The organism is Hyalangium versicolor (genome assembly GCF_020103695.1).
Taxonomy (GTDB): domain Bacteria; phylum Myxococcota; class Myxococcia; order Myxococcales; family Myxococcaceae; genus Hyalangium; species Hyalangium versicolor.
The window spans coordinates 57672-115342 of record NZ_JAHXBF010000005.1 but is presented as its reverse complement, the minus strand read 5'-3'; the positions used below and the strand labels follow the sequence as shown (position 1 = coordinate 115342).

The window sequence follows — 57671 nt, the reverse complement described above, 5'->3', positions numbered from 1 at the left end:
TCCTACCGAGGCCCGCGCGGGAGGCCCGTTGCTGGCGGCCTTCCTCGCGCGCTTCCCGTAACGACCCGCTTCAGTACACGACGAGCGGGTGCGGGGAGTAGAAGCTGACGATGCTCAACACGGGGATGCGCGCCCCCTCATCCTCCTCGTCCAGCGAGCCCGAGGTGGTCCGCATCCCATCGAACCGCGCGAGGATGATGAAGTCCTGGCCCGGAGACAGGAACGGATCCGGCTTCGCTAGCCGTCCGAGCGCCTCACGCCCCGTGTCGGAGGAGATGTTGTCGTAGTGAGGAACCGTCTCGATGTTCTGGGTCACCTTGTCCTTCGAGATCGAGCCCCCCACGTTCCCACTGCCGATCGTCGTCTCGCCTCCCACGCTGCCCGAGGTGGTGGACGAGGAGTGCCGCCGGCGCGCCCGGCCCACCTGCACCTCGCTGGCCACGGAGCCCAGGCCCTGCTCGACGAGCCACACGGTGGGCTTCTCCCCCTCGGTCTTCATGTCGCCCACCTGGGCCCGGACGAGGATGTAGCGCCCCTTGTACGTGTCCGGCTGGGCGATGGCCGCGGAGAGCGAGAAGATCGGCAGGCGCTGATCGTTCAGCAACCGGAGGTCTCCCTCCACACTGCCTCCGCGCAAGGCCACCACCTTGGCCAGCAGCGACGCGGCCTCGGGACGGGAGCGGATCTCCTGATCCCAGGCCTGGCCGATCAACGACTGCAGTTGGGTGAAGTAGGTGCCATTCACGCAGGCCTTCAACGCCGCCCAGGCCTCGTCTCGCGAGGTGGGCAGGAACCGCCGCGCCTGACGCTCGCACGCGGAGGGGTTCGAGTACTGGCTGGCGAACGTCTTCGGGTTGAAGGGCTCGGGAGGGAGCTCGGTGGCCGCGGTGGCTGGCGGGGGCGGACGGTCCCGCTCATCCTCCTCCTTGGAGCGGGAGGGCGTCGCACAGCCGACGACGGACAGGGCCCAGATCAGGGCCCATGCGTGGCGAGAGCCCGGCTTCTTCGACAGGTTCACAGTGTCTCGTTCCATGGAAGTCATGTCTCGTGGGTTACAGCGAGGCCGAGCCCGGCTCCGGACGCGGCTCGGATTTGGGAGGAGCCGCCGCCTTCTTCGGAGCCGCTGCCGGAGGTGCCAGCGAGCAGGAGTCCGCGCAGCGATCACGCATGCACGCCAGGGTGGAAGCCCCGGCCTTCTGCTGGGTCAGATCCGCATAGCAGCGATCTCCCGCGCCCGGGCAACCGCTCTGCGCGGCGCACTGGCAGCACGGCGCGGCCACGGTGGCCATCATCTGCGTCTCCTGCAGCACGCCCGAGACGGCGCGGTAACAGGCGCGAGCGGCCGGAGCGAAGCGGCCCTTCGTGTCGACGATGGGGACGGTGCCCTGGAGATCACAGCGCTCGGCGGCGGTCGAGTACCGCTTCTCGCACGAGGCGGCGAGGTTGCGGTCCGGCTTGCCGTCCTCCGAGCTGGCACGCGCGGCCTCGGCGCAGAGCGTGCGACCCAGTTGCTGGATGGTCCGCACGTTGTTGGCGGCCTGATCCTTGTTGGGCTCGGAGGGCGTCAGCTCGGCTTCGAAGACGCAATCCTTGCCGGAGCGCAGCGTGTCCGCAGTGCAGGACCACGCCGTGGGAGAATCATCCACCACAGGCGGGGACTCGAGGGACTGGGAAGAGGCCGGCGAACCATCATTCGGCGCCGCGCTCAACAACAGGGAGAGGAACACGACGGTGGTCATGGCCCGTTAGCGTAGGTCCGGCTCGGCCCGCGCTCAATCGATCCCAGGGTGGACTGTCTTTCCATCATCTCGCAGGTTTACTCACACCCTCCCTTTCCAACCTGGGAGCAGGCAGGCAGGCTTGCGAGGCTTGGGAGTGACAGGGGGTAGGACGCTCTGTCCGGGGCCGAACCTTCGCTGAAATGGCTCGCGTGGGCAGACGCGGCTCTGGAGTAGATGGCCCTCCATGATGACGCACCGCACTCCTCTCCTTTCGCTCCTCGTGCTTGGGCTGGTCTCGGCGCTGCCGGCATGCAAGCGCTCCGAGTCGCCCGCCAGCAGTGACTCTTCCCCCAAGGATGAAGCGAGCAGTTCCCCGAAACCGGGCGGCGGCAAGGCCGTCACGGTGAAGGGCTCGGACACGATGGTCATCCTCGTGCAGCGCTGGGCCGAGGAATACATGAAGCAGAACCCGGGCTCGCCCGTGCAGGTGACAGGGGGCGGCTCGGGGACGGGGATCGCGGCGCTGGTGAACGGCACCACGGACATCGCCACGGCGAGCCGCGCCATCAAGGACGTGGAGGCGCAGCAGGTCCACGCGCGCTTCAAGACGGAGCCCAAGGAGATCCCCGTCGCCAAGGACGGCGTCACGTTCTACGTGAACGAGGCCAGCCCGCTCACCTCGCTCACCGTCGAGCAGCTCCGGGGCATCTACCTGGGAGACACCACCAACTGGAAGGACGTGGGCGGCCCAGACGCGCCGATCGTCGTCTACTCGCGTGAGAACTCGTCCGGCACCTACGTCTTCGTGAAGGAGCACCTGCTGCAGAATGCAGACTACACGGAGAAGGCTCTGACCCTGCCGGGCACGGCGGCGGTGGTGAACGCGGTGTCCCAGGAGAAGAACGGCATCGGCTACGGCGGCGCGGCGTACGCCAAGGGCATCAAGGAGCTGAAGATCAAGGTCGGCGCGGACGAGGTGGCACCAAGCCAGGAGAACATCCTGAGCGGAAAGTACCCGCTCTCGCGCCCCCTGTTCTTCTATGTCCGAGGCGAGCCGAGCGAAGCGGTGCAGAAGTTCATCGACTTCGCGCTCTCCGCCGAGGGCCAGAAGCTCGTGTCGCAGGTGGGCTACTTCCCCGTGAAGTAGTCATCGGAGCGGGCTGGGACAACGGCCCGGTCCAAGCACACCAGGCATGCAGGCTCAGCCAGCGCCCTGCCCGGGCCCTTGTCTCCGGAACGGGAGACACCACCGTAGGGGCATGAACCTTCTCATCGTACTCCTGCTCCTGGCGCTCATCTTCGGCGGCGTGGGTCTCGCCGTGGAGGGGCTGAAGTGGTTCCTCATCATCTCCGCGGTGCTCTTCGTCGCCAGCCTCGCGACTGGCGCGATGAACCGCGGACGCCTCCGCGCATAGCGGCACGAGGCGCCCCTGTCGGGCGCGGCATGGGCCCACTGGTACGCTGGTAGGACCAGCCCGGAACCCATGCCGCCCCCGGCTCACTGCACGAGCCGCTTGATGTCTCCGCAAGCGATGTAGGAACCGCCCCCGGAGACCTCGATCACCTCGTCCACGACATAGAGGATCCCCTCCTCGCGGATGTCGCGCGGGAAGCGCATGTTGAGGTTGGGATCGAATCCGTCCGAGACGACACGGGCGCGCAGCTTGCTGCCCTCCTTGACGCACTGGACGAGGACGCCACCGCCCACTGCGTTCGTGGTGGGCAGATCCTTGGCCGAGCCCGTCACCTTGGACGCCTTGCCCGTCTTCCTCGGAGCCCCACCGCCCGAGCCAGCCCGAGCCGAGCGCTCCTGCCCCGCCACCACCAGCCGCTTGATGGAGCCCTGCGCCCGGTAGAACGTCCCGTCGGCCGAGGGCACCAACTTCTCCACTACATATGTCACGCCCTCCTCGCGGGCGCTGCGCGGGAACTGGATGTTGAAGCTGGCGTCATAGCCATCGGAGACGGCTCGCACGCGCAGCTTGCCGCCCTCGCGCTCGCACTTCACGATGACGCCACCCTCGGCGCTGGACACAGCCTCCAGTTCGTCCGCGGAACCGCCAGCCGTACCGCGCAGCGCCAGATCGTTCCGGCTGCGAGTCCCCGCCTGGTACGACTGATCGCGCATCTCCTTGCGGATCACCGCGTCGTACTTCTTCGACTCGATCCGCTTCGCGTAGTGCTCGAGCTGATCCACTTCCTCGATGAGCTCGAACGAGCTCTTGTCGATGTTCGCGGACAGCTCGGAGATCGTGTTGCGCAGCTGCTGCGAGGCGCCCTTGAGATCGCCCTGGTCCGCCAGCTCGACCGCCCGATCCTTCACCTGGGCGATTCGCAACCGGCTCGTCTGCGCCAGCACGTTCTTGTCCGCCGACAGCGCGTTGGCCTCCTCCTCCGAGCCCAGCGTCACCGTCACCGGAAGCTCGCCGGAGAACTCCTTCAACGAGCCGTCCACCACCGCCTGGTACTTGTAGGCCAGCGTCAGCAGGGGCGCCGTGCCCGGCGTCGCACCCGCATCCACCGCCAGCTCCACCGCGAGTTGCCGATCCTCGGTGGTGTAGACATCGCCCAGCCCCACCTCCACTTGCTGTCCACGCGCCTCGAAGCGATAGCGGTTGAGCACGCTCGCCACCTTCACCGTGGGCGCGGGCTGGAGCGTCACCACCAGGTTCTGCGCGGCCACCGAGGACAGGCCCTCCATCTCGATGCCGAACACGCCCTCGGCGTCATCCGGAGACTGGATGAAGTAGAAGTGCCCCTCTCCCGCCCCGGCCATGCCGATGAGCAGGTCCTCATTGAAGCTGCTGCCAAACCCCAGCGTCGTCGTCGCGATGCCCGCGCCCGCTGATTCCTTCACCCGCGAGATGATGTCGTCATGCCGGGTGATGCCCACGTTGGCCTGACCGTCCGTGAGCAGCAGGACGCGGTTGATGCGCTCCTGGGCCTGCTGCGCCTTCACGTGCCCCACCCCTGCCTGCCAACCCCCAGTGAGATTGGTACAGCCAGCGGCATTCACCTTCGACAGCACCTTCTCGATGGCCGCCTTGTCCTGGACCTTCTGCGGGGCCAGCACCGTCATCGGCGAGTCGTCGTACGCGACGATCGAGATCCAGTCCTCGGGCCCCATGCGCTCGATCAGGTTGCGAGAGGCCTGTAGCGCGTGCTTCAGCGGTGCACCGGCCATCGAGCCCGATCGATCAATGACCAGGCTCAGGTTGAGTCCTCGCCGTGCAGGCCCCTGGGCATCGGCTCGGAAGGACACCAGCACGTCGACTTTGGACGAGCTGCCAACAGGGAGCACCGGACGACTCAGGGTAAAAGCCGCTTTCATGGGAACGCCTCCAGGAAACTGGGACGCGGAGCGTACCGGCACCTACCCACAGCGTCACCTTCGGTCCGAATGAAGGGAGATGTAGACAAGGCGCCCCAGGCAAGGAGACGAGGGGGATCTGATACCGGATCCACTCCTCCTACCTCCCGAGGCTATAGTCGGCGCTTCCGGAGGAGAGATGCGTCCGTCCCGAATGATGCGCGTGGTGGGGTTCAACGTCGACCGAGTGGTGTCCGACGCCACCTTGGATCCCGAGATACTGCGCCTGGACAATTTCGGTACGGATCTCCCGCCACCGCCCGAGGCCGTGGCGGCGACGCGGGAGTCCGTAGGAACCAACGAGGCCAACAGCTACACGCCCTTCACCGGAGCCTCGAGCCTGCGGCAAGCGGTGGCGCAGCGGCTCAAGCGCCAGTGCAACCTCTCGTACGATCCGGATCGGCAGATCGTGATCACGGCGGGTGGCACTCAGGGGTTGATCTCGGCACTGCTGGCGATCATCGAGCCCGGAGATGAAGTGCTGCTCACGGACCCGACGTACGCGGGGATGATCCACCGGGTCACGTTCGCGGGCGGCGTGCCGATGTTCGTGCCGATGAAGGTGGTGGATCGCAAGTGGCGGCTGGACCTGGACATGCTGCGCGCCATGGTGACCAGCCGCACGCGGGCGATGGTGATCTCGAATCCGAATATGCCCGCGGGGCACGTGCTGTCGGAGGCCGAGTGGATGGCCATCCGCGAGCTGTGCGTGACGCGCAACCTGTGGCTGCTGTACGACGCCGCGCTGGAGAACGTGCTGTATGACGGGCTGCCGCTGCGGCATCCGGCGACGCTGACGGGCATGCCGGAGCGCACGTTGATCGTGGGCTCTGTCTCGAAGGAGTTCCGGATGATCGGCTGGCGGATTGGCTGGATCGCCGGCCCGCCGAAGGTGATGACGGACGTCTTCTACACGCACAGCTATCTGGTGATCGCGCCGCCGGGGATCGCGCAGAAGGGCGCGGAGGTGGCACTGCGCTCGGAGGACGCGGGAGTACCGGCGGCCTTGGCCGAGTGGAAGAAGCGGCGAGATCTGGTGCTGGAGCAGCTCGAGGGGCTGCCGGTGATCATCCCCGAGGGTGGCTGGAGCATGCTGCTGGACGCGCACGCTCTGGGCTACAGCGCCACGGATGCGGCATCGATCCTGATGTCGCAGGCGAAGGTGGCGGCGACACCGATGACGAATTGGGGTTCGTCGGTGGCGGAGCGCTACATCCGGCTGGTGTTCAGCTACGAGCCACAGGAGCGCCTCAAGCTCCTGCGCGAGCGGCTGCGCCGGACGTCACTGCTTCCGTAGTACGCCGTAGCAGTCCTCTCGCTGAGGCCGCACTGAGGTGCGGCCTACTCTCGGGAGGCGTCTTGTAGCAACGTGGCGAGCTTCTCCAGCGCGAGCCGGGCCCGTGTCTTCACGGTGCCCAGGGGATCTCCCGTCCGCTCCGCGATCTCCCGCTGGGACAGGCCCTCGAAATAGGCCAGCTCCACCACCGTGCGCTGCTCGGGCGACAACTCCCTCATCGCCGCGGCCACCCGCGCCCGGTCCTGCCCCAGTGAAGCCGCCTCCATCGGACTCACCGGCGAGGCGCTCGCAGGCGGTGGCTGCTGCGCCACATCATCCGCAATCCGCGCCACCGTCCCCAGCGCCCTCCTTCTATCGATCGCCCGCGTCCGCGCGATCGTCGTCACCCACGTCTCCACCCCACCCCGGTTCGGATCGAACTCCCGCGCCCGACGCCACACCTCCAGGAACGTCTCCTGGAGCACCTCCTCCGCGTCCGCCCGCGAGCCCAGCACCCGCAGCACCACCGCCCACGCCCGCCCCGAGCACCGGGCATAAAGCATGCGCATCGCCTCGCTGCTGCCCAGGGCCACTTGCTGCAAGAGCGCCCGGTCGGCCGCTGGATCGCTTGCTCGTGTAGCGGGGGGATCGGAAGGCACCATCGGGCGACCGGATACCGCAACCACGGGTAGGGCCACACCTTTTAGCACCGATGCCAGCGCCTGATCCCATCGCCTGGGCGACCCCACCGGCGCCCCGGAACGTTCACTCTCCAACGCCCCCATGCGCGGAGCCGTCCGGGATCAACGTCCCCGCGTCATGGTGCCCGAAGACCCGACTCCGGCCCTGATAAGGGCCGGCCTCTTCTTTATGACCTCACGAATCGGAAGCGTCGTCATCGAGAGCGTCCGCCCCTCACTGGACGCAGGTCGTCACGCCGTCAAACGCATCGCCGGGGAGTCCTTCACCGTCGAAGCCGATCTCTTCAAGGAAGGCCACGACGTCCTCGTCGCCGTCATCCGCTGGCGCCAGGCCACTCCCGAGCAGACCGAGTGGGCCGAGGTCCCCATGAAGGCCCTCGGCAATGATCTCTGGAAGGCCGAATTCCCGCTCGCGCGCATCGGCCGCTACCAGTACACCGTCGAGTCCTGGCCGGATCTCTTCGCCACCTGGTCCTCCGAACTCAAGCGCAAGGTGGACGCCGGCCGGGACGTGCGCAGCGAGCTGCTCGAAGGCTCCGCGCTCCTGGAAGGGGCCGCCGAACGCGCTCGCTCCCTCAGCGCCGGGGACGCCCAGCTCCTCTCCGAGGCCGCCAAGAAGCTGAAGCAGCCCGCCTCCCCGGATCTCGTCTTCGTCGCCCTGGCCCCCGAACTGGCCCATGCCGCGAGCCGGTACGCGGATCGCTCACTGGCCACTCGCTACGAGCGCGTCCTGGAGGTCGACGCCGAGCGCGAGAAGTCCCGCACCAGCGCCTGGTACGAATTCTTCCCGCGTTCGGCCGTGCGCGACGGCAAGACCCACGGCACCTTCAAGGACGCGGAGGCCTGGCTGCCCTACGTCCAGTCGCTCGGGTTCGACACCATCTACCTGCCCCCCATCCATCCCATCGGCCGCACCGCGCGCAAGGGGAAGAACAACAGCCTGCGCGCCGAGCCCGATGACGTGGGCAGCCCCTGGGCCATCGGCGGCCCCGAGGGCGGTCACAAGGCCATCCACCCGCAGCTCGGCACGCTGGAGGACTTCCGCGCCTTCATCAAGGCCGCGGAGCTACAGGGCATCGAGATCGCCCTGGATATCGCCTTCCAGTGCTCGCCCGATCACCCGTACGTGAAGGAACACCCGGAGTGGTTCCTCCACCGCCCGGACGGCACCATCAAGACGGCCGAGAACCCGCCCAAGCGCTATGAGGACATCGTCAACTTCGACTGGATGGGCCCCGCCCGGGACACGCTCTGGCCGGAGCTCGAGTCCGTCGTGATCCACTGGATCCAGCAGGGCGTGCGCGTGTTCCGCGTGGACAACCCGCACACCAAGCCGCTCCAGTTCTGGGCCTGGCTCATCAGCCGCGTCCACGCGAAGCACCCGGACATCGTCTTCCTGTCGGAGGCCTTCACCCGTCCCAAGGTGATGAAGGCGCTGGCCAAGATCGGCTTCACCCAGTCCTACACATACTTCACCTGGCGCAACTTCAAGGGCGAACTCCAGGAGTACCTCGAGGAGATCACCTCGCCGCCCGTGTCCGACTACTTCCGCGGCAACCTCTGGCCCAACACGCCGGACATCCTCCCCGAGCACCTCCAGAACGCCAGCCCGAGCATGTTCCGCATCCGCGTGGCGCTGGCCTCCACCCTCTCCTCCTCCTACGGCATCTACTGCGGCTACGAGCTCTGCGAGAACCGCCCGCTGCCCAGCAAGGAGGAGTACATCGACTCGGAGAAGTACCAGCTGGTGGCCTGGGATCTGGAACGGCCCGGCCACATCCGCGACTGGATCCGCAAGCTCAACACCGCCCGCAAGCAGCACCGCGCGCTCCAGCTCTACGGCAACCTGCGCTTCTACCCCTCGGACAACGACCGCGTCCTCTTCTACGGCAAGCGCACGCCGGACGGCTCCAGCCAGGTGCTCGTGGCGGTGAGCCTGGACCCCTTCTCTCCCCAGGAGGCCCTTCTTGACGTGCCGCTTCATGACCTGGGGATCCAGCCCGACGAGACGTACCAGGTGCACGAGTTGATGACAGATGAGCGTCGCCTCTGGCAGGGTCCTCACGCCCAGGTGCTCCTCACGCCGGAACAGCCGGCAGCCATCTGGGCGGTGTACCGCTTCCGCCGCACCGAGCAGGCATTCGACTACTACGAGTGACACCGAGAGGCGTATGGAACAGGACCCGCTTTGGTACAAGAAGGCCCTCATCTACGAGGTTCACATCCGCGCGTTCCATGACTCGAACGCGGACGGCCACGGGGACATCCCAGGCCTCATCGAGAAACTGCCGTACCTGCAGGACCTGGGGGTGGACTGCCTCTGGCTGCTGCCCCACTACCCCTCGCCCCTGCGAGACGACGGCTACGACATCGCGGACTACTACGCCGTCCATCCGGACTACGGCACGCTGGCGGACTTCCAGCGGCTGGTGGAGGCCGCCCACTCGCGCGGCATCCGCATCATCACCGAGCTGGTGGTGAACCACACCAGCGATCAGCACCCCTGGTTCCAGGAGTCCCGCCGCGATCCCAAGAGCCCCAAGCGCGACTGGTACGTGTGGAGCGACACGGACGACAAGTACAAGGGCACGCGCATCATCTTCCTGGACACCGAGCGCTCCAACTGGACGTGGGATCCAGTGGCCAAGCAGTACTTCTGGCACCGCTTCTTCAGCCACCAGCCGGACCTCAACTACGACAACCCAGCGGTGCAGGACGCCATGCTGGACGTCATGCGCTTCTGGATGAACATGGGCGTGGACGGGTTCCGGTGCGACGCGGTGCCCTACCTCTTCGAGCGAGAGGGTACCAACTGCGAGAACCTCCCGGAGACGCACGCCTTCCTCAAGCGCCTGCGCAAGGCGATCGACGCCGAGTACCCGAACAAGATGCTGCTGGCCGAGGCCAACCAGTGGCCCGCGGACGTGCGCGTCTACTTCGGCGACGGCGACGAGTTCAACATGGGCTTCCACTTCCCGGTGATGCCCCGCCTCTTCATGGCCGTGCGCAAGGAGGACCGCACCCCCATCGTGGAGATCCTCCAGCAGACACCAGACATCCCGGAGAACTGTCAGTGGGCCATCTTCCTGCGCAACCATGATGAGCTGACGCTCGAGATGGTGACGGACGAGGACCGCGACTACATGTACCGGGAGTACGCGATGGACCCCCGGATGCGGATCAACCTCGGCATCCGCCGCCGCCTGGCCCCGCTGATGGACAACGGCCGGCGCCGCATCGAGCTGATGCACAGCCTGCTGTTCACCCTGCCCGGTACGCCCGTCATGTACTACGGCGACGAGATCGGCATGGGAGACAACATCTACCTGGGCGATCGCAACGGCGTGCGCACGCCCATGCAGTGGACGGGAGACCGCAACTCGGGCTTCAGCCGGGCCGACAACGCGCGGCTGTTCGCTCCGGTGATCTCCGATCCGGTGTACGGCTACCAGGCCATCAACGTGGAGGCCCAAGAGCGTATCAAGACGTCGCTGCTGCACTGGGTGAAGCGGCTCATCAAGGTGCGCCAGCGCTACCCGGCCTTCGCGCTGGGCAAGCTGCGCTTCGTCAACCCGGACAACCGCCGCGTGCTGGCCTTCACCCGCGAGTGGCAGGGGCAGACCATCCTCATCATCTGCAACCTCTCGCGCTTCGCGCAGCCGGTCGTCCTGGATCTGCGCGAGTGGGAGGGCTGCGTGCCCGTGGAGTTGATGGGCGAAACGGACTTCCCGCGCATCTCGTCGCTGCCGTACCAACTGTCGTTGGGCCCCTACATGTTCCTCTGGTTCCGGCTGGAGAAACCCCTTCCCGGAAGGACGACCTCGTGACGACACCCGTGGACCTCGCAAAGCTCCCCGAGTATCTCAAGCACCAGCGCTGGTTCAGCGGCAAGGCGTGGCCCATCAAGTCCGTGTCCGTGGTGGATCACGCCACGCTGGACTTCGGCTCCTGCGCCTTCAGCCTCGCCGTCGTCGAGGTGCTGTACGAGTTGGGCAAATCCGAGCGCTACCTGCTGCCCGTGAAGCCCATGGCGGACGGCATCCATGACGCGCTCGAGGACGTGGAGTGCCTGCGCGCCCTCTTCCAGATCATCCGCGAGAAGCGCGAGGTGAACTCCGCCTCCGGAAAGCTCCGGGGCGAGTGGCTCAACACCCCGGAGAGCATGCTGTCCCTGCCCGAGCCCATCCCCGTTCGGCGGCTCATGGTGGAGCAGAGCAACACCTCCGTTGTCATCGGCGAGAAGGTGATCCTCAAGATCATCCGCAAGCTGGAGGCCGGGGTGAACCCCGAGTACGAGATGGGGCGCTTCCTCGCCACACGTACCGCGTTCCGTTCCAACCCCACGCTGCTGGGCGCGCTGCACCTGGAGGGCGTCTCCGGGGGCACCACGGCCCTGGTGCACCGCTTCATCACGAACGCGGTGGACGGTTGGAAGTACACGCTGGACCGCTTCCGCAAGCCGGGCACGCTGGAGGATTCCTTCCTGGAAGAGATGCGAGACCTGGGCCGGCGCCTGGGCGAGCTGCATCGAGCCCTGTCCTCGGATCCCCAGGAGCCGGACTTCGCTCCGGAGCCGGTGCTGCAAGAGGATCTGCAGCGCTGGAGCGCGTCCATCATGGGCGAGCTCGGGGTGACGCTGGCCGACGCGGGCCGCCTGCACGCGGACCTCGAGAACCAGCGCGAGCGGCTGCTGGAGCACGCGCGGCGACTGGCACGCGTGGCGCCCTCTGGACAGAAGATCCGCATCCATGGCGATCTGCACCTGGGCCAGGTGCTGCGAACGGACGGCCAGTGGATCATCTTCGACTTCGAGGGTGAGCCGTCCCGCACCTTCACCCAACGGCGGGAGAAGTACTCGCCGCTGCGGGACGTGGCGGGGATGCTGCGCTCGTTCGACTATGCCGAGGCCACCGTGCTGCTGGAGGGCAACCCGCCCACCCCGCGCATGGCGCCCTCGCGAGACGCGTTCCTGGAGGGCTACCGCGAGGCCACGCGCGGCGCGGCTTTCCTCCCGGCGGACGACGCCACCTTCTGGGTGATGTTGCGCGCCTTCGAATTGGAAAAGCTGCTCTACGAAGTGCGGTATGAGCTTCAGAACCGCCCGGACTGGGTGCGCATCCCCGTCCAGGCCCTCTTGCGGATGGAGGAGCCGAAGTGAAGAAGCCCGCTGACCGGCAGCAGATCGACGCGGAGATCCAGCAGATCATCGAGTTGCGGCACCCGGAACCCCACCGGGTGCTCGGCATCCACCCGGACGGAGATGGCGTGGTCGTGCGCGCCTTCCGTCCGAACGCCACCGCCCTCCACGTGGTGCCCGCTTTCGGCGGGCGCATCTCCATGGAGAAACGCCGGGATGGTGTCTTCGAGGCCCGGCTCAACGGCCGCACCGATCTCTTCAACTACCTGCTCGAGGTGGAGTACCCGGGCGGCAAGTCCTTCACCCTGCGCGATCCGTACAGCTTCCTGCCCACGATTGGAGAGCTGGACCTGTACTACGCGGGCGAGGGCCGTCACGAGAAGCTCTGGGAGCGCATGGGCGCGCACCTCATCCACCACAACGGGGTGGCTGGGGTGTCCTTCGCGGTCTGGGCGCCCACGGCGGCCGGCGTGTCCGTGGTGGGTGACTTCAACAATTGGGACGGGCGCCTTCACGCCATGCGGCGCATGGGCGCCTCGGGCATCTGGGAGCTGTTCATCCCCGAGGTCGGCGAGGGCACCCGGTACAAGTTCGAGATCCGGCCCAACCACGGCGGCCCGCCGCTGCTCAAGTCGGATCCGTTCGCCTTCCGCACGGAGGTGCCTCCGGCCACCGCGTCCGTAGTGCACGATCTCCACCGCTTCACGTGGACGGACGAAGCGTGGATGAGCAAGCGCGCCGAGGGCGAGCCCACGCAGAAACCCTGGAGCGTGTACGAGATCCACATGGGCTCGTGGCGCCGCATCGTGGAGGACGGCGACCGGCCGATGACGTACCGGGAGCTGGCCCCCGCGCTGAGCGACTACATCAAGGCCACGGGCTTCACGCACGTGGAGTTCCTGCCGGTGGCCGAGCACCCCTATGGCCCCTCGTGGGGCTACCAGGTGGGCAACTACTTCGCGCCCAGCGCCCGCTTCGGACACCCGGATGATCTGCGCTTCCTGATCAACCACCTGCACGAGCAGGGCATCGGCGTGATCGTCGACTGGGTTCCGGGCCACTTCCCCAAGGACGCGCACGCGCTGGGCAAGTTCGACGGCACGGCGCTCTACGAGCACGCCGATCCGCGGCAGGGCACGCAGCCGGACTGGGGCACCCTGGTCTTCAACTTCGGCCGCAACGAGGTGCGCAACTTCCTCATCTCCAACGCGCTGTTCTGGCTCGAGGAGTACCACGTGGACGGCCTGCGCGTGGACGCGGTGGCCTCCATGCTCTATCTGGACTACAGCCGGCGCGCGGGCGAGTGGGTGCCCAACCGCTGGGGCGGCCGCGAGAACGAGGAGGCTATCGCCTTCCTGCGTGAGCTGAACGACACCATCAGCCGCAAGCACGCGGGTGTGGTGGTGATTGCCGAGGAGTCCACGGCGTGGCCCAAGGTGAGCCAGCCGGTGAAGGACGGCGGCCTGGGCTTCCACTTCAAGTGGAACATGGGGTGGATGCACGACACCCTGCTCTACTTCTCGAAGGACCCCATCTTCCGCCAGTACCACCACAACAACATGACGTTCGGCCTGCTCTACGCCTTCAGCGAGCACTTCATGCTGCCGCTGAGCCATGACGAGGTGGTGCACGGCAAGGGCTCGCTCTACGGGAAGATGCCGGGAGATCCGTGGCAGAAGCGCGCCAACCTGCGCTCGCTGCTGGCCTGGATGTGGGCGCACCCGGGCAAGAAGCTGCTCTTCATGGGCGGCGAGTTCGGTCAGCACTCCGAGTGGAGCAGCGATCGCAGCCTGGACTGGCACCTGCTCGAGGATCCGGGGCACAAGGGCATCCAGAGCATGGTGTCGGATCTCAATCGCATCTACCGGGACGTGCCCGCTCTGTATGACGCGGACAACGAGCCCATGGGCTTCCAGTGGTTGCAGCCGGACTCGGCGTCCTCGAACGTGTTCGCCTTCGTCCGGCGCTCGCGCACCCCAGGGCGCCACGTGGTGTGCGTGGCCAACCTCGCCCCCGTCGTGCGCGAGAGCTACCGGGTCGGCTTCCCCCGCGTGGGCACCTACCAGGAAGTGCTCAACAGCGACGCCGCCAACTACGGCGGCTCGGGCGTGGGGAACATGGGGCTGATCCAGACCGAGGCCCAGCCGTGGGATGGGCAGGATGCGTCGGCCGCGCTGACGCTCCCGCCCCTCTCGGTGGTCTGGTTCATCCCGGGCTGAGCCTGCCTACTCGCCTCGGCGCAGCCGCTCCACGTAGGCGGCCGGGAGCCCCGCGCTCTCGGCGCCTCGCACCAGGGCTTCGATGAAGCGAGGGCTCACCGGGCCCTCGGTGGAGGCACGCCGCGGCGAGGTGGTGAACGCCGTGGCCTCCACGAGCTGCCCCGCCTGGCCCTCCAGGCGCACGCGCACCGGCCGCTCCACGCACATGCCCGTCACGAAGCCTTCCTTGTGCTGGATGATGGGCCAGTCCTTGCCCGGGATCTCGAAGAGCCTGCCGAACACGCTCCGGCCCGGCGCATCCGCCAACCCCGCCACGCGTCCGCCCCACCACCGCGACGGGAAGTCGTAGACGAGGTCCACCTCCAGCGCCTCGGCCAGCTTCCCCTCTGGCAACTGGAAGAAATCGTAGCTGTGTTGCGATCGCCACTCCTCAAACGCGGCCCGGTCCAGGATCGTCGAGTACGCGAAGTACAGCCGCGTTCCCGCCTGCGCCGACTCCCGGGCCTTCATCACCTGATCGTAGTGCGAGTCCATGTCTTCCTCTGCCCTGCTCTCTCAGTAAGCGAGAATCCCTATTCCGCCAGATCCCACATCCGGGACACGAACCCCCGAAGAAATGTTCGCCATTTGAAATTTGGAGGCCGAACATGTTACGGGTCCCGCGTGGGATGAGTGCCCTTTGACCCCTCCTTGGGTGCTCATTCCGCCGGGTCCGCATCGAGCGCGTGTGGATCACGCTCATCCATTGCCGCGCTCGGATGTCGGGGCAAAAACACATGACGAACTCAGCAACCCGGAAGCCCGGGATGGGTTTCCGAGCCAAGAGCACTCGCGTGCTCGGGCTGGTCGGGATGGTGTCGCTGATGGCCTGCGCGGATGCCGAGAAGGCGCCCGCGAAGGACTACACCAGCGAGGCCGACCGTACGCAACTGACGACGCACAAGGTACAGCTCAGCACAGAGCAGGCGAAGAAGCTCGAGCAGCAGGGTGCGAACCTCCAGGTCATCGCAGACTACGGCTCCTTCAAGGTCGTGCAGGTCGATGACAAGGCCATGGCGGCTCTCCCCCAGGGAGCCCAGACGCGCGACGACTTCAACGACATCCTTCTCAACGCGGGGACGATCAACACCGCGTCCCGCCACGGCCAGTCGTTGCGCGGGCTGAGCCTGCCGGCCTCGGGCAAGAGCCTGAAGCTGGTGCAGTTCTCCGGCCCCATCAAGGAAGAGTGGGTCAAGGAGCTCGAGGCCACTGGCGTCAAGCTCATCACCTACATCCCCAACAACGCGTACGTCGTCTACGGCGACATCTCCGCGCTGCAGAGCCTGCAGAAGCAGCTGACGGACTCCCGGTCCATCCAGTGGGCCGGCGACTACCTGAACGACTACAAGCTGGATCCGTCCGCGCTGAAGGCCGAGACGCCCACCTACGCCATCCAGCTCGTCAAGGACGAGGAAGCCAACAGCACCACGCTGGATCTGGTCCGCGCCAAGCAGTACCGCGCTGGGACGATCCGCGAGGCGCAGGGCTACGTGAACGTGGTGGCGTACCTGACGGTGAAGGATCTCTACGAGATCGCCGCCCGTCCGGACGTGCTCTCCATCCAGCCGCGCTCCCTGCCCCGCAAGTATGACGAGCGGCAGAACATGATCATCTCCGGCCACCTGAACGGGAACGCCCCGACGGGTCCGGGCTGGCTGGACTGGCTGGCTGCCAAGGGCTTCACCCAGGCGCAGTTCACCGCGTCCGGCTTCGGCGTGGACTTGTCCGACAGCGGTCTGGACAACGGCACCACGACGCCCAACCACTTCGGCTACTACACGGGCGGCAACATCAGCAACCCCAGCCGCATCGTGTACAACCGCATCGAGGGTACGAGCGGTGACACGACCGAGGGTTGCGATGGCCACGGCACCCTGAACGCCCACATCGTCGGCGGCTATACGAACCGGACGGGCGCGCCCTTCCAGGATGCGGACGGCTACTCCTACGGCCTGGGCGTGGCGCCCTTCGTGAAGCTGGGCGGATCCGTCATCTTCGCGCCGGACTGGACCGACGCGGTGTACGAGGATCTGCAGTCGCGCGCCTACCGCGACGGCATGCGCATCAGCAGCAACAGCTGGGGCTACACCAGCGGCAACACCTACAACATCGACTGCCAGCAGTACGACTCGCTGGTGCGCGACGCGCAGCAGGCGGGCTTCGACGAGCCCAACGTGCCGGGCAACCAGGAGATGGTGATCGTGTTTGCGGCCGGCAACAACGGCCCGGGCGCCAACTCCGTGGCGCCTCCGGGCACCGCGAAGAACGTCCTCACCGTCGGCGCCTCGGAGAACGTGCAGGCCTTCGGCGGCGCGGATGCTTGCGGCGTCGCTGACGTGGACGCCAACAGCGCCAACGACATCGTCGACTTCTCCGGCCGCGGCCCCACCGCGGACGGCCGCAAGAAGCCGGAGATCGTCGCCCCCGGCACGCACGTGTCCGGTGGCGTGGCGCAGGATCCGAGCCAGCGCGCCAACCCGCCGGCCAACCCGCTGGGCAAGGCGCTCTCGTGCTTTGACGCCTCGGGCGTGTGCGCCGGCGCGGGCAGCGACTTCTTCCCCTCCGGCCAGCAGTGGTACACGGCCTCCTCCGGTACCAGCCACTCGACCCCCGCGGTCGCTGGTGGCACGGCGCTGGTGCGTCAGTACTTCATCAACCAGGGCATGACGCCGCCGAGCGCGGCCATGACCAAGGCGTTCCTGGTGAACTCCGCCCGCTACATGACGGGCGTGGACGCCAACGACAACCTCTGGTCCAACAACCAGGGCTTCGGCATGATGAACCTGGGCATGGCGTTCGACGGCATCCCCCGTCTGATCGATGACCAGGTCGAGACCAACACCTTCACCGCCACCGGCCAGACCCGCACCTTCGAGGGTGGGATCGCCGACTCCAGCCTGCCCTTCCGCGTCACCCTGGCGTGGACGGACGCGCCGGGCTCCACCACCGGCGGCGCGTGGAAGAACAACCTGGACCTGGCCGTCACGGTTGGCGGCCACACCTACAAGGGCAACGTGTTCACCGGCGCCAACTCCGTTGAGGGTGGCACGGCGGACGACAAGAACAACGTGGAGAGCGTGTTCCTGCCCGCGGGCGTGGAGGGCGACTTCACCGTCACGGTGACGGCCTCCAACATCAACTCGGACGGCGTGCCGGGCAATGCGGCCACGCTGGACCAGGACTTCGCCCTGGTGGTGTACAACTCCTGCGACGAGCGGGGCGAGGTGCCCACCAATGTGACGGCCACGGACCTGGGCGCCAACCACGTCCAGATCAAGTGGGACGACAACGGCGCCGCCAAGTACACCGTCTACCGTTCCACCACCGCGGGCGGCCCGTACACCCGCGTGGCGACCGTGGAGACGGGTACCGAGTTCGTGGATGAGGACGTGTCCCGCGGCATCACCTACTACTACGTGGTGCGTGGCGTGGCGTGCGCCGAGTCGACCAACTCCGTCGAGGTGTCCGCCACGGCCACCGGCGTGTGCAAGCTGAAGCCGACCTTCGCGGGCATCGCGGCGGCGACCAACGGCGCGGCCTCCACCTGCTCCAACACGATCACCTGGGCGGACGCGACGGCTACGTGCGGCGGCACCCTGAGCTACTCGGTGTACCGCAGCACCACCCCGGGCTTCACCCCGTCGATCGCCAACAAGATCGCCACGGGCATCAGTGGCACCAGCTTCAATGACGACCTGAACCTGACCAACGCGGCGAAGTACTACTACGTGGTCCGGGCCACTGAGACGAGCGACGCCACCAACGAGGAGGGCAACAAGGTCGAGAAGTCCGCCGTCCCCACGGGCGCGGTGAGCACGGGTCTGAGCTACTTCGATGACCTGGACAGCAACCGTCCGACGGACGCGGCCGCTTACTGGATCGCCACGACCCAGTCCGGCACCGCGGGCACGATCAACATCACCACGAACTGCCACTACCAGTCGGCCACGAAGGCCTACCGCTTCGGCGCGGCGAGCGCCACGTGCGGCGGCAGCTACCCGATCAGCACGCAGGCGACCCTGTCGCTGGGTGGTGACGGCACGACGGCGGGCATCAACGGCTTCGAGATCCCGGCCAGCACGCTCAACCCGACGATGTCGTTCAACCTCTGGTACACCACCGAGGATCAGTACGACGGCGCGTGGCTGGTCTACAGCACCGCCAGCGCGACTGGCCCCTGGACCGCGGTGAGCGACGTCGTGTCCGCCACGGCGCCGTACGTCTCCGCCGGTGGCTACGACAACGTCCTCAAGAGCAGCACGACCACTCGCATCTGGACCAAGACGAACAACGGCGCCAACGGCTCGCTGAAGGCCGTCACCGTGAACCTGACGGCCCTCGCGGGCCAGAAGGTGTGGTTCGGCTTCAAGTTCCACAGCGACATCTCGCAGACCTACGAGGGCGTCTACATCGACGACGTGCGCCTCAGCGCGCCCGCGTACGGCTCGTGCACCACGAACACGCCGCCTCCGGGCCCGGCGGTGACCTACCGCATCACCAACCTGCCGACCCCGGTGGGCGCGGGTGATGCGGTGACCTTCGACGTCACCGCTCTGGACGCCGTGGGCCAGACGGCCACCGGCTACACCGGCAGCGCTACGTTCACCAGCACCGATGCGCAGGCGCAGCTGCCGTCCGCGACGCCCTTCACCGCGGGCCAGGCGACCGGCGTGCCGGTCTCGTTCCGCACGCTGGGCAACCAGACGATCACCGCCAGCGACTCGTCGGATCCGGCCATCACCGGCTCCGCCAGCACCACCATCACCGCGGGTGCCCCGGTCGAGCTGACCATCGTCAGCCAGCCCTCGAACGCCAAGGCGGGCCATGCCCTCTCCCCGGCCGTGTCGGTGGGCATGAAGGACCAGTTCGGCAACGTCGTCTCGACGGGCAGCAACGCCATCACCGTGACCCTGGGCAACAACCCGGGCGGCGCCACGCTGGCTGGCGCCACCACGGTGGCCGCGGTGGGCGGTGTGGCCACCTTCTTCGACCTGGCTCTGGACAAGGTCGGTGAGGGCTACACGCTGGTGTTCAGCTCCGATGGCCTCACTGGCATCACGAGCGCGTCGTTCAACATCACCCCGGATGCTCCGGCCAAGATGGGCTACGTGGCGCAGCCGACCACGGCCAAGGCCGGTGACGCCATCGCGCCGCCGGTGCAGCTGCTCATCCTGGATCAGTTCGACAACCCCACGGATGCCTCGGTCAAGGTGGGTATCACCCTGGGCGAGAACACGTATGGCGGCCAGCTGTCCGGCACCATCACCGTGGAGGCGGTCGGTGGCGTGGCTACCTTCTCCGACCTGAGCATCGACAAGGTCGGCACGGGCTACAAGCTGATCTCCTACGCGGACGGGCTCGAGAACGCCGAGAGCGATGGGTTCGACATCACCCCGGCCGATCCGTACCGTGTCATCATCGACGTCCAGCCGTCCGACGCGGTTGCTGGCGCCGCGATCAGCCCTGCCGTGAAGGCCACCGTGCTGGATCGGTTCGACAACATCGCGACGCAGGCCACGGATCCGGTCTCGGCGGCGCTCGGCAGCAACCCGAACGGCGCCAAGCTGCGCGGCACCACCAACGTCAACCCGGTGAGCGGCGTGGCCACGTTCAGTGACCTGGCCGTGAGCAAGGAGGGCCTGAACTACACCCTGGTGATCGGCTCGAGGAAGCTCTACTCGGCCACCAGCGTGGGCTTCGACGTCACTCCTCGCTCGGGTGGCAGCGTGGACAAGCTGGCCTTCAAGCCGTCCTCGGACAAGGTGGAGGCGGGCAAGCCGCTGACCATCGAGGTGGAGCTGCAGGACGCGCAGGGCCACGTGCTCACGGGCGCCACGGACGCCGTGACGCTGAAGCTGGGCGAGGGCCCCACGGGCAGCCAGCTGTTCGGCACCACCACGGTGGCCGCCGTCAACGGCGTGGCGAAGTTCGCGGACCTGTCCGCGCACAAGGCCGGCGGTGGCTACACGCTGGTGGCCAGCGCGACGGGCTTCGACAACGCCACGAGCGCGGCCTTCGCGGTCACGCCGAGCGAGGCGGCCAGCTTCACGGTGTCGCTGCCCGCGAGCGTGACGGCCGGTGAGGAGACCACGATCTCCGCCACCGCCGTGGACGCCTACGGCAACACCGCGTCCTCGTACGCGGGCGCTGTCACGGTGTCGAGCAGCGACTCCGCGGCGTCCTTCTCCTCCACGGCGACCTTCGTCGACGGTGTGCTGAACAACTTCAAGGTCACCTTCAAGAGCAGTGGCCTGAAGACGATCACCTTCACGGATGCGGCCAAGGCCAGCCTCACCAGCTCGGTGAAGACGAACGTGACTGCCTTCGGACAGCCCACGGTCACCGTCACCGATCCCGAGGGCGGCAAGGAAGTGTCCGGCAAGGTCAACGTCACGGCCGAGGGCGCGGTTGCCTCCGGCACGACGCTGACCAAGATCGCCATCTTCGTGGACGGGGCCGAGATCGCCAGCGGCACGGACGCCAAGGTGACGGGCAGCTGGGACAGCGACAGCGCCCAGGGTGGCACGCACGTCATCACCGCCGTCATCACCGACGGCGCGGGCAACTCGGTGACCTCCGCTCCGGTCATCGTGTCCACGGAGATCGACAGTGGCTGCGGCTGCGGTGCGACGTCCAGCACCGACGCCGGCATCTACCTGGGCCTGCTCGTCCTGGCGCGCTACGCGCTGGGCCGTCGCCGCAAGGCGGCCTAGAGCAGTCCGGCTCCGGGGCGCTGAAGCAGGCGCCCCGGGGCTTCTCTCGAAGGTACTGAGTCGTTAGGAATGCGCCGGCGCGGAACTCTCCCGCCGGCGCATTTCTTTTCGGGCTTGTGTCGGATTGCTGCCAGGGCCGCGGAGTTCCGCGGCGCCGCGAACCCCTCTCAGGGGCTCAGCGGATCTTCTTGCGAACGGCGTTGACCTCGTCGCGGAACGCTCCGAGTACGCCGCCCACGTCCAGCCGCGCCGTCTTGATGAACAGGCGGATGGCCTTCTCCACGTGCTCAGCCAGGGTGGCCATCTTCTCCAGCCGCTGGATGCGCTCGGTGTCCACCGCGCCGGACTCCCGCGCCATGCGCAGGGACTCGGCGATGTCCGCGCGGATGCGAGAGACGAAGCTTGCCTCACGCTCCTCGATGACGTGCGTCACCATGCGGACCAGATCCGTCTCCGCCGCGTACCGCCAGACGGAGTCCTGGGGCGACCGGACGCGCTGCACCACGCCCCAGCGCTCCAGATCCTTCAGGAGCATGGAGACGCCGCCCTTGGAGAGATCCAGCTCGCGCTCGATCTCTCCGGCCGTGAGCGGCTCACCCCGCAGGTAGAGCAGCGCCCAGACACGGCCCTGGTTGCGCTTGAACCCCCAGAACTCGATGACGTTGCCCACGGCCTCCACGGCCATGGCCTCCCACGGCGCCAGCACTCCCGGAGCCGTGAGCGACTCGGGACCGGGCGGGGTCACGCCACCTGTCCAGAGGTAGCCCTTCACGCAACCTTGCTCCGCACTTGCGCGGTGATGCCGTCAGACAGCTTGCGCGCCCAACCCACCAGCTCCTGCCCGCCCACCGTGTCCGAGTAGGGCCCGAGGAAGTCCAGCGCCGAGACGATCTCCGCGTTCAGCCGCTCCAGCGACATATCCACCGCGCCCGTGGCGATGATGGCGGCGCCCAGTTCCTGAGCGCGCTCCGGAGCGATGCTGGAGAAGGCCCACGCGTCCCGCAGCTTGCGGCGCAGCCCCTCATCCTTGGCCAGAGCCAGGAGGATGGGCATGGAGGGCGAGCGCGAGTACAGATCCGCGTACTGCGGCTTGCCCACGTCCGTGCCGAGGATGTCGCGGATGTCGTCGGCGATCTGGAAGGCCACGCCGAGGTGACGGCCAAAGCCGTCGAAGCGCGCCTCGGCGTCCTGCTTCTTGGCGAGCAGCGCGGCGGCCTTGCCGCACCAGCCGAACAGCGAGCCAGTCTTGCCCTCGGCGATGTAGCGCAGCTGCGGCATGGGCAGATCCATGACACCGCGCGCCTCGACCTCGGCGATGGCCGCGCGGGTCATCTCGGAGACGACGGACAGACCCGTCTCCGCGACACGGGAGTCCATCTGGACCAGGCGCAGCAGCGTGGTGGAGAGGATGAGGTCGCCGCTCATCACCGCGACGATGTTGCCCCAGCGGGAGTTCACCGTGGGCCGGCCGCGGCGGAACATGCCGGCGTCCACCACGTCGTCATGCAGGAGGCTGGCGGAGTGGATGAGCTCCGCGGCGACCGCGATCTCGACCAGCGTCTCGGCGGGCACGCCCACGGCATCTCCGAAGAGACGCACGAGCATGGGGCGGGCGCGCTTGCCACCGCCACCCAGCACGAGGTGGCGCGCGGCCTCCATCAACGTGTCGCCCTTCACGCCCGGCCCGGCGTCCCCATCCGCCAGCGCGGCGACAATGCGCTGCTCCACAATGCCGAGAAAGTCAGACAGTTCGCGAGCCAGTTCCATGCAGAGACCTTTCTCCTCGGGACGTTCATATAGTTCAAGACCGCGTGAACGGTGAAGGGAATCCTCTGAGAGCCACACGCAGCGTCCCAGCGGTGTGATGCCAGGTGTGAGAAGCACCGGTGTAGGACCACCCAAGCCACCCAAGCTGGTTGCTCCCCAGCCATCCTGCCGCACTGCGTCGAGAAGGGTTTGAGTGGCCGCGGCGCCCGTGAGAGAGAAAGAAAGAATCCTCTTCATCCGTGGATCGCGTGTCTCCCGCCGCCTTGCGCCATCACTTCCTCCGCAGCCTCGCCTCGCTCGCCACCGCCATTCCGCTGTTCCGCCCGGGTAGCTCGCTGCCGGGCGCCAACGCCCCGCTGGTCAGCGCTCCGCCCCTGGACGCCGAGACCGGGCCCATGCGCGCGAAGCCATGGCTGAGGCTGTCCCTGCGCGCCTCCGTGGCGGAGGGGATGTTCGCGGAGGTGTTCACCGCGTGCGCGGGCGCCACGGTGCTCACCGCGTGGGCGATCGCGCTGCAGTTGGGGCCGTTCCTCGTGGGCGTGATGACGTCCATGTCCTTCTTCGCCCAGTTCGTGCAGTTCCCAGCCGCGTGGCTCACCTCCACGTTCGGCCACCGGCGAGTGGCGCTCACGGCGGTGTGCCTGTCCCGGCTGGCGGTACTGCCGCTGTGCCTGGTGCCGTGGCTGCCGCTGTCCCTGGCCGGGCAGCAGCGGCTCCTGGTGGGAATCGCCGCGGTGTCGGCGGTGCTGAGCGTGGTGGGCAACAACGCCTGGGTCGCGTGGATGGGAGAGCTCGTCCCGCGTCCGCTCCGAGGGCGCTTCTTCGGACGGCGCACCGCGCTGTGCACCATCGCCGGTACGCTGGCCTCGCTGGTGGCGGGCGTGTTCCTGGACCGCACCAAGCAGATCGGCGCGGTGGGAGCGGCGCTGCCCGCGCTCTCGGCGCTGGCGTGCATCGTCGGCGTCGTCACCACCTTCTTGATGTCCCGGCAGCACGATCCGGCGCCCGGGAGCTCGGCGATCCGGCTGGACTTCGAGGCCGCCCGGGTGCCTCTACGAGATCCGCACTCGCGCCGGGTGCTGCTCTACCAGGTGGCGTGGAACGCGAGCGTGGGACTGTCAGCGCCCTACTTCGCGCTGCACATGCTGCAGAACCTGAAGATGACCTTCGTCGTCATGGCGCTGTACTCGGCGGCCGTGGCGGGAGTGCGCGTGCTGCTGGCGCCGTTGTGGGGTCGGCTCATCGACCGGGTGGGCGCGCAGCCGGTGGTGCTGGCGTGCTCGCTGGGACTCTCGGCGGTGCCGCTGATCTGGCTGTTCCCCACGGCGGGCATGCTGTGGCCGCTGGTGTTCGACGTGGTGCTCGCGGGCACGCTGTGGAGCGGGCATGCACTCGCGGTGTTCGCGCTGCCGCTGGCGGTAGCGCCTCGGAAGGGGCGGCCCTTCTATCTGGCGGCCTTCTCCACCGCGGGCGGACTGGCCTATGCGGTGACCTCCGCGCTGGGCGGCGGACTGGCCAGCGTCCTGCCCACCCACTTCACCCTGGGACAGCACGAGTATGTGAACCTGCAGGTGCTCTTCCTGCTGTCCTCGGTGTCTCGCGTGGCGGCGGCCTTCCTGGCCACCCGCATCATCGAGCCGAATGCCCAACAGGCTCGTTCCTTTGGCGCCCTTGCGGAGCTGCTGTGGCCGCGCGCTCGTCCTGCTCCGGCCCCGGTGCTCGCCGAGGCGCGTACGGGCAACGGCGAGAACTGAGCCGCTGCCCTCCCCCACTCCGCCAAGGACTCAGAGGCGGTAGCCGCGAACCACCTGGGAGACGCGCTCCGAGAGAGCCTGGAGCGAGTCCACCGAAGCGGTGGTCGAGGTGATGCGCTCCAGGGTGTCGTTCATCAGCGAGTTCAGCTCGTTCACGGCGGTGGAGATCTGCTCGATGCCGGTGGTCTGCTGGCTGACGGCGCTGGCGATCTGCCGGACGGACGCAGAGCTGTCCCGGACGATGTCGGAGAGGGCCTGGAGGTTGTCACCGGACTGCCGGATCTTCGAGAGCCCCTCCTCCATGCGATGGGTGCCCTCCTCGGTGATGCGCACGGTGGTGACGATGGCCTCGCTGACGTCCGCGAGCAGATCTCTCACCTGCGAGGTGGCTCGGATGGACTGATCGGCCAGGGCTCGGATCTCCCGGGCCACCACGGCGAAGCCCTTGCCATGCTCGCCGCTGCGCACGGCCTCGATGGCGGCGTTGAGCGCCAGCATGTGGGACTGGTCCGCCAGATCCTTCACCGTCTGGGTGATGCCGCCGATCTGCCGGGTGCGCTCGCCCAGGGAGGTGATCTGCGTGGCGATCTGCTTCACCTGGTCGAGCATCTCCACGAGCCCACTGATGCTCTCGCCAATGGCGGCGCTGCCCGTCTTGCCCAGCTCGTCGGCGCGCGCGGCGACCTTGAGGACGGACTCGGCCGTCTGGGAAGCATCGCTGGAGGTCCGGTGGAGCTCCTGGGCCGTGGTCTGCGTCTCGTGCAGGGAGCTGGCGTAGCGGCTGGCCATCTTGTTCTGGTCGGTGGCCGAGTGGCTGAGCACGCGCACGGACTGGGTCATCAGCTCCGAGGAGAACTGGAGCTCGTGCAGCACCTCCTTGAGCCGGTTCACCATGGACGCGAAGGCCTGGGAGAGCTGTCCCACCTCGTCCTGGGAGTCCACCTGGATGGCCTCGCGGAGATCGCCCTGGTCGGCGATGCGCCGGGCCACCTGGGTGAGGCGCAGCAGGGGCGCCACCAGCCGCCGGCTGAAGAGGTAGGCACCGATGCAGAAGGCCAGCAGGGCCCCGAGGAGCACGCTGCCGAAGCGCAGGGTGAGCTCCCGGAGCTGGTCTCGCGCGGCGGAGCGGTTGAAGCCCACGTGGATGTAGCCCAACGCTCCATCGCGCACCGGGGCGCGCAAGGAGAGGATCTCCGCATCCCGGATCTGGAACGAGTGCGGCTCGTCCTGCTTGAGGAGTTCGGTGGCTCGCTCGCGGATGACGGGGGCAAAGGTTCCCGAAGCGGCGATGAGCTCACCTCCCTGATCCACCACCGCGATGTAGGCGACGCGGGAGCGGGCGGCGACCTCATCGGTGAGCTTCTGGACCTTTTCGAGTTGGCGCGAGGTCAGCGGCTCCGTCAGCGTGGACGCCAGCGCATAGGGCAAGCCCGCGCCGATCTCCTCGCCCTGCGCATCGAAGCCGGCCTGCATGCGCGGCAGAAGATAGCCAAAGGTCAGCAGCCCCGAGAGAACCGCCACACCGAGCGGTCCAAGACTGAGCTTTTGGGAGAGAGAGAGGCGCATCGAGCAGAGCCAGGGTCAATACCAGGGGGCCATGGTCTACGCGGCTCCACGGCTTGAAGGAAGGGCTTCGCGGTGGATTGTGAATGCGGGCTGGAAGACAATGCAATCACTCTGCCCGTCTTCGGTTCGCCAGGAGACGTGGCAAGTTGTGTGTGAGATCGAAACGCAGCACGGCGGAAGTCGCCCCGGAGACCACGAGGCTGGGGGGCGTATGTCCGGCCGTCAGGAAAGCAAGCAGTCCCTGCCGAGGAGACCCTGCATGAAGGCTCACCCTACCGCGATCCTCGTACTCTTCGTGGCGTGCACCGCACTGGCCGCGGATGCTCCGTCGCTGGAGGCCCTCACGCCCACCTCCGGCACGGGGGCGGAACAGGTGCTGGACGGCAACCCGACGGCCGGCTGGCGCCCCGACGGGGATCCCTCGAACGAGGGCCTGCTCCTGCGGCTGGAGGAGCCGACCGCCTTCGGTTCCGTGGGGGTTCGCGGCTGCGCGGGCTCGCCCTCGGCCCAGGTCGAAGTCTCGGTCGATGGGCAACCCATCGGCAGTCCCCAGGCGGTTACCGCGGACAAGGAGACTGTCTTCTCGTTCAGTGAGCTCGCGCACCGCTCCCTGTTCGTGAAGCTGGTGGCCCCCGCCCCCGCACAGGCCTGTATCGGTGAGATCCAGGTCTCGAAGGGAGGCAAAGCGCTGGCCCTGAAGCCTCCGCGCAGTGTGCCCGGCCGCATCCAGGCCTCGTCGGTGCTGACGCCGGCGGATGCCTACCACCCGGGCTTCCTCTTCGATGGCCGGACCGACTTCGGCTGGGTGGAGGGCGCCAAGGGCACCGGCGCCGGTGAGTCCATCACCCTCACGCTGGACTCGCCCCTGGAGCTGAAGGGGTTGGAGCTGTGGAACGGCTACCAGCGCTCGATGGATCACTTCAAGAAGAACGCCCGAGTGGCCCAGCTCTCGCTGTCCGTGGACGGTGGAGCGCCCATCGTGCTCAAGGTGGGGGACAAGAGCGGCCCGCAGGTGATCTCGCTGCCCGCGCCGGTCAAGGGCAAGACGTTCAAGCTGACGGTGGACAAGGCCATCGCGGGCTCGAAGTACCCGGATCTCGTCCTGAGCGAGCTGCGGCTCGTGGACGCACAGGGCACGTTGACGGTGCGCACTCCCGACATGGAGGAGCGGCGCAAGGTCTTCCAGGGCGAGTTGGCCAACACGAGCCTCGCGAAGGTCGTGGACCAGAGCTGGTACAACCGCTGCGCGGAGCAGAGCGGGCTGGTGGTGCGCACGCTGAAGCTGCGCAGCAACCACACCTTCGTCTTCTATGACAACACCCAGGGGGAAGGCGACCCGGACAAGGGCGTGGATGAGTCCAAGGAGGTCCTGGACGGAGCCTGGGTGGTGAAGAAGTCGGCGAAGCCCTGGACAGCGATCGAGCTGTACGGGCGGCGGCACGTGATCAGGACGACGACGGGCTGGGTGCCCTACGGAGACGTGGAGGAGAAGTCGACCGAGTCCACGCGGATCGGCGGAGGAACGCTGGAGATTGCTCGCGTGGCCGACCTGGATGAGAAGGCCTTCCAGCAGCTGGCCGCCGAGTGGCTCGGGGGCGTGCAGGGGCGTTCGGTGGGCTGTCTGGCGACGGCGGGCCACACGTACAAGGAGCTGGTGGCCGTGGATGCCCTCTTCGTGCGAGGCCCGGCGGTGACCGATCTGTTCTCGCGCTAGCGCGTCAGTCGCGGTTGCGCAGCATCGACACGGGACGGATCTGGGAGGGGTTGCGCCAGTCCCTGAGGCGCTCGATGAGTTCTTCATCCCCCTCCTCCTTCACGCGGGCCAGGAAGGCCTCGAAGACGTCCTCGCGCACGTAGAGATAGGAGGAGTCGAGCCGCGTGGCGGTGGGCAGCCCCTCCGTAACTGGGGCATAGGTGATCCACTCCCCATCCCGGACGCCCCAGACGATCCGGCCGATGCGCGTGCGATCCAGGTCCTGCTCGGGAGCCCAGGCCATCGCCTCGTGCCAGGTGAGGTGGCCGTAGAGGAAGTTGATGCCCTGGTGGGCGATCAGCAGCTCCGGCAGCGGGCGCGGGATTCTCTCGATGAGCTTGCGATAGCGCGCGTATGGCGGGGTCTGGGTGGGATCGAAACCCCAGCGCGCCACGAGCACCAGGGCCAGTGAGACGATCATGGCGCTCCGGGAGCGCACGAGCACGGACAGGCGCGCCGGAAGCGCCAGGACGGCCAGGGCCACGGCAGGCAGCGGCGCGAGAAGGGACAGGCGATAGCCCAGGTCCAGCACATCCCGGCGCCAGAGCGGGAACAGGCACACGGCCAGGGGAAGCAGGAGCGCGGAGACGAGTGGGCGTAACGCCCTGCGTCGCCAGAGCAGCACCAGGCCCAGGAAGAGCCCGGCCCACGTCGCCGCCAACTCCACCTGCTGCACGGGATGGGTCGTGCGGAGCCTGAACGCGGCGAACGGCAGCGGCACACCGAGCGACAGATCGAGCTGCGTGGACACCCTACCGAGATCGCCCGGATGGAGCAGGTTGGGCAGGACCCTGGTGAGCCCGATGAACCCCAGCAGCGCGGCGCCCCCGGCCACGAGGAGCGGCCACTTGCGCTCTGGCGCCTCTCGTCGTCCACGGAGCGCGAGCCCGAGGAGCGCCCCCACCCCGCCCAACCCGAGCATCGAAGCCCCGAGCCGGTGCGCGGTCGCCGCGAGCAGGAGCGCCACCGTGCCCCCGAGCGCCGCCCAGAACCCACGCCTCGCGGTAGCGCCCCACCCCAGCACGATGAGCAAAGGAGCCACGGCCCCGAGGGTCTTCGGGAAGTCCCCCGCCAGGTGCATGAGGGTCGGCGAGGCCGCCGCCCAGAGTGCCATCACCCAACCAGCGAGGCGCTCCCGGTCCAGAGAAGGCGCCTCGGAGGCCGAGGCCCGCGCGAGCCGAGTCCCCGCGAACCACGCCGCCGGCACGCACGCGGCCGCCAACAGCGCGCTCATCCCCTTCACGCCCCGGATGGGCTCGCCCACAAGCCATGCGGCCAGCCCCAACAACCTGAGGACCCAGCTCGCGTCCGGGACGTGGAGACGCCCCTCGGCGATCAGGTGCTGCACCTGGACGATGTAGTAGTAGCCATCCGTCCCGGGCGGCTCAGGGCTCTCCAGAAGCCGGGCGAACCGCACGACGAAGGCCCCCACGGTGAGCCCCACCAGGAGCCCCAGATCGCCAAGAGAACGTCTGTCCCGCTCTGGGCCCTCGGGGCTCACGGCCCAGGTGTCCCAGGTCCGGCGCCCTGCGTCATGAACTCCCAGGCCTCCAGCCGGCGATCTAGCGCGGTGAGCGCCCACAGGTCGGACGTGTTGTCCGGATCCAGCGCGCCCAGGGCCCGCCGCAGCGGTTCACGCGCCTGAACCACTCCCCACTCCGAGAGCACCCGGAGCGCCATGATCGACGAGCGCTCCACCAGCAACCCGAGCAGCGCCGAGACCACCCGCTCACTGCGCTCGGCGGAGAGCCGCTGCACCGCCTCATGACGCTCCTCGGGAGTAGACTCGGGATCGGCCAGGACCCCGGCGAGCGCCTGGTACCGGTCCTCGTCCAGCATCTCCCGAGGCCCGCCCTTCACCCAGTGCTCCAGGGTGACGTTGGTGCCTCCGAACGAGACGCACTCGCGGCCCACTCCATCATCCCCGAACACCCCGAGGATCCGCTCCGGGCTCGGAGTGCCGCCCACCAGCAGGCCCTGGGCGCGCCCCGAGAGCCCGCTGGAGTCCCCGATCAGGTGGACACGGACGACGGAGGCCTCGGACTCAGCGCTTCGCTCGGGGCTCACCCGTCCCCACTTGAGGAACACCTCGGCGAGCCCCCGCTGGTGCACATACCAGCGGTACTCCAGCCAGACGGCGCTGGGGCGGTCGGCGAAGCGCGGATCATCGGGCTCGGAGAGGCGCGCAGCCCCCTCGGGAATCCCGGCGAAGCAGCGGTCCACGAGGGCCTGGGCATCCTTGAGTCGCATGGCACGCGGGAGGGTGTGCCATTGCCCCGCCGTGTTCAAGCCCACCCTCTGGGATTGGCTTATGGGGGCCTGGGCTTGTAGAAGGTGCCAGCCACGCCCTCCCTCCTGGGTAACCCATGTCCGAAATCGCCACAGCCGACTCGAAGAAGGAAGCCGAGTTCCAGCCCTATATCTCCGCGGACCGGAGCGACGTCGCCGAGTTCACCCCGAAGGCCATCATCATCGGAGTGGTCTTCGGCATCATCTTCGGCGCCGCCACGGTGTACCTGGCCCTCAAGGCGGGCCTGACTGTCTCGGCCTCCATCCCCATCGCGGTGCTCGCCATCTCGGTGCTCAAGAAGCTGGGAGGCTCGACGATCCTCGAGAACAACGTCGTGCAGACGATCGGCTCGGCGGGCGAGTCCATCGCCTCGGGCGTGGTGTTCACCCTGCCCGGCTTCCTCTTCCTGAGCGCGCAGAGCAACGGCTCGAGCTACTTCGAGTACTGGACCATCTTCACCCTGGCGCTGCTGGGCGGAGTGCTGGGCACGCTGATGATGGTGCCGCTGCGGCGCTCGCTGATCGTCAAGGAGCACGCCAACCTGCCCTACCCCGAGGGTACGGCCTGCGCCTCGGTGCTCATCGCCGGCGAGAAGGGCGGCAACCTGGCGAAGCTGGCCTTCCAGGGCGTGGGCTTCGCGTTCATCTACGCGCTGCTCCAGAAGGTGCTCAAGCTGATCGCCGAGACGCCCACGCTGATGTCGTCACAGAAGAACAAGTACTTCCCGTCCGCCACGCTGAACGGAGACATCACCCCCGAGTACCTGGGCGTGGGCTACATCATCGGCCCGAAGATCGCGGGCGTGCTGGTGGCCGGTGGCGTGCTGGCATGGCTGGGGCTCATCCCGCTGCTGGCCTCGCTGGTGCCGCCGGATACCATCGCCTCGCAGTTGCTGAAGCTGGGCTATCTCACGGATATCGCCAAGGCGGGAGGCCCGGGCGGCTGGGATCCGGTGACGCATACCTTCAGCAACACGGCCACTGCGGTGTACCGCGCCTACGTGCGGCAGATCGGCGCGGGCGCCGTGGCCGCGGGTGGTTTCATCACCCTGCTCAAGACGCTGCCCACCATTGTCTCGGCCTTCAAGGAGAGCCTCGCCTCGCTGCGTGAGGGCCCGGGTGCCGCCGCTCCCAAGCGCACCGAGCGGGACCTGCCGCTGACGGTGGTGCTCTTCGGCAGCGTGGGGCTGGTGCTGATCATGGCCGCCCTGCCCTTCCTGCCCGGCACCATCTTCGGTCGCCTGCTCCTCGGCGTGCTGATCGTGGTCTTCGGGTTCTTCTTCGTGACGGTGGCCTCGCGCATCGTGGGCATCATCGGCTCGTCGTCCAACCCCATCTCGGGCATGACGATCGCCACGCTGATGGCCACCTGCCTCATCTTCATCGGCATCGGCTGGACGGGAGACGCCTACCAGCCCATGGCGCTGTGCGTGGGCGGCATGGTGTGCATCGCGGCGGCGAACGCGGGCGCTACCTCGCAGGATCTCAAGACGGGTTACCTGGTGGGCGCGACGCCGCGGGCGCAGCAGATCGGCCTGATGATTGGCGCGGTGGCGGCGGCGGTGGTGATCGGCATCACCGTGAAGATGCTGGACACGCCCCCCGAGGCGCTGCGGGCCGCGGGCGTGGAGCACATGATCGGCTCGGACAAGTTCCCCGCGCCGCAGGGCACGCTGATGGCCACGCTCATCAAGGGCCTGCTCTCGTTCAACCTGGACTGGCAGTTCGTGCTGGTGGGCGTGTTCCTGTCCATCACGATGGAGCTGTGCGGCGTGAAGTCGCTGTCCTTCGCGGTGGGCGCGTACCTGCCGCTGTCCACCACGGCGCCCATCTTCGTGGGCGGCGCCATCAAGGGCCTGGCGGACTACATGGCCACGCGCAAGGGCGAGAAGGTGGAGGAGTCCGAGCTGGGGCCCGGCAACCTCTTCGCCACGGGCCTGGTGGCGGGCGGCGCGCTGGCGGGCGTGCTCGTCGCGCTCCTCTCTGGGAGTGACACCCTCAGCAACGCGATGAACGGCCTCTCGATCGAGAAGGCGCTCGACGAGCACCTGGGCAGCGGGGGTTACCAGCTGCTGGGCCTCATCTGCTTCGCGGTCATGAGCTTCGTGCTGTACCGCATCTCGCGGCGGCCCTCGGAGGCATAGGCCGCCGTCACGCCTCGGCGATCTCCGCCGGGGCGGTCAGGGGCTGTTCCACCGGGAGCTCCAGCGTCGCGGTGGCGCCCCTGGCCTGGCCCTCGCTCTCCAGCGTCAGCCGCGCGCCCAGCAAGCGGGCCGCCAGCGCGCTGGAGTGCAGGCCGATTCCGTGCCCCGCCTTGCGGGTGGTGAATCCCTGGGTGAACAGCCTCTTGCGGACATCCGGGGAGATGCCGATCCCGTTGTCCACCACCTGGATGCGGGCCCACTCGCCCTTGGGCTCCAACCGCACCACCAGCCGCCTGTCATCCGGAGGCACGCCCTCCATGGCGTGGCAGGCGTTGCTGATGAGGTTGAGCAGGATCTGGAGCACCTTGTAGCGGTCGATCTTCACGCGGGGCATCGGAGACACCTCGCGCGTCACGCTCACCCCAGCGTGGCGCATGACGCCCTGCTGGAGCCGCAGCGCATCCTCGAGCAGCTCGGTCAACTCGCACTCCTCCGTGAGGAGCGTGGAGGTGGCGTACGTCTGCTGCATCTGGACGATGGCGCGCACGCGGTTGACGTTCTTGTTCAGGTCCTCGAGGGTGCGCAGCAGGGCCTCCTGCTCGTGGGACAGCTCCAGCGCCAGGCCTGAGAGGTAATCCACTAGGTGGCTGCCGCGGGGATCCTTGGTGAGGAAGTACACCAGGTCCTCGCGCTGCTCCTCGAGGAGCGAAGCCAGCTGCTTCATGCGGCCCAGCCGTGAGGAGGCCACTGTCTGGCGCATGAGGCCCGTGTCCACGACGATGCTGGTGAGCACGTTGCCCACGTCGTGCAGCACGTTGGTGGCCACCTCGGCCATGCCCACCATGCGCGCGGTGTCCACGAGCTGGGCCTGGGCCTGCGTCAGCTCGCGCGTGCGCTCCTCCACCCGCTGCTCCAGCTCCTCGTTCGCCTGGCGCAGCGCGGCCTCGGCCCGCTGCACCTCGGTGTAGAGCCGTGCATTCTCGATGGAGATGGCGGCCTGCGAGGCGATGTGCCCCAGCAGCGCCAGCCGTCCGGGAGTGAAGGCCTGGGTGGTGAGCGAGTTCTCCAGGTAGAGCACCCCGTAGAACTCCTCCTTGCGGCGCAGGGGCATGCAGAGCACGGAGCGTGCGTGGCTGCGCAGCAGCTCGCCGTCACTGAGGTACGCGTGGGGACGGCTCGTGTCGTCGATGACGACGGGCTCGCCGGTGCGGCGCACATAGGACAGCAGCGTCCACGGCAAGGCCTGGTTGGCCTCGCGAGGCTTGCTGCCCGTGGCATCCGAGAGCGCCACCACCTTCAGTAGATCTCCCTGGCGCAGCAAAAGAGCTCCGCGCTGGGCTCCGGCACTCTGGAGCGCGACACTCATGAGCGTGGCCACCAGCCGATCCAGGACGATCTCGCGGGAGACGGCCTGCTGGGCCTTGACGACGCTCAGCGCATCCAGCTGGGAGGTGCCCGTGCCGTTGTTCGCCGACTCGCGAGACATGGCCACGCGCGGCCACTGGACCTCGAGGAGCCGGGCCTTCCCCTCGGCGCCCCACTGCCGATAGGCCTCCCAGGCCTCGCGCGCGTAGGAGTTCGAGGCCGTCACCCACCCCAGTTGCTGGGAGAAGCGGGCGGCCAGCTCCGCGGAGATACCGACGTGGTGGGCCAGCGCATTCTCACGGCCCGACTGCATGGCCTCCTCGTAGGCCCGCATGGCCTCCTCGGTGTTCCCGGTCATCCGCGCCAACTCGCCCGCGACCATCCGCTCCGCCGCGCGGAAGTTCTCCGGACACAGCCCGGCCCACGCCACGAGTTGCTGGTGGTGCTCTCGAGCGGCGGAGAGGAACTCCTCCTGCCGCGCGGGCATGGACCGGAAGCAGGCCGCCAGGGTCAGCGCGCGGAACAGGTGGAAGTCGAAGCGGATGATGAGGCCGGACAGGTGGCTGACCAGCTTGTCGGCGGCATCCGCGGCCTGGAGCGCCGCCTCGAACTCGCCGCCGAAGTAGCGGGCCTTCATCTTGGTGATGAAGTAGATGCAGGCCATGAACTGCAGGCCTCGGCTCTCGACGCGGGCCTCGAACTCCTTCTCGTTGAAGCCGCCACCGCTCAGCGAGCCGGGGGCATCCGAGAGCCCTCGCAGCTGCTGCACGTGGCTCTGGAAGATGGTGAGGAAGGTGCCGACGTCCTCGTAGTTCGCCTTGCGGACGAACTCGAGCCGCGCGACGGACTCCTGGTACACGTCGCCCAGCTCATGCCCCATGAGCAGGCGGTTGATGATGATGTTGTCGCAGCAGTAGCAGGCGTTGCGGAAGTCGCCTCGAGGGAGCGCGTGGCGGAACGTCTCGTGGAACAGGCCGAGTGAGACGGAGAAGGACCGGACCCAGCGGCTGAGGTGGGCCAGGATGAACAGAGTGGCGCTGCGGTGGGCGGCGTACTCGGGCCGATCCACGAGTCGCTGGGCGACGCGACCGAACGCGTAGCCCTCCTGGTACTTCTCGGCCGAGGCCACGCAGCCCACGAGTCCGAACCAGGCATAGCCGTGCGCGGCGGCCTCGGCGTTGCCGTGACGAATGGACAGGGCCACCATGCGGCACAGGTGGTACGGCAGCAGGCTGCTACCCGAGTAGAGCGCCGGCACGGTGAGGTCGGCCAGGATGCTCATGGCCGCCTTCATGTCGGGATCGGCCATGGGAGGCAGCTCCGCGAGGCTCTCGATGGGCCTGTCACCCAGCAGCGTCCACACCTCCGCATCGGCGGCCCGGATCTCCTCGATCGTCGGGGTGTGAGGCATGGGCATGCCGAAGCGCTCCAGGCACTCGAGCAGGCACTCCACCGCGAGCTGGATCTCCCCTGCGGCGAGGTGGAGGGTGCTCTTGAGGCGATAGGCCTCGGCGAGCTCGGGACGCGCGAGCGCCCGAGGCAGCAGCTCGTCGACGATGCGGCGAGCCTCGGCGGCGTGGCCCGCCATGAGTTCGCAGCTGGCCTGATCCATCCGGAGCTTGAAGGCCAACGCGTGCTCCGTCTTCCAAGGATCGCCGGGCAGCAGCGGGAAGACGGCGTTGAAGTAGCCCACGGCCGAGCGCCACGCCGCGGACGCCTTGGCGCGCCACCCGGCTTCGGCGTTGAGGCGAGCCAGGCGCAGGCGCTCGTCGCTCTCCACCATGAGTTCGGCGCCGGCGTTGAGCTGGCCCACCACGTCGAAGAGGCGCTCGCGCAGCTGATCCGGAGAGAGGCTGGACAGCAGCATGCGGCCGATCCGCAGGTGCAGGGACTTGCGCTCCGCCTCGGGGATCAAGGCGTAGGCTGCCTGCTGGATGCGATCGTGCAGGAAGCGGTACTGGTCTCCGCCGGTCTGCACCACCATCTCCTCATGGAGGGCGGGCTCCAGGCGGCGCTCCAGCTCGATGGCCTCGATGCTGCCGAGCAGGGCCAGGGTGGGCGCGGAGAAGGCATTGCCCACGCACGAGGCGAGGCGCAGCAACTGCTGGGTGGGATCGGGCAGCTGCCGGAGCCGGCCGGCCATGAACTCCACGACGTTGTCCGAATACCCCTTGGCCTTCACCCCGGCCTCGTCCCAGCGCCAGCCTCCACCCGAGGCGCGGACGAGGAGCCCATCCTGGTAGAGCGTCTGCAGCAGTTGCAGCAGGAAGAAGGGATTGCCGCCCGTCTTCGCCTGCAGCACGTCCGTGAGGGCCTGTAGCACCTCGGAGCGCGTGCCTGGCAGGGCATCGGCCACGAGCTGCCGCGTCTGCTCCAGCTGCAGGGGCCCCAGGGAGATGTCCCCCAGGCGCACGCCCCCCTTGCGCAGTTCCTCCACGCTCAGCATGAGCGGGTGCGAGGAGCTCACCTCGTTGTCGCGGTAGGCGCCCACCCACAGGAGCGGAGGCGTATCGGGGTGCGTGGCGAGGAACTTCAGCAGCTCGAGGCTGGCGAAGTCGACCCACTGGAGATCATCGAGGAAGAGGACCAGCGGACGCTCGGGCGTGGCGAAGACGCTGAGGAAGCGCTGGAAGACGCGGTGGAAGCGGTTCTGCGCCTCCTGAGGCGGCATCTCGGAGACGTCGGGCTGCCGGCCGACCACCCACTCGAGGGGCGGAACGAGCTCCACCAGCACCTGGCCGAAGCCTTCGAAGGCCTCCAGGAGCCGCTGTCGCCAGGCCTCGACCTCGGCGTCACTGCCGGCGAGCAGCTGCTGCACCAGACCCTTGAAGGCCTGAGCGAGCGTGGCATAGGGCACGTCGCGCTGGAGCTGATCGAACTTGCCGCTGAGGAAGAAGCCGCGGCGCTGAAGCACGGGCTGGTGCAGCGCCTGCACGACGGACGACTTGCCGATGCCCGAGTAGCCACGGACAAGGACCCACTCGGAGCGGCCCTGACGGGTGACGCGCTCGAAGGCACTGAGGAGGGCATCGATCTCGGCTTCGCGGCCATAGAGCTTCTGAGGCAGTTGGAAGCGCGCGGGAAAGTCCTGGGAACCCAGGGGGAACTCTTCCCCGACACCTCGCGCGAGCCGCTCGCGGCACGCCTCGAGATCGGCCTTGAGACCCTCGAAGCTCTGGTAGCGCTCCTCGGGCATCTTGGCGATCAGCTTGAGGACGACAGCCGACAACATGGGAGGGATGGAGGGCACCCGCTGGTGGGGAGGCGTGGGGGCCTGGGCCAGATGGGCGTGGATCCACTCCAGCGCGTCCTTGCCCTCGAAGGGGAGGCTGCCGGTGAGGAGTTCATAGAAGGTGATGCCCAGCGAGTAGATATCGGTGCGGTAGTCGAGGGTGCGGTTCATGCGCCCGGACTGCTCCGGGGACATGTAAGCGGGCGTGCCCTCGATGAGCTGGAGGGGAGCAGCCTGGACGTGCTGGACCTGCTGGAGGGTGGCGCAGCCGAAGTCGATGATCCAGGGCTGACCGGTGGGAGCAAGAAGGAGATGAGCGGGCTGGAGATCCTTGTGGATGACGCCGCGCCGATGGACCTCGGCGAGTGTGGAGGCCAGGGCGCTGGCGAGCGACAGGAAGCGGCCGGGCTCGAAGACGGCGCCCTGCGGCTCGGAGAGGAGGAAGCCTTCGACGCGCTCGAGGACGAGGACGGGGCGGTCCTGGTGCACCTCGAAAGCGAGGGGAACGGGGACACCGGGAGTGCCCTCGAGGCGGCGCAAGAGGGAGTACTCGTGCTCGAGGCGGGATCGCTCGCGAGATCCTGGATGCTCCGAGCGCGGCATCTTGAGGAGAACCGGACGGCGATCATCCCCGCGGAGGGCGCGGAACAGGAGGTTGGGGCCTCTGGGGTGGAGAGGCTCTAGGAGCGAGTACCCTGGAAGTTCGAGCATCCATCTCCCCCTGACGCGAACTCTGGACCGAAGCGCGCGCGGGTTTGTTTCAGGTTCCACTCGGAGCGGTAGCCTGACAGATGCGTATCATCGCCGATCCCCGGATGCCGTGCTGCGGTGGGGAGGTGAACAAACGCGGAAGGCGCTAGGAACTCGGGTGAAACCTGCGAACACCCAAGGCCCTGTCTTCCTGGTTGGGGAGTCGAGCGGAGCCTCGGGTATCTAATGACACCTTGAGTTTGATTACGGCAGAGCTGACAGGGTTGACGCGGGATCTGCCAGAAACACAGACCTGACTCCGGCCGCACAGCCTGTTGACACATGGAGTATCGCCCGAAAAAGTGAAGGCCCTGGAGTCACCGGCTTTCGCCAGAAACTCCAGGGCCTTCGATGGTCGGGGCGACAGGATTTGAACCTGCGACCACTTGCACCCCAAGCAAGTGCGCTACCAGGCTGCGCTACGCCCCGAAACTTCCCGTCCGAAACGGGCCGCCCTTATGCCCCCACATGACGCCAGCGTCAAGCAAGAGCCGCAGGCAGCCGTGAGAAAACCGGCGGACCCTGCTCCTACTTCCCGTCCGCCTCGTCTCCGAACTCGTCCTCGGAGTCGAACTCGTCATTGTCGTCCGCCTCCTCCTCCCGCGCGTCGATCTCCGCGTGGTTCTCCGGCGGCGCTTCCCCGTTCAGTGCACTCTTGAGCACCTGGCTCGGCCGGAAGGTCAGCACCCGGCGGGCCGAGATCTCGATCTCCTTGCCCGTCTGCGGATTGCGGCCCACTCGCGCCTTCTTCTGCCTCACCTGGAAGTTGCCGAACCCGGAGATCTTGATCTTGTCCCCGCGCTCCAGCGTCTCCTTCAGGGTGTCGAAGACGAGTTCGACGATCTCGGCCGACTCCTTCTTGGAGAAGCCGACCTTCTCGTAGACGCCCTCGATGATGTCCGCCTTCGTCATACGCTCCCTCGGAAAACCCTTCAGCGCGATACTCCCAACTGATGCTGACAGCCTTTCCGAAGGGCTGTCAACCCTCTGACTTCACTCAGGAATTCAGGCTCGCAACGCCCCGCCCAGCCGCTGGTTCACCTCGGAGATGATCCGCTGGTGCGCTTCGCTGACCTCCGCGTCGGTGAGCGTGCGCTCGGGCGAGCGGTAGCGGATGGCGTACGCCAGGTTCTTCTTCCCCTCGGGGATGGGCTTGCCCGTGTACACGTCGAACACGAGGGCGTCCTCCACCAGCGTCCCTCCCACCTCCAGGATCACCTTGCGCACCTCGTCATTGCGCAGCTCCACCGGGACGACCACCGCGAGGTCGCGCAGCACGGCCGGGAAACGCGGCAGCGAGTGGTACTCGGGAACGAGCTGTGCCGCGGCGTAGAGGGGCTCGGTGTCCAGCTCGAACGCGTATACCCCCTGCGGCAGTCCCAGCGCCTTGGTGATGCGCGGGTGCAGTTCGCCCACGTAGCCCAACGCCGTTCCATCTGGCAGCAGCACCTGAGCGCAGGCGCGCGGGTGCCAGGCGGGGGCCTCGGCGGGCGCGAAGCGGACACCCTCCACGTGGAGGAGGTGGAACACGGCCTCCACGGCGCCCTTGGCGTCGTAGAAGTCCATGTGGGCGTCCTTCTGAGTCCAGGTTCGCCCGGAGCGCAGGCCCCAGAGGAGCCCTGCCACCCGAGGCACCTCGCGCGTGGCAGGACGCCGGCCCTGGCCACCCTCCGGATCGCGGAAGTAGGCACGGCCCGTCTCGTAGACGGCCACCCGCTCCACCTGGTGCCGCACGCTGCGAGAGAGGTTCTCCAGCAACCCGGGCAGCAGACTGGTGCGCATCGCCGACTGCTCAACGCTGAGCGGGTTCACGAGCGCCACGGGGGCCTCCTTCCCACCCAGCACCTCCAGACTCCGAGGCGCCACGAACGAGTAGTTCACCACCTCGTTCAACCCCGCGCCGGAGAGCGCCTGGCGCACCCGCCGCTCGGCCTCGGCAGAGGCGGGCTCGGGAGCCAGCTCCGCCAGTCCCCGAGGCAGCGTCGCGGGGATGTTGTCGTAGCCGAACACGCGGGCGATCTCCTCGAGGAGATCCTCCTCACGCTCCACGTCCACGCGGGCCCGAGGCACCTCGAACGTCGTCTGCCCGGAGCCATCTTCCACGGTCTTGAAGCCCAGGGCGCCGAGGATGCGGCGGCACTCGGGCTCCGGCACGGCCGTGCCCAGGAACTTCCCCACGCGTCCGTAACGCAGCGTCACGCGCCGGGGCGGCTTCGGACTCGGGTACACATCCACGCGGCCCGGGGCCACCGAGCCTCCGGAGAGCTCCGCGATGAGCTGCGCGGCCCGATCGATGGCCGGCACGACGGCGTCGATGTCCGCCCCGCGCTCGAAGCGGTGCGAGGCCTCCGTGTGCAGGCCGTGGCGCTTGGACGAGCGACGCACGCTGGAGGGCTGGAAGTGCGCGGACTCGAGGACAATGTGCTTCGTCCCCTCCCCTACTTCACTGTCTCCGCCGCCCATGACGCCGGCGATGGCCTGAGGACGATCCCGGTCACAGATGGCCAGATCATCCGCGTCGAGCGTGCGCTCCTTGTTGTCGAGCGTGCGGATCTTCTCGCCCTGCTTCGCGCAGCGAACGACGATCTCGTGACCCGCCAGCTTCTCCAGATCGAAGGCGTGCAGCGGCTGGCCGTACTCGAGGTTGACGTAGTTGGTCACGTCCACCACGTTGTTGATGGCACGCACGCCACAGGCCTTCAGCCGATCCTGCATCCACTGGGGCGACGGCTTGATCGTGACGTTCTCGACGATGCGAGCCACGTAACGCGGGCAACGCGCCGCATCGTCGATCCGCACCTTGATCTTCTCAGCCGCGGAGGCGCCCTTCTCGGCTGGCTTGGGCTCGGGGGGTTTGAAGGCCGCACCCGTCACCACGCCCACCTCGCGCGCCACGCCCAGATGCGAGAGCGCATCCGGCCGGTTCGGAGTGACGTTGACCTCCAGCACCACGTCATCCAACCCCAGCGCCTCGGCGATTGGGGTTCCCGGCTTCATCTCCGGCGACAGGATGAGCAGCCCAGAGGAGTCCTCGGCCAGCCCCAGCTCCTTCGCTGAGCACAGCATGCCGAAGCTGTCCACGCCTCGGAGCGCGGCCTGCTTGATCTCCACTCCATTGGGCAGCTTCGTGCCCACGGTGGCCAGCGGCACCTTGTCGCCGACTTTGTAGTTCTTCGCGCCGCACACCACCTGCAGTGGTGCCGAGCCGCCCGCATCCACCTTCGTCACGGACAGCTTGTCCGCGTTGGGGTGCTGCACGGACTCCTTGATCTGCGCCACCACCACGCCGCGCAGCCCCTCACCGGGACGATCCAAGCCTTCGATCTCCAGCCCCGCCGCGGTCAGCTTGCGCGCCAGCTCATCCACCGACGCCGGCAGCGCCACGTACTCCCCGAGCCACTTCACCGAAATCTTCACAGGTCAGCCCTCTCCGTCGCTCAGAACTGCTCGAGGAAGCGCGCGTCGTTCTCGAACATCATCCGCAGGTCGTCGATGCGGTAGCGCAACATGGCGATGCGCTCCACGCCCATGCCAAAAGCAAAGCCCGTCACCTCGTTCGGGTCGTACCCAGCCGAGGTGAAGACGTTGGGGTGCACCATGCCGCTGCCCAGCACCTCCAGCCAGCCCGTCTGCTTGCAGATGCGGCAGCCCTTGCCGCCGCACGAGGTACAGGAGATGTCCACCTCCGCCGACGGCTCGGTGAAGGGGAAGAAGGACGGCCGGAAGCGCGTGCGCGTGTCCGAGCCGAAGAACGCCTTCACGAACGCATCCAGAGAGCCCTTCAGCTCCGCGAAGCTCACGTCCTTGTCCACCAGCAACCCCTCCACCTGGTGGAACATGGGCGTATGGGTGATGTCCGAGTCCCGCCGGTACACCCGGCCCGGCATCACCGCGCGGATGGGCGGCTTCTTCGCCAGCATGTGCCGCACCTGCACCGGGGACGTGTGAGTGCGCAGCAGCACCGGACTGTCCGCCTTCTTCGCGTGCCCGAGCGTCGCCTCGTCCACGTAGAAGGTGTCCTGCATGTCTCGCGCAGGGTGATCCTTGGGCAGGTTGAGCGCCTCGAAGTTGAAGTAGTCGAGCTCGATCTCCGGCCCCACCTCCATCGAGAACCCGAGCCGCCCGAATGTCCGGACGATCTCCTCCATCGTCCGCGACACCGGATGCCGGCTCCCCGGAGCCACACCCCGCCCGGGCAGCGTGACATCCAGCTTGGGGCCCTTCAGCTCGGACTCGAGCGCGGCATCCTCTGCGCGCTGGAGCGCCTCGCCCAGCAGCTTCTCGATCTCCGCCTTGACCTGGTTGGCCACCTCGCCCAGAGCCTTGCGCTCCTCGGGAGGCAGTTTGCCCATGCCCCCGAGCACGCCGGACAGCTCTCCCTTCTTGCCCAGGTAGCGCACCCTCAACGCCTCAACGGCCGTCACCTCGGAGGCGACGGTGATGTCCCGCCGCGCTGCCTCCGCGAGGGCCTGCAAGCGATCCCGCATGTCTTCGCTCCCCTGCCCGCGCTCCCGTGGAGCCTGGGCAAAAAAAAGGGCCGCCCCTGGCGAGGGCAGCCCGTGTACTCATTCGCCACAAGAGGCTCCAACCAGGAGCCTCCCGAGCGCTCTATGCACCGGCCTCGCGGGCCGGGCGTGGGTCAGGCCGCCTTCGCGATGTTGGCGACGGCGGCAAAGCCCGCGGGATCCGCGATGGCCATGTCGGCCAGCACCTTGCGGTCCAGGGAGATCTTCGCCTTGGCCAGCCCGGCGATCAGCTTCGAGTAGGACAGGCCCACCGTGCGAGCCGCCGCGTTGATGCGGACGATCCACAGAGCGCGGAACTTGCGCTTGTTCACCGCGCGATCGCGGCTGGCGTAGTCCAGCGCGCGCTCCACGGCCTGGTTGGCCCGCTTGTAGCAGTTCTTCCGACGGCCACGGTAACCCTTGGCCAGCTTCAAAATCCTATTACGACGGCGACGGGCCTTGAAACCCTTCTTGACGCGCATGACACACTCCTCGACTGCTCAGGTGGGGAACCCCGCGGCGCAGGCCTCACGCCGCTCCGCCAGGGTCCATGGTTCGTGTTCTGCTAGTTCGCCCCGTAGGGGAACAGCTCCTTGATGACCTTCTTGGCATCCATGTCGCGAAGGTGACCCGTGCCGCGGTTGCGCCGCTTCTGGGCCGGGGTCTTCGCATGGGTGAAGAGGTGCTTGCCGTAGGCCTTGCCGTGCTTCACCTTGCCGCTCTTCTTCACCTGCAACCGCTTCTTCGCAGCACTCCGGGTCTTCAACTTCGGCATTGTCCCAGTCCTTCCTTCTCTGTTGCCGTCAGCTCTCCAGCCTTCGGCCTCTGTTACAGGCCGACAGCCGAAGCCGACAGCCGAATCTCTCTACTTCGTCCCGCCCGTCGCAGCCGCCCCGGCTGCCGGCCCGCTCTGCGGAGCCGCCGGAGGAGCCGCTTCGCCCCCCGCCGGCCGGGTTTCCTGCCTCTCGCCGTCTGGCTTGCCATCGGGCTTGCCACCCGCCGGCTTGGTGCCTTCCACCTTGTTACCTTCCACCTTGTTGCCCTCGGGCTTCTTGCCCGCCGCCGCCTCCGCCTTCGCCGCCGCCTCCGCCTGCTGCCGGGCCTGATCCCTGGCGCGCTGCGCCACCTTCGGGTTGGGCGCGAGGATCATGAACATCTGGCGCCCTTCCATACGGGGCACCTGCTCTACCACCGCTACGTCCTTCAGGTCCTTGTTCACGTCATCGAGGATCGCGCTGCCCAGCTCCTTGTGGGTGATCTCGCGACCGCGGAACACGATGGTGACCTTGGCCTTGTTGCCCTCTTCCAGGAACCGCTTGATGTTGCGGACCTTGAACTCGTAGTCGTGCTCCTCGGTCTTCGGACGGAGCTTCACCTCTTTGAGGTGGACCACAACCTGCTTCTTCTTTGCTTCGGAGGCCTTCTTCTTCTCCTCGTACTTGAACTTGCCGTAGTCCATGATCTTGCAGACTGGCGGCTTGGCCATGGGGTTGACCTCGACAAGGTCCATCCCCTCGGACTGAGCACGCTCCAGGGCCTGCTCGATCGTCAGGACACCGAGCTGCTCGCCAGCCGGTCCCACGACACGGACTTCACGAGCGCGAATACGGCGGTTCGTTCTTTGATCGCGGACGATGTGAAGATCCTCCAAATACGGGAGTTTGGGCCTGCCTCCCTCCCATGGAAGACGCGCAAGATACTTTTCTACCACCCGGAGTCAAGGGAGGTCAGCGACTTCCGGACCTCTGCCGACACCCGGCCACCCCCTCAGGGGATCCCGGCCTCCTTGGCCAATAGCTCCTCGAAGGCCTCCAGCTTCATGCTCTTGAGGTCCTCTCCACCGTAGCGGCGCGGAGCCACCCCACCCGCCTCCACCTCGTTGTCGCCGATCACCAGGGTGTAGGGAATCTTCTGGATCTGCGCCTCGCGGATCTTCGCGTTCAGCGTCTGGCCGCGCTCGTCCAGTTCCACCCGATAGCCCTTGGCGCGCAGTTGCTCCTTCACCTTGCGGGCGTACTCCAACTGCCGGTCCGCCACGGTGACGATCGCCAACTGCACCGGCGCCAGCCATGTGGGGAAAGCACCTGCAAAGTGCTCCGTGAGGATGGCGATGAAACGCTCGAAGGAGCCGAAGATGGCGCGGTGGAGGACCACCGGCTTGTGCTCGGCGTTGTCCTCGCCGATGTAGGTGAGCTCGAAGCGCTGGGCGGCCAGGTAGTCGAGCTGGATGGTGCCCAGCTGCCACTTGCGGCCGATGCTGTCGGACACGTCGAAGTCGATCTTCGGGCCGTAGAAGGCGCCCTCGCCCGGCTTCACCTCGTAGGGCACACCGAGCGTCTTGAGCACACCCTCCAGCGCCGTCTCCGCGTGATCCCACGTGGCGTCGTCGCCGAGCCGCTGCTCGGGGCGCGTGGAGAACTTGGCCGAGTACTTCAGCCCTACGGCGTTGTAGACGTGATCGAGGAACTGCACGAAGCGGCGGACCTCGTCGCCGATCTGGCTCTCCATGCAGTAGATGTGCGCGTCGTCCTGGGCGAACTGGCGCACGCGGGTGAGGCCGCCGAGCGAGCCCGCCGCCTCGTTGCGGTGAAGCACGTCCTGCGTGTGGAAGCGCAGCGGCAGATCCCGGTAGCTATGGCGCTTGAAGCCGAAGAACAGGTGGTGCGAGGGGCAGTTCATCGGCTTGAGGGAGAAGTCGTGCTCGCCGGACTCGTTGTCGAGAACCAGGAACATGTTCTCCTTGTACTTGCCCCAGTGGCCGCTCGTCTCCCAGAGGCCCTTGTTGAACATGAGGGGCGTCTTGATCTCCACGTAGCCGCGCTCGGCGGTGAGGCGGCGCATCCAGGTGGAGAGCGTCTGGTAGAGCGTGGTGCCCTTGGGCGTCCAGAAGGCCGAGCCCGGCGCGTACGGGTGGAAGTGGAACAGGTCCAGCTCCTTGCCCAACTTGCGGTGGTCGCGCTTCTTGGCCTCCTCGATGCGCGTCAGGTGCTCCTGCAGCGCCTTCTTGTCGAAGAAGGCCGTGCCATAGACGCGCTGGAGCATCGGGTTGCGGTGGTCACCGCGCCAGTACGCGCCGCTCGAGGACAGGATCTTGATGACGCCGATGCGGCCCGTGGTGGGGCCGTGGGGCCCGAGGCAGAAGTCCACCCATTCCCCGTGGCTGTAGAGCGTCAGCGTCTTGGCGCCCTTGGCCGCGATGTCCTTGACGATCTCGACCTTGAACTTCTCGCCCTTCTCCTCGAAGAGGCGCACCGCATCGTCCATGGAGATCTCCTTGCGGACGAAGGGCAGGTTCTGGGAGATCTCCTTGTTGGCCTCGGCCTCGATCTTCTCCAGGTCCTCGGGCGTGAAGGGCTTCTCGCGGAAGAAGTCGTAGTAGAAGCCCTCCTCGGTCGACGGGCCGATCGTCACCTGGGTACCTGGGAAGAGGCGCTGCACCGCGCTGGCCACCACGTGCGCCGCGTCATGACGGATGAGCTCCAGGGACTCGGGGCTCTTGGTGGTGAAGACCTGTAGCTTCGCGTCCTCGGTGAGCGGCCGGGCCAGATCCACGTCCTGGCCATTCACGCGGGCGAAGAGGGCCGCCTTGGCCAACCCCGCGCCGATGCCGTCACGCACGAAGTCCGCGATGGTCGTCCCCCGAGCGGTCTGCTTCTGGCTGCCATCCGGGAGCGTCACCGTGATCATGTCGGACATTGTCGAGACCTCGAAACGCCACGGGCGGCAGGCTTGCTGGAAGCCGTGCCGCCCGCTGTGTGAATTCAGTTGTGGATGGGTCGTAGTGGGATCGAACCACTGACCCCTACCGTGTCAAGGTAGTGCTCTACCGCTGAGCTAACGACCCGTGCCTGAAAAGCGCGGCGGGAATAGCAGTGGGCTCCCGCAGCTGTCAAGGAAACACCGACGCGCGCTGATCCTCTTCCTGACCCGGTGGCCTTCATGGTGGCGCGGTATCCAACAATTGCCGCACCCGGTTCATGACCGCGTCGAACATCGCCGGGGTCAGCCGCCCCGTCTGCGTGTTCTGCTGGCTGACGTGGTAGCAGCCCACGAGGGTCCGTCCGCCTGCCAGGGCGACTTCCGCCCCGTGACCGAAGGCCGGTTTGGGGGTGGGCAGCTCCACTCCCGACCGGGCCAGAGCCACCAACGTGGCGTTCCAGCCAATGGCTCCGAGCGCCAAGAAGACCCGGGCCGGCAGCAGCGCCAGCTCCCGGTCCAGGAAGGGTGCGCAGCGGGCCAGTTCCTCCGGGAGCGGCTTGTTCTCCGGTGGCGCGCAGCGGGCCGACGCCGTCACATAGGCCCCGGTGAGCGTGAGCCCGTCGTCCCGGTGCTGACTCGTGGGCTGGTTGGCGAATCCCGCACGGTGCAGCCCCGCGTAGAGGAAGTCCCCCGAACGATCCCCGGTGAAGACCCGGCCCGTCCGGTTCGCCCCGTGGGCCGCTGGCGCCAGGCCGATGATGACCAGCCGGGCCCGTGGATCGCCGAAGCCCGGCACCGGCCGGCCCCAGTAGGTCCACTCACGGTAGGCGCGGCGCTTCACCCGTGCCACCTCCTCCCGCCACTCCACCAGCCTTGGACAGGCCCGGCAGCGGATGATCTCCGCATGCACGCGCTCGAGCTTCGTCACCTGCGCTCACCTCGCACTGCTGCCTCCAACCGCTGAACCCAGGCTCGTGCCCGCTCCAGTTCCCGTTCCCCTGGTCCTACCTCGATCTCGAACTCCGTGGGGCGTTCCCGGCTTAGCAGCGCCAAAGCTGCATCGTTGGGGAAGCCTTTCATGACGACCCGCTGGCCCAGCCTGCAAGGCTCTGTGCCCATCCCCTCCTCTACCCGGAGGGAGATCGTGGCCAGGGCCGCTCGCCAGGGGAGCTCAGGGCATAGGGTCCCTGGAGTTTCGGGCAGCGCCAGCACCTTGCTCCCGGGCAGCTGGGCGAACGTCCCCCAGTCCCCCAGGCTCACGTCCAGGGTTCCGGGCTGCCAGACGATCCGCGAGGGACGCAGTGCACTCAGCTTGCGGGCAAGCTCCGAATCGAGAGCACCTCGAATCTCCACCGCCGTCCGCCGTGGCCCGAGCCAGTGCAACCCCGCCCCCAAGAGCACCTTCGCATCCAGCCAGGCACCTGCACGCGGCGCTCCCCGAAGCTGCCGGACGTGCGCCTCCTTCAAGGGAGGGCGAAGCTGGACGTAGGCCTCGGGAAACCGGGCCAGCGCCTCAAGGGTGGAGTCCCGCAGCGTGTTCGAACTCGTGCGCAGCCAGAGCACGGTTCCGCTGCCAGCCAACGCGCGCAGTTCGTCCGCATCTCTGGACTCATCCACCACCAGGTGCAGCCGATACCCCTGAAGGACGAGCGGCTCGGGCGTCGGCGCCTGGGCCAGCAATGCCACGATCAGGACGGCCGCGGCGCTCACGGCCCGGGGGCCTCACCGGTATACAGCGGCGTCCGCTGGTACCGCAGCACCACCACGCGCAGCACCACCTTCAGGATGGCGGCCACCGGCACCGCGAGCAGGATGCCCAGGAAGCCGAACAGCTCGCCGAAGCCGAGGATCGCGATGATCACCGTCACCGGCGTCAGCCCGACTTTTTCGCCCACGATGCGCGGCGTGATGATGAGGCCCTCGGAGAGTTGCGCCACCAGGAACGTCCCCGCCACCACGGCAAGCTGCCACGGCCCCTGCCAGGACAACATCAGCCCCAGCAGCGCCAGCCCGATCCCCACCGTCGTGCCCAGGTACGGAACCATGTTCCCGAAACCCGCGACGACACCGATGACGATCGCCATGTCGATACCGGCGATAGAGAGGCCCGTGCTGTAGATGACCGAAAGAATCGAGCCCACAGTCAGCTGGCCTCGCACGAAGGCGGAGAGCACGTCATCCACCTCGGAGAAGCGCCGGCTTGCCAGCCCCACCGCGCGCCGAGGGATCAACCCCCTCACGAGCGCCACCAGCCGCGGGTAGTCCTTCAAGAAGAAAAACCCCAACACGGGCACCACCGCCAGCCCCAGCAGCGTCGCCACGAATCGCGCCGTGTTGCCTGCGAAGCGCGCCGCCAACTGCGCCGCCGCAGGCCCGGCGCTCTGCAACAACTCGGAAGCCTTGGCGCCCAGTTCCGCGGTCCGCTGATTCACGAACTCCGGCAGCGAGACCCCCAGCAGTCCTTCCACGTGGGGGATGATCTGCGTGCTCGCCTGGCGGAAGAAGTCGGGCAGCTTGGCCGCCTCCTCCTGGAACACCGGGATGAGGTAGAGCACCGCCCCCACCAGCGCCAGCGTGCAGCCCGCGAACACGATCGTGGTCCCCCACGTCCGGTTCACCTTGTGCCGCTCGAGCAGGCTGACCACCGGGTTGAAGACGTAGGCACCCGCCAATCCCAGCAACACCGGGACCGCTACCCCTCCGAACACCGAGAGCAGCGCGAACACCAGCCCCAGCGCCGTCACCATCACCGCCGACCAGGCGAGATCGATCCGCCGCGCCTCCTCCTCGGACAGGTCCGAGGGTGGCTCGGATGGAACGACGTGCAGCACAGGCTCCGGAACCTCGGGAACCGGAGGTGAGACTTCACGACGCTCCTCGGGGGCCTTCACCGCTCGAGCACTGCCTTTCTTGCGACGTCCGATGACACGACTCCTCGTCTGCGAGCTACGGGTGGCCTTCCACGAAACGGCCGAATCTGTCCCTCATTGCCTTCTGATCCAACGGCTTCGTCAGCTCCACTGTCTCCCCAACCTCCACCTGCTGCCGGGCCTTGAGTTCGATGAACCTCTGCTCCCACTCCTCCTGGGTGATCTCTCGCGGTCCTGGCACCTGATGCCGCTCACCCTTCCCCGCCGCCCCGCCGGCCGGCGGAGTCTGGCCCGGCACGCCCTTCCTGGGAACCCGCGCGGCTACCACCACTCGCCCCTCCACCACCCGCACCACCATGCGCAGCTTATCGGCTGGCACCATCGCCTGCGCCATGTCGCCGTAATCCACCCGGAAGATCGTGCCTCGCACTCCCGCCACCGCACGCTCCGTCTTCACCTCGAACTTCGCCTCCGAACCTCCCAGCGCCTTCTTCACCTTCGCCCAGAGCTTCCCAAACCCGAGCCTCGCCGCGAAGCCCCTGCGCTCCTGTCCCTCGAAGGTGGCCTCGTCGATCGTGAGCCGGCTACCCTCCGCAAGCATGATCACGCTCTCGTCCGTCAACGTGAGCTTCAGGTTGGAGTCCCTGCCCACCTCGATCGTGTCGTTCAGTTCGATCTCCGAACCGACCTCGAGCGCCTGCGTCTCCTCGCCATTCGTGCGCTTCGCCGTCCCCTCCAGCACCGACACCTTCCCGATGCTCGCCAGTGCGAGCCCAGGCAGCACCAGCACGGCCGCGAGTACGCCCCACGCTCCAGCAGTCGACCTGAGCCATCCCGTCACGGAGTCCCTCTCTCGGGCGTCATCTCGGTCCCCATCGACCGGAGCCGCACGTTCAACACGGCCCGGGTCCCATGGGGCTCGATATAGGTGGTGTACGGCCAGTAGCCTTCCTTCTTCACCTCGATCTGGTGCAGCCCCTCGCCCACTCGCAGCCCCCGAGGCGACCCCTTGAAGTCACTGCACAGCCCCTGTGTGACTCCGTCCAAGGAGACCTCTCCGTCGGGTGGTTCGCACCGGAGCACGACGTCTCCACTCGGTGCCTCGGCCTTGCGCAGCAGTTCCCGAGCCTGGGCCATCGTCGCCGGCTCGTCCGAGCGACCGGCACACCCCAGCACCCCACACACCACCGTGACCCAGCCCCAGTTCCGCATCACTTCGCCAGGGTGATCTCGACAGTGTTGGCCGTCACGCCCGTCACGCTGACCTTCTTGCCCTGGTACGTCTTCTGGCTCAGGGCATCGGCGAAGTCATCCGTGGAGCCCACGAGAAGCGCGTCGAAGGTCGCCTTGCCCTTGATGAAGTCTCCCTGCTTCACGTCCCTCAAGCCAGTGACCGTCTGCCCCAGGAGCTTCTTGAACTCACTCACCGAGGCGTAGTCCGTCAGCCCCAGCACCGTCACCACCACCGCGCTGCCGTTCTGCTCCGACTTCGACAGGTACTCCACGACCGCCCTGCGCACCTCATCGACGATCTTCTGGCCCCGGAGCTTCGCGATGCCGTGCGCCGTGCTCTCGTAGGACACCAACACCGGCACTCCCTGGCTGGTGAGCTTGTCGCTCACGTGCGCGATCTGCGTCCCCGAGTCCGTGGCGAACACCGCCAGCTCGAACTCCCCCGTCACCGGGTAGTACCCCTTCAGCTCGAACGCGGCCTTCGGAGGCTCGTAGCGCAGGGTCACCTTGCCCGTGACGATGTAGTCCGCGCTCCGCAGTTCCTGGATGACCTTCTTCTCCGGCGTGAGCAGTGACACTCCTGAGGAGACCTCCAGCTTTCCCGCCGCAAAGGCCGGATCGATGATGCGCCACCCGTCCTTCTGGAAGGTCTCCGCCAGGATCTGCGACAGGACGTTCGTCTCGGTGATGACCTTGTCCGGACTCACCGACTGCTCCTGCACCACGATCAGCAGCCGGCTGCCCGCAAGCCGCTCGACGAGCGCCTTGACCGCCTGCAGATCCCGGTCGAGCTGGGCCGTACCCACCTCCGCCCGGACCGCCACCTTCATCACGCCCTTCTCCTCCTTCTTCTCGAGGACCTCGTACTTGCGCACGTAGCCATCGCTCCGGGAGAAGACCCTGTCGCTCACGAGCTGGTTGTTCGCCGTCAGCGTCGAAGACGAGAGCAGCACTCCGGCCACCTGCTCCACCGCCTCTCGCAGCGCGGCGCTCTTCGCATCCTGCAGCGCCTTGTCGCGGTTGTTGTCCACGATGGCCGCTTCGCCCGTGGCCTCCTGCGTGACGAACTCGGGCGTCTTGTCGGCTGCCAGCGCCACCGCCGCCACCAGCCAGGAGAGCACCGTCAGCTTCAACGCGTTCATGTCCGCCCTCGCTCGCGCTACTGGGTGACGATCACGACCCGGCCCTCGGCCAGGAACGACGCGTTCGCCTCGCTGAGCTTCTTCAGCTCATCCTCGGCCAGCACCAGATCCGTGCCCTGCAGTTGCGCCGCCTTCACCACCAGGGGCTTCTCCCCCACCAGCGCGCTCTTCTGTGCCTCGTCGATGCTCTTGTACCAGGCGGCCACGGCCGCGGACTTCCGGGCATCGGCCGACAAGGCCTCGGCGCCATAGACGGCCTTACCCGTCCCATCCAACAGCCTCGGAGCCAGCACCGGCTTCGCGCCCAGCCCCCGCGCGTCCACCACCAGCCCCGTGTACTTCCTCACGCCCTGCGTGTTCACCGCGATGGCCGGGACCGTGGCCGGCGTCAGCGCCGACGTGAGCGCCGACAGCGGCACCTCCACGTCCATCACCACGCCACCGTCCGAGTAGTAGCGCTTGTCGACCACCTTGAAGCCGCGGATGACTCCCTCGACGCGGCCTCGGATCTCGTCACTCGCCAGCACATCTCCCACCGTGCGGCCGGCGCTGATCTGCACGCCTTTCGCCTGCTCCAGCAGGTTGCGGAACGCGTCCATCTTCGCCGCGCGCTCGGCGCCCAGCCGCGCCTGGGCCGGGTTGGAGGCCTTCATGTCGGGCGCTCCCGATCCCGTCGCCCGGAGGCTCTGCCCCTCCCAATTGACCCCTGTCTCGACCTTCGCCGTGGAAGCCGCGGGAGCCGCGCTAGCAGCGGGCTTTGCATCCTTGCCCTGCGCGACGGCCGACAGCGGCACGACCAGGGCCAGCATCCACAACGAGCGCTTCACGGGAGGGCCTCCGTCCTCGCCCATGGGGCGAGTCGATGCGACTGAATGGCGGGCCATTCAATCGACCGGCTTCCAACCAAGTCAAGGCGTGCTCCCACAGTGAACACGCCCGCTCGCTGGGAGTCTCCCTCGCGAAGCCCAGACCGCGACGCGGCGCGTCAGTTACCGCGATCCAACTTGCTGACGTAGGCGTCGATCATCTGGCGGTGCCGCTCGGTGAGCAGCGTGAAGCGAACACCCGAGCGCTCGTGCCGAGCCCGGTCCAGCTCGGCCCACTCGCGCACCACCTCACCCTCCGCGTAGATGACCTCCTCCGAACCGGGCAGTTGGAACTGGAGGCCCACCCGCCGGGCGTTGTGCTGCGGCTCGATGAGCTGCGCGAGGCTGAGGCCCTCCTCGCTGATGTCGGAAGCGCGGGTCAGATAGGGCACTCCGCCCATGTACTTGTTCAGATAGATGTCGATGGGTGCCCGCTTCGCCTTCCGCTTGTCGCTCATCTCGTCCCTCCCGTGCTGCAACAACCTGCTCCCAACGTGAAGCAGGATGTTCCGCACGGTAGAGGCAAATGGAGCCCTGGCAAGAAAACGGCCGAGGGCGGATGGGCAGTCCTATAGTTCCGCGGCTCTTGTGAGGAGGAAGCATGCGAATGAAGTTGTTGGCGACGATGGTGATCAGCCTCATGGCCTCCACGGCGAACGCCCAGGGCAAGGCGAAGACTCCGCCTCCCGCCGCCCCGCCCCCAGCGTCCGCCCCGGTCCAGCTCCAGACGGATGACGAGAAGACGATCTATGCGTTCGGATACTCGTTCGGGAAAAGCCTCTCCGTCTTCGGCTTGAGCCCCGCCGAGCTCGATATCCTCAAGAAGGGCCTCTCCGATGCCGTCATCGGCACCCCCGCGGCCGTGGAGGTGGATCAGTACTCCCAGCGCACCCAGGGACTGGCTCGCTCCCGGCAGACCAAGGCCAACGAGGCCTTCCTGGAGAAGGCCGCTCAGGAGAAGGGCGCGGAGAAGCTCCCCTCGGGCATCATCTACAAGGAGCTGAAGGCCGGCTCCGGCCCCAGCCCCAAGCCCAAGGACACCGTGGGCGTCCACTACCGCGGCACCCTCATCAGCGGCGAGGAGTTCGACAGCTCCTACAGGCGCGGCCAGGTCGCCGAGTTCCCCCTCAATGGCGTCATCTCCTGCTGGACCGAAGGCGTCCAGAAGATGAAGGTCGGCGGCAAGGCGAAGCTCACGTGCCCCGCCAAGACGGCCTACGGCGAGCGCCCGCCCCCTGGCTCGAAGATCTCGCCGAACGCCGTCCTCGAGTTCGAAGTGGAGCTCGTCAGCATCCCCGGCGATACCTCCAAGCAGTAGTCCGGAGCGCCCCTCAGCGCGAGAGTGCTGCCTCGGTGGCTCGCAGCAACGGCTCGGCGCTCACCGGTGCGCCCGTGGCATTCACCATCCACTGGTCCGGTGTCACCGAGCCATAGCGAGCCATCCGCTCGAACTCCGCGCCCAGGGGCCCCTTCTTCTTCAGCTGTTCCTCGATCTGGAACGCGATGAAGTGCCCGATCGGATAGTCGGGCAGGTACATGGGGTAGGAAATCATGTGGCTGTAGATGCCCAGCAGCGGCGTCCCCTGCCCTCCGAGCACCGGCGCGTAGTAGCGATCCCACGTGTCCTTCGCGATCGCCACCGTGGCCTCGCGCAGCTGGGCGGGCGTGGCCTCCGGGTGCTCGTACAGCCAGTGCCATACCGCGATATCCACCAGCGCCACTCCCGCGATCTCCCAGGTGCCCCAGAAGTCATTGAGCACCCGCTCGCGCTCGGCCACCGCGTCCGGCTTGCCCAGCCCCAGCAGTTCCTGATCCCGCGCCTGGAAGACGAAGGCGAGCGCCTCCGTGAAGGCGTTGTTGGGCACGCTCGACAGCAGCGTGTGGTCCACGTCGTAGAGCGAGAACACCTGCTCCACGTTGTGCCCCAGCTCGTGCACGGCGATGTTGTAGCCCTTGTAGTTCATCCCGCCCTTCTCCACACGCGTCCGAAGGTGGGGGAAGTCACCGCGCCGCATCGCCTGCATCGCATGGCCCGCGCCGCGTGAGGGATCCACGCGGATGTGCTCGGCCAGATACGTGGCGCGCTCCTTCGAGAAGCCCAGCCCCTGGAGGATACGGGGGATGTCCTTGGCGAACGCCTCGGCCGTGGGGTAGCGCTGCCGCGTCAGCTTGTCGAGCTCCGCCTCCGAGCGCGAGGAGCCCGGCCGGAACCCGTTGAACCACAGATCCTGCGGCTCCAGCTTGCGCCCCAGCCGCTGCTCGATGAGCCGCGCCACCTGAGGCACCAGCGGCGAGCTGAGCACCTGCGTCAGCATCGCCTTCACGCGCTCCTCGGAGAGCTCGCGCTGGAACTCGAAGGCCCGGGCGATCTGCGTGGGCGCCACCGGCACGTAGGGATCCACCTTCCGAGCAGCCTGGAAGTGCGCCAGCAGCCGCACGTACCGCGTATCCGGCTCGGGGGCGGTCTCCGCCTGGGCCGGCCGCGCGGGAGCATCCGCCTCCACCTCGTCCGCGGGCGCCACCGTCACGGTGTTGGTGATCGGATCCCAGTCCACCCTCGGATTGTCGATCACGGCGGCGGGGATCGTCTGCGTGACGATGCGCTCCATCACCTTGACGATCAGCCGCTGCTTGGCGGCTCCCTGCTCCTTGTCCGCGTAGTCCGCCTTCAGCTCGTCCCGCAGGTTCCAGTGGCTGATGAGGCGCATCCCCTTCGGGAAGAGCCTGCGGCGCTCCGGGCCGTCCACCACGTGGTGCATCCACACGTTGTACTGGGCGATGTAGAGATCCGCCTCCGCGCCCGCCCGCGAGACTTCCTGCTGCACCTCGGCGGGCACGCGCTTGTAGAAGCGCCCCGCGAGCCGAGTCTCGGCCCACTGCCGCCGCGTGTAGTCCTTGGCGTGCGCGGTGCGCTCGGCCAGCGTGGTGAGTGGGAAGTTCAGCAGCACCACGAAGCCGATCTTCGAACCGAACAAATCGTCCGTGAGGTGCGCGCTCGGATCGTACGCGGCCAGCAGCGGATCCACCGGCAGCAGCGGCCCGATGTCGATGTCCGTGGCCCACCGCAGCTCACGGCCCATCTCATTGAAGTGCCCATCCAGCTGCTCGAAGATGTGCTCGAAGCGATCGAAGGTCGCGTCCAGGATCTTCGGATCGGCGATGAAGGACTCGCGGACGAACGCCGCCAGGTCCCCATCCTCCTCGCGCCACAGCCCGGCCACCTGCTCCACGCCTCGTTCGATGCGCGCCCGCTGGGCCTCGCCATACTTCGCCACCAGCTCCGCCTTCAGCGCGGCGGTGTCGGGCTTCTTCGAGGCGGACTTCATGGATGAGGCCTCCGAGGCAGCAGGGGCTAACACGCCCGAGGGCTCCACCGGCGCCGACGGAGCACCCGCGGGCGTGGAGGCACAACCGATCATCGTCAGAAGGGGGAGCAGGCGGGCAGAGCGGGACAGGAACGTTCGCAAGCAGAACCTCCAGAAAGCAACAAGGGCCCGACCCTCTCGGATCGGACCCTCATGCGCAACGAAGAACGAGAGTAGGCTTACGCCGCTCGCACGTTCTGGGCCTGCAAGCCCTTGGGGCCGCGAGCCACCTCGAACTGCACCTTCTGCCCCTCCTGCAGTGTCCGGAAGCCATCCATGTTGATGGCGGTGTGGTGGCAGAACACGTCTTCACCCCCGCCGTCCTGGGTGATGAAGCCAAACCCCTTGGCATCGTTGAACCACTTCACAGTACCAGTAGCCATTGCTCTCTTCTCTTCTTCCTTCTTCACGGGCGCGGTCATCGCCGTCCGGTCCCTACGAGAAAAACCCGATAGAGCAAGGAGAATGTAAGCGGGGCTTCCACTCGTGTCTACAAGGGGAAGCTACCAGCCACACGTTTGGCCCTTGTTCTGCTCCTGCAACCACTGGCGGAGCGGAGCAAAGTATTCGATGAGCGGCGTGGCATCCATCTGGCGCTGGCCCGTCATGGCGAACAGCGCTTCCTGCCAGGGCTTGCTGGCCCCCAGCTCCAACATGGCCTGGAGCCGCTTGCCAGCTTCCTTGTTCCCATACACAGAGCACTCGTGCAGCGGCCCCTTGAAGCCCGCCGCCTCGCACATGGCCTTGTGGAACTGGAACTGGAGGATGCGGGCCAGGAAGTAGCGCGTGTAGGGGACGTTGGCCGGCACGTGGTACTTGGCGCCCGGATCGAAGTCCTCCGCGGTGCGAGCCACCGGCGCGGAGATGCCCTGGTACTTCTCACGCAGCGCCCACCACGCCTTGTTGTAGTCGGCCGGCGCCGTCTTCCCGGCGAACACGTCCCAGCGCCACTGATCGATCAGCAAGCCAAAGGGCAGGAAGGCCACCTTGTCCAGAGCGTCCTTCATCTGCAGGTTGATGAGGTTCTTGTCGTTCTTCGGAACGTCCTTCAGCAGGCCGATCTGCTTGAGGTAGCCCGGGGTGATGGAGAGCGTGATCGCGTCACCAATGGCCTCATGGAAGCCGTCATTGGCTCCGGACTGATAGAGCACCGGGAGCTGGTAGTAATAGGTGAAGTAGTAGTCGTGCCCGAGCTCGTGGTGGATGGTGACGAGATCCTCCTCGGTGGGCTTGATGCACATCTTGATGCGCAGATCGTTGTTGTAGGTGACGTCCCACGCGCTGGCGTGGCAGACGACCTCGCGATCGCGCGGCTTGGTGAACATCGAGTGGTCCCAGAAGGTAGACGGCAGCGGCTTGAGTCCCAGCGAGGTGAAGAAGGACTCGCCCGTCTTCACCATCTTGATGGAGTCGTAGGCCTGCTGCTTGAGGGACGCCGTCACGTCCAGGCTCGCCTGCCCCGCGTAGGGCTCGACCAGCGGATAGATGTTGTTCCACTCCTGGGCCCACATGTTGCCCAGCAGGTGCGCCGGAATGGGCTTGCCCGCGGGCACCTTGTCCGCGCCGTACTTCTTGGTCAGCTGGGCGCGCACGTAGCAGTGCAGATCGTTGTACAGCGGCTGGACCTGCTGCCACAGGCGTTGGGTCTCCTTCTCGAAGGCGTCCGGCGACATGTCATACGCGGACTTCCAGAGGTCACCCGTGTTGGCGAAGCCAATCTCCTTGGCGCCTTCGTTGCTCAGCGCCACGAAGCGCTCGAAAAGTGGGCGCATGGGCACCGAGACGCGGTGCCAGCCGGACCACGCCTCCAGCAACTCGTCGTAGTTGCGGCTGGCGGCCATCACGTCCTCCAGCTCGCCCAGATCCTTGCAGGTCTCCTTGCCTGCCTTGTCCTTCTTGCAGGCCTTTCCCTTGCCGTAGGTGCCCTCCAGCTTCGCGGCGATGGTCGTGAGTTCGGCGCGCTTCTGCGGATCCGAGGGCGCGGCCAGCGGCGAGTTCACCCGAAGCAGGTGCAGCGTACGCGCCGTGTCCGAATCCAGCTTCAGGCCGTCGAAGCGGCGCGAGTCCTTGATGGCCTGGTTCATGTAGGCCAGCACCTCCTCGTTGATCCAGGCGGCGTTCTGCTCGGTGTCGTCCGTGATGTACGTGGACTTGATCCACTCGGCGGTGGCCTGCCTCGTGAAGAGGCGCTTGAG

42 protein-coding genes and 2 tRNA genes (2 of these 44 cut by a window edge) are annotated in these 57671 nt (G+C 67.4%); 13 read left to right on the top strand and 31 right to left on the bottom strand.

What is annotated here, in order from left to right; genetic code table 11:
* Positions 1-61, top strand: the end of a protein-coding gene (locus tag KY501_RS12075; protein WP_224363025.1) for a hypothetical protein. It extends 287 nt beyond the left edge of the window; only the last 61 of its 348 coding nucleotides appear in the window; its start codon lies beyond the left edge, outside the window; it ends in the stop codon at positions 59-61.
* Between the two features lie 9 nt (positions 62-70).
* Here the strand turns inward: KY501_RS12075 and KY501_RS12070 are convergent, their stop codons facing one another.
* Entirely contained in the window at positions 71-1033 is a 963-nt protein-coding gene (locus KY501_RS12070; RefSeq protein WP_224363024.1) for a hypothetical protein, read from the bottom strand.
* A 19-nt stretch (positions 1034-1052) separates the two neighbouring features.
* A complete protein-coding gene (locus tag KY501_RS12065) occupies positions 1053-1739 on the bottom strand; it encodes a hypothetical protein (RefSeq protein ID WP_224363023.1) in 687 nt (228 codons plus the stop codon).
* Positions 1740-1965: 226 nt separating this feature from the next.
* On the opposite strand from KY501_RS12065, the gene KY501_RS12060 reads away from it, so the two are divergent.
* Together KY501_RS12060 and KY501_RS12055 are read left to right on the top strand one after the other, a co-directional pair.
* A complete protein-coding gene (locus KY501_RS12060) occupies positions 1966-2868 on the top strand; it encodes a phosphate ABC transporter substrate-binding protein (RefSeq protein WP_224363022.1) in 903 nt (300 codons plus the stop codon).
* A 112-nt stretch (positions 2869-2980) separates the two neighbouring features.
* A complete protein-coding gene (locus KY501_RS12055; protein ID WP_224363021.1) occupies positions 2981-3136 on the top strand; it encodes a hypothetical protein in 156 nt (51 codons plus the stop codon).
* Between the two features lie 83 nt (positions 3137-3219).
* On the opposite strand, the gene KY501_RS12050 is transcribed toward KY501_RS12055, so the two are convergent.
* On the bottom strand, positions 3220-5052 hold the full coding sequence (locus KY501_RS12050) for a vWA domain-containing protein (protein WP_224363020.1): 1833 nt from the start codon (positions 5050-5052) through the stop codon (positions 3220-3222).
* Between the two features lie 178 nt (positions 5053-5230).
* Here KY501_RS12050 and KY501_RS12045 point away from each other — a divergent pair, with 178 nt between their 5' ends.
* Positions 5231-6388, top strand: a complete 1158-nt coding sequence (locus tag KY501_RS12045; RefSeq protein ID WP_224363019.1) for a pyridoxal phosphate-dependent aminotransferase — start codon at positions 5231-5233, stop codon at positions 6386-6388.
* A 44-nt stretch (positions 6389-6432) separates the two neighbouring features.
* On the opposite strand, the gene KY501_RS12040 is transcribed toward KY501_RS12045, so the two are convergent.
* Positions 6433-7029: a sigma-70 family RNA polymerase sigma factor gene (locus tag KY501_RS12040; protein WP_224363018.1), complete on the bottom strand. Its 597-nt coding sequence runs from the start codon at positions 7027-7029 to the stop codon at positions 6433-6435.
* Positions 7030-7237: 208 nt separating this feature from the next.
* On the opposite strand from KY501_RS12040, the gene KY501_RS12035 reads away from it, so the two are divergent.
* Genes KY501_RS12035 through glgB form a run of 4 tightly spaced genes read left to right on the top strand, consistent with a single transcriptional unit; the run spans position 7238 to position 14424 of the window.
* Positions 7238-9226: an alpha-1,4-glucan--maltose-1-phosphate maltosyltransferase gene (locus KY501_RS12035; protein ID WP_224363017.1), complete on the top strand. Its 1989-nt coding sequence runs from the start codon at positions 7238-7240 to the stop codon at positions 9224-9226.
* Between the two features lie 13 nt (positions 9227-9239).
* Entirely contained in the window at positions 9240-10895 is a 1656-nt protein-coding gene (gene treS / locus KY501_RS12030) for a maltose alpha-D-glucosyltransferase (protein ID WP_224363016.1), read from the top strand.
* Entirely contained in the window at positions 10892-12226 is a 1335-nt protein-coding gene (locus KY501_RS12025; protein WP_224363015.1) for a phosphotransferase, read from the top strand. The genes treS and KY501_RS12025 overlap by 4 nt, the downstream gene beginning before the upstream one ends.
* Entirely contained in the window at positions 12223-14424 is a 2202-nt protein-coding gene (glgB, locus tag KY501_RS12020; protein WP_224363014.1) for a 1,4-alpha-glucan branching protein GlgB, read from the top strand. Before KY501_RS12025 ends, glgB begins: the two co-directional genes overlap by 4 nt.
* A 6-nt stretch (positions 14425-14430) precedes the next feature.
* Here glgB and KY501_RS12015 read toward each other — a convergent pair whose 3' ends face one another.
* On the bottom strand, positions 14431-14958 hold the full coding sequence (locus KY501_RS12015; protein ID WP_224363013.1) for a gamma-glutamylcyclotransferase family protein: 528 nt from the start codon (positions 14956-14958) through the stop codon (positions 14431-14433).
* Positions 14959-15200: 242 nt separating this feature from the next.
* Between KY501_RS12015 and KY501_RS12010 the strand changes: the two genes are divergently transcribed.
* On the top strand, positions 15201-21176 hold the full coding sequence (locus KY501_RS12010) for a S8 family serine peptidase (RefSeq protein ID WP_224363012.1): 5976 nt from the start codon (positions 15201-15203) through the stop codon (positions 21174-21176).
* Positions 21177-21351: 175 nt separating this feature from the next.
* Here KY501_RS12010 and KY501_RS12005 read toward each other — a convergent pair whose 3' ends face one another.
* Together KY501_RS12005 and KY501_RS12000 are read right to left on the bottom strand one after the other, a co-directional pair.
* Positions 21352-21948 (bottom strand): GbsR/MarR family transcriptional regulator, encoded by a 597-nt coding sequence (locus KY501_RS12005; RefSeq protein WP_224363011.1) that lies wholly within the window; start codon positions 21946-21948, stop codon positions 21352-21354.
* The gene (locus tag KY501_RS12000) at positions 21945-22943 is read right to left on the bottom strand and encodes a polyprenyl synthetase family protein (protein ID WP_224363010.1); all 999 of its coding nucleotides are present in this window, start codon (positions 22941-22943) and stop codon (positions 21945-21947) included. Before KY501_RS12000 ends, KY501_RS12005 begins: the two co-directional genes overlap by 4 nt.
* A 248-nt stretch (positions 22944-23191) precedes the next feature.
* On the opposite strand from KY501_RS12000, the gene KY501_RS11995 reads away from it, so the two are divergent.
* Positions 23192-24697 carry an MFS transporter gene (locus KY501_RS11995; RefSeq protein ID WP_224363393.1) on the top strand — a complete coding sequence of 502 codons (1506 nt, stop codon included), beginning with the start codon at positions 23192-23194 and terminating at the stop codon, positions 24695-24697.
* A gap of 30 nt (positions 24698-24727) precedes the next feature.
* On the opposite strand, the gene KY501_RS11990 is transcribed toward KY501_RS11995, so the two are convergent.
* Positions 24728-26218 carry a methyl-accepting chemotaxis protein gene (locus KY501_RS11990; RefSeq protein ID WP_224363009.1) on the bottom strand — a complete coding sequence of 497 codons (1491 nt, stop codon included), beginning with the start codon at positions 26216-26218 and terminating at the stop codon, positions 24728-24730.
* Between the two features lie 304 nt (positions 26219-26522).
* Here KY501_RS11990 and KY501_RS11985 point away from each other — a divergent pair, with 304 nt between their 5' ends.
* Positions 26523-27977, top strand: coding sequence for an NADase-type glycan-binding domain-containing protein (locus KY501_RS11985; RefSeq protein WP_224363008.1), 1455 nt, complete (start codon positions 26523-26525; stop codon positions 27975-27977).
* A gap of 4 nt (positions 27978-27981) precedes the next feature.
* Here the strand turns inward: KY501_RS11985 and KY501_RS11980 are convergent, their stop codons facing one another.
* The gene (locus tag KY501_RS11980; RefSeq protein ID WP_224363007.1) at positions 27982-29517 is read right to left on the bottom strand and encodes a hypothetical protein; all 1536 of its coding nucleotides are present in this window, start codon (positions 29515-29517) and stop codon (positions 27982-27984) included.
* Complete coding sequence (locus KY501_RS11975) at positions 29514-30266, bottom strand: hypothetical protein (RefSeq protein WP_224363006.1); 753 nt, start codon at positions 30264-30266, stop codon at positions 29514-29516. The genes KY501_RS11980 and KY501_RS11975 overlap by 4 nt, the downstream gene beginning before the upstream one ends.
* 116 nt (positions 30267-30382) lie before the next feature.
* On the opposite strand from KY501_RS11975, the gene KY501_RS11970 reads away from it, so the two are divergent.
* Entirely contained in the window at positions 30383-32449 is a 2067-nt protein-coding gene (locus KY501_RS11970; protein WP_224363005.1) for an OPT family oligopeptide transporter, read from the top strand.
* Between the two features lie 7 nt (positions 32450-32456).
* Here the strand turns inward: KY501_RS11970 and KY501_RS11965 are convergent, their stop codons facing one another.
* The 18 genes from KY501_RS11965 to KY501_RS11880 form a co-directional block, all read right to left on the bottom strand.
* Positions 32457-37649 (bottom strand): trifunctional serine/threonine-protein kinase/ATP-binding protein/sensor histidine kinase, encoded by a 5193-nt coding sequence (locus KY501_RS11965; protein ID WP_309242964.1) that lies wholly within the window; start codon positions 37647-37649, stop codon positions 32457-32459.
* 499 nt (positions 37650-38148) lie between these two features.
* Positions 38149-38225: transfer RNA gene (locus KY501_RS11960), tRNA-Pro, on the bottom strand.
* A gap of 99 nt (positions 38226-38324) precedes the next feature.
* The gene (locus KY501_RS11955) at positions 38325-38708 is read right to left on the bottom strand and encodes an integration host factor subunit alpha (protein ID WP_224363003.1); all 384 of its coding nucleotides are present in this window, start codon (positions 38706-38708) and stop codon (positions 38325-38327) included.
* A 93-nt stretch (positions 38709-38801) separates the two neighbouring features.
* A complete protein-coding gene (gene pheT / locus KY501_RS11950) occupies positions 38802-41213 on the bottom strand; it encodes a phenylalanine--tRNA ligase subunit beta (protein ID WP_224363002.1) in 2412 nt (803 codons plus the stop codon).
* 20 nt (positions 41214-41233) lie between these two features.
* Complete coding sequence (gene pheS / locus KY501_RS11945; RefSeq protein ID WP_224363001.1) at positions 41234-42283, bottom strand: phenylalanine--tRNA ligase subunit alpha; 1050 nt, start codon at positions 42281-42283, stop codon at positions 41234-41236.
* 152 nt (positions 42284-42435) lie between these two features.
* Complete coding sequence (gene rplT / locus KY501_RS11940; RefSeq protein WP_224363000.1) at positions 42436-42783, bottom strand: 50S ribosomal protein L20; 348 nt, start codon at positions 42781-42783, stop codon at positions 42436-42438.
* 83 nt (positions 42784-42866) lie between these two features.
* Positions 42867-43076 carry a 50S ribosomal protein L35 gene (gene rpmI, locus KY501_RS11935; protein WP_224362999.1) on the bottom strand — a complete coding sequence of 70 codons (210 nt, stop codon included), beginning with the start codon at positions 43074-43076 and terminating at the stop codon, positions 42867-42869.
* 90 nt (positions 43077-43166) lie between these two features.
* Positions 43167-43952 (bottom strand): translation initiation factor IF-3, encoded by a 786-nt coding sequence (infC, locus tag KY501_RS11930; protein WP_255636416.1) that lies wholly within the window; start codon positions 43950-43952, stop codon positions 43167-43169.
* A 116-nt stretch (positions 43953-44068) separates the two neighbouring features.
* Positions 44069-45997 carry a threonine--tRNA ligase gene (thrS, locus tag KY501_RS11925; RefSeq protein ID WP_224362997.1) on the bottom strand — a complete coding sequence of 643 codons (1929 nt, stop codon included), beginning with the start codon at positions 45995-45997 and terminating at the stop codon, positions 44069-44071.
* Between the two features lie 76 nt (positions 45998-46073).
* Positions 46074-46145 (bottom strand) — tRNA-Val (locus tag KY501_RS11920).
* 93 nt (positions 46146-46238) lie between these two features.
* The gene (locus KY501_RS11915; RefSeq protein WP_224362996.1) at positions 46239-46928 is read right to left on the bottom strand and encodes a uracil-DNA glycosylase; all 690 of its coding nucleotides are present in this window, start codon (positions 46926-46928) and stop codon (positions 46239-46241) included.
* The gene (locus KY501_RS11910; protein WP_224362995.1) at positions 46925-47710 is read right to left on the bottom strand and encodes a hypothetical protein; all 786 of its coding nucleotides are present in this window, start codon (positions 47708-47710) and stop codon (positions 46925-46927) included. The genes KY501_RS11915 and KY501_RS11910 overlap by 4 nt, the downstream gene beginning before the upstream one ends.
* A complete protein-coding gene (locus tag KY501_RS11905; RefSeq protein WP_224363392.1) occupies positions 47707-48831 on the bottom strand; it encodes an AI-2E family transporter in 1125 nt (374 codons plus the stop codon). The genes KY501_RS11910 and KY501_RS11905 overlap by 4 nt, the downstream gene beginning before the upstream one ends.
* 115 nt (positions 48832-48946) lie before the next feature.
* Complete coding sequence (locus KY501_RS11900) at positions 48947-49711, bottom strand: FecR family protein (protein WP_224362994.1); 765 nt, start codon at positions 49709-49711, stop codon at positions 48947-48949.
* Positions 49708-50082 (bottom strand): PEGA domain-containing protein, encoded by a 375-nt coding sequence (locus KY501_RS11895; protein WP_224362993.1) that lies wholly within the window; start codon positions 50080-50082, stop codon positions 49708-49710. The genes KY501_RS11900 and KY501_RS11895 overlap by 4 nt, the downstream gene beginning before the upstream one ends.
* On the bottom strand, positions 50082-51245 hold the full coding sequence (locus tag KY501_RS11890; protein WP_224362992.1) for a flagellar assembly protein T N-terminal domain-containing protein: 1164 nt from the start codon (positions 51243-51245) through the stop codon (positions 50082-50084). The genes KY501_RS11895 and KY501_RS11890 overlap by 1 nt, the downstream gene beginning before the upstream one ends.
* A 17-nt stretch (positions 51246-51262) precedes the next feature.
* Positions 51263-52072, bottom strand: a complete 810-nt coding sequence (locus KY501_RS11885; RefSeq protein ID WP_224362991.1) for an LPP20 family lipoprotein — start codon at positions 52070-52072, stop codon at positions 51263-51265.
* A gap of 158 nt (positions 52073-52230) precedes the next feature.
* Entirely contained in the window at positions 52231-52569 is a 339-nt protein-coding gene (locus tag KY501_RS11880; protein WP_224362990.1) for a PilZ domain-containing protein, read from the bottom strand.
* 143 nt (positions 52570-52712) lie between these two features.
* Between KY501_RS11880 and KY501_RS53615 the strand changes: the two genes are divergently transcribed.
* Positions 52713-53429, top strand: coding sequence for an FKBP-type peptidyl-prolyl cis-trans isomerase (locus KY501_RS53615; protein ID WP_224362989.1), 717 nt, complete (start codon positions 52713-52715; stop codon positions 53427-53429).
* Positions 53430-53442: 13 nt separating this feature from the next.
* On the opposite strand, the gene KY501_RS11870 is transcribed toward KY501_RS53615, so the two are convergent.
* From KY501_RS11870 to KY501_RS11860, 3 genes are all read right to left on the bottom strand, one after another.
* Positions 53443-55437, bottom strand: coding sequence for a hypothetical protein (locus KY501_RS11870; RefSeq protein WP_224362988.1), 1995 nt, complete (start codon positions 55435-55437; stop codon positions 53443-53445).
* A 218-nt stretch (positions 55438-55655) separates the two neighbouring features.
* Positions 55656-55859, bottom strand: a complete 204-nt coding sequence (locus KY501_RS11865; RefSeq protein WP_075007460.1) for a cold-shock protein — start codon at positions 55857-55859, stop codon at positions 55656-55658.
* 120 nt (positions 55860-55979) lie between these two features.
* Positions 55980-57671, bottom strand: partial view of a M2 family metallopeptidase gene (locus KY501_RS11860; protein WP_224362987.1) — the 3' portion only. The gene runs 168 nt beyond the window's last position; the window shows 1692 of its 1860 coding nt (coding positions 169-1860); the start codon falls outside the window, past its right edge — the gene reads right to left on this strand; its stop codon occupies positions 55980-55982.

What these genes read in the sequence shown, in the direction of transcription:
- KY501_RS12070 (WP_224363024.1), bottom strand. Translation starts at nt 1,033, where the DNA reads ATGGAACGAGACACTGTGAACCTGTCGAAGAAGCCGGGCTCTCGCCAC.
- KY501_RS12065 (WP_224363023.1), bottom strand. Translation starts at nt 1,739, where the DNA reads ATGACCACCGTCGTGTTCCTCTCCCTGTTGTTGAGCGCGGCGCCGAAT.
- KY501_RS12060 (WP_224363022.1), top strand. Translation starts at nt 1,966, where the DNA reads ATGATGACGCACCGCACTCCTCTCCTTTCGCTCCTCGTGCTTGGGCTG.
- KY501_RS12055 (WP_224363021.1), top strand. Translation starts at nt 2,981, where the DNA reads ATGAACCTTCTCATCGTACTCCTGCTCCTGGCGCTCATCTTCGGCGGC.
- KY501_RS12050 (WP_224363020.1), bottom strand. Translation starts at nt 5,052, where the DNA reads ATGAAAGCGGCTTTTACCCTGAGTCGTCCGGTGCTCCCTGTTGGCAGC.
- KY501_RS12045 (WP_224363019.1), top strand. Translation starts at nt 5,231, where the DNA reads ATGCGTCCGTCCCGAATGATGCGCGTGGTGGGGTTCAACGTCGACCGA.
- KY501_RS12040 (WP_224363018.1), bottom strand. Translation starts at nt 7,029, where the DNA reads ATGGTGCCTTCCGATCCCCCCGCTACACGAGCAAGCGATCCAGCGGCC.
- KY501_RS12035 (WP_224363017.1), top strand. Translation starts at nt 7,238, where the DNA reads ATGACCTCACGAATCGGAAGCGTCGTCATCGAGAGCGTCCGCCCCTCA.
- treS (WP_224363016.1), top strand. Translation starts at nt 9,240, where the DNA reads ATGGAACAGGACCCGCTTTGGTACAAGAAGGCCCTCATCTACGAGGTT.
- KY501_RS12015 (WP_224363013.1), bottom strand. Translation starts at nt 14,958, where the DNA reads ATGGACTCGCACTACGATCAGGTGATGAAGGCCCGGGAGTCGGCGCAG.
- KY501_RS12010 (WP_224363012.1), top strand. Translation starts at nt 15,201, where the DNA reads ATGACGAACTCAGCAACCCGGAAGCCCGGGATGGGTTTCCGAGCCAAG.
- KY501_RS12000 (WP_224363010.1), bottom strand. Translation starts at nt 22,943, where the DNA reads ATGGAACTGGCTCGCGAACTGTCTGACTTTCTCGGCATTGTGGAGCAG.
- KY501_RS11985 (WP_224363008.1), top strand. Translation starts at nt 26,523, where the DNA reads ATGAAGGCTCACCCTACCGCGATCCTCGTACTCTTCGTGGCGTGCACC.
- KY501_RS11975 (WP_224363006.1), bottom strand. Translation starts at nt 30,266, where the DNA reads ATGCGACTCAAGGATGCCCAGGCCCTCGTGGACCGCTGCTTCGCCGGG.
- KY501_RS11970 (WP_224363005.1), top strand. Translation starts at nt 30,383, where the DNA reads ATGTCCGAAATCGCCACAGCCGACTCGAAGAAGGAAGCCGAGTTCCAG.
- KY501_RS11965 (WP_309242964.1), bottom strand. Translation starts at nt 37,649, where the DNA reads ATGCCGCGCTCGGAGCATCCAGGATCTCGCGAGCGATCCCGCCTCGAG.
- KY501_RS11955 (WP_224363003.1), bottom strand. Translation starts at nt 38,708, where the DNA reads ATGACGAAGGCGGACATCATCGAGGGCGTCTACGAGAAGGTCGGCTTC.
- pheS (WP_224363001.1), bottom strand. Translation starts at nt 42,283, where the DNA reads ATGCGGGATCGCTTGCAGGCCCTCGCGGAGGCAGCGCGGCGGGACATC.
- rplT (WP_224363000.1), bottom strand. Translation starts at nt 42,783, where the DNA reads ATGCGCGTCAAGAAGGGTTTCAAGGCCCGTCGCCGTCGTAATAGGATT.
- rpmI (WP_224362999.1), bottom strand. Translation starts at nt 43,076, where the DNA reads ATGCCGAAGTTGAAGACCCGGAGTGCTGCGAAGAAGCGGTTGCAGGTG.
- thrS (WP_224362997.1), bottom strand. Translation starts at nt 45,997, where the DNA reads ATGTCCGACATGATCACGGTGACGCTCCCGGATGGCAGCCAGAAGCAG.
- KY501_RS11895 (WP_224362993.1), bottom strand. Translation starts at nt 50,082, where the DNA reads ATGCGGAACTGGGGCTGGGTCACGGTGGTGTGTGGGGTGCTGGGGTGT.
- KY501_RS11890 (WP_224362992.1), bottom strand. Translation starts at nt 51,245, where the DNA reads ATGAACGCGTTGAAGCTGACGGTGCTCTCCTGGCTGGTGGCGGCGGTG.
- KY501_RS11880 (WP_224362990.1), bottom strand. Translation starts at nt 52,569, where the DNA reads ATGAGCGACAAGCGGAAGGCGAAGCGGGCACCCATCGACATCTATCTG.
- KY501_RS53615 (WP_224362989.1), top strand. Translation starts at nt 52,713, where the DNA reads ATGCGAATGAAGTTGTTGGCGACGATGGTGATCAGCCTCATGGCCTCC.
- KY501_RS11870 (WP_224362988.1), bottom strand. Translation starts at nt 55,437, where the DNA reads ATGAAGTCCGCCTCGAAGAAGCCCGACACCGCCGCGCTGAAGGCGGAG.
- KY501_RS11865 (WP_075007460.1), bottom strand. Translation starts at nt 55,859, where the DNA reads ATGGCTACTGGTACTGTGAAGTGGTTCAACGATGCCAAGGGGTTTGGC.